This is a genomic window from Ruegeria sp. PrR005, from assembly GCF_010500245.1.
Lineage (GTDB): Bacteria > Pseudomonadota > Alphaproteobacteria > Rhodobacterales > Rhodobacteraceae > Ruegeria_B > Ruegeria_B marisflavi.
In genome coordinates this window covers 1-55,469 of record NZ_JAAGOX010000016.1, presented here as the reverse complement: position 1 = coordinate 55,469, position 55,469 = coordinate 1, and the positions used below count along the sequence as shown (strand labels likewise).

Annotated in this window: 57 protein-coding genes and 1 tRNA gene (1 of these 58 running past the window's edge); 34 read left to right on the top strand and 24 right to left on the bottom strand. The window is 59.5% G+C overall.

Going from position 1 to position 55,469, the window contains the following annotated elements; translation table 11 throughout:
* Positions 1-126 carry the 3' portion of a zinc ABC transporter substrate-binding protein gene (locus G0P99_RS11665; RefSeq protein WP_164129944.1) on the top strand. 816 nt of this gene lie to the left of the window's left edge, so 126 of the gene's 942 nt are visible here — the last part of the coding sequence; the start codon falls outside the window, past its left edge; the stop codon is at positions 124-126.
* A 19-nt stretch (positions 127-145) separates the two neighbouring features.
* On the opposite strand, the gene G0P99_RS11660 is transcribed toward G0P99_RS11665, so the two are convergent.
* From G0P99_RS11660 to G0P99_RS11650, 3 genes are all read right to left on the bottom strand, one after another.
* Positions 146-1,204, bottom strand: coding sequence for a YeeE/YedE family protein (locus tag G0P99_RS11660; RefSeq protein WP_164129942.1), 1,059 nt, complete (start codon positions 1,202-1,204; stop codon positions 146-148).
* A 51-nt stretch (positions 1,205-1,255) separates the two neighbouring features.
* Positions 1,256-1,591: a helix-turn-helix transcriptional regulator gene (locus tag G0P99_RS11655; protein ID WP_164129940.1), complete on the bottom strand. Its 336-nt coding sequence runs from the start codon at positions 1,589-1,591 to the stop codon at positions 1,256-1,258.
* A gap of 142 nt (positions 1,592-1,733) precedes the next feature.
* Complete coding sequence (locus G0P99_RS11650; protein WP_370462766.1) at positions 1,734-2,033, bottom strand: hypothetical protein; 300 nt, start codon at positions 2,031-2,033, stop codon at positions 1,734-1,736.
* A gap of 174 nt (positions 2,034-2,207) precedes the next feature.
* Between G0P99_RS11650 and G0P99_RS11645 the strand changes: the two genes are divergently transcribed.
* The 11 genes from G0P99_RS11645 (at position 2,208) to G0P99_RS11595 (ending at position 12,200) form a co-directional block, all read left to right on the top strand.
* On the top strand, positions 2,208-2,945 hold the full coding sequence (locus G0P99_RS11645) for a cytochrome c biogenesis CcdA family protein (RefSeq protein ID WP_164129937.1): 738 nt from the start codon (positions 2,208-2,210) through the stop codon (positions 2,943-2,945).
* A 26-nt stretch (positions 2,946-2,971) separates the two neighbouring features.
* On the top strand, positions 2,972-3,550 hold the full coding sequence (locus G0P99_RS11640; RefSeq protein WP_164129935.1) for a thioredoxin family protein: 579 nt from the start codon (positions 2,972-2,974) through the stop codon (positions 3,548-3,550).
* A 179-nt stretch (positions 3,551-3,729) separates the two neighbouring features.
* Complete coding sequence (gene soxX / locus G0P99_RS11635) at positions 3,730-4,203, top strand: sulfur oxidation c-type cytochrome SoxX (protein WP_164129933.1); 474 nt, start codon at positions 3,730-3,732, stop codon at positions 4,201-4,203.
* 45 nt (positions 4,204-4,248) lie between these two features.
* On the top strand, positions 4,249-4,665 hold the full coding sequence (gene soxY / locus G0P99_RS11630; RefSeq protein WP_164129931.1) for a thiosulfate oxidation carrier protein SoxY: 417 nt from the start codon (positions 4,249-4,251) through the stop codon (positions 4,663-4,665).
* A 34-nt stretch (positions 4,666-4,699) separates the two neighbouring features.
* Complete coding sequence (soxZ, locus tag G0P99_RS11625; protein WP_164129929.1) at positions 4,700-5,029, top strand: thiosulfate oxidation carrier complex protein SoxZ; 330 nt, start codon at positions 4,700-4,702, stop codon at positions 5,027-5,029.
* A gap of 79 nt (positions 5,030-5,108) precedes the next feature.
* Positions 5,109-5,960, top strand: a complete 852-nt coding sequence (gene soxA, locus G0P99_RS11620) for a sulfur oxidation c-type cytochrome SoxA (RefSeq protein ID WP_164129927.1) — start codon at positions 5,109-5,111, stop codon at positions 5,958-5,960.
* Between the two features lie 106 nt (positions 5,961-6,066).
* On the top strand, positions 6,067-7,770 hold the full coding sequence (gene soxB / locus G0P99_RS11615) for a thiosulfohydrolase SoxB (RefSeq protein ID WP_164129925.1): 1,704 nt from the start codon (positions 6,067-6,069) through the stop codon (positions 7,768-7,770).
* A gap of 72 nt (positions 7,771-7,842) precedes the next feature.
* Positions 7,843-9,126, top strand: coding sequence for a sulfite dehydrogenase (gene soxC, locus G0P99_RS11610; RefSeq protein ID WP_164129923.1), 1,284 nt, complete (start codon positions 7,843-7,845; stop codon positions 9,124-9,126).
* Positions 9,110-10,189, top strand: a complete 1,080-nt coding sequence (locus G0P99_RS11605) for a c-type cytochrome (protein ID WP_164129921.1) — start codon at positions 9,110-9,112, stop codon at positions 10,187-10,189. Before soxC ends, G0P99_RS11605 begins: the two co-directional genes overlap by 17 nt.
* 25 nt (positions 10,190-10,214) lie before the next feature.
* The gene (locus G0P99_RS11600) at positions 10,215-10,904 is read left to right on the top strand and encodes a c-type cytochrome (protein WP_239059780.1); all 690 of its coding nucleotides are present in this window, start codon (positions 10,215-10,217) and stop codon (positions 10,902-10,904) included.
* A 33-nt stretch (positions 10,905-10,937) separates the two neighbouring features.
* A complete protein-coding gene (locus G0P99_RS11595; protein ID WP_164129918.1) occupies positions 10,938-12,200 on the top strand; it encodes an NAD(P)/FAD-dependent oxidoreductase in 1,263 nt (420 codons plus the stop codon).
* 24 nt (positions 12,201-12,224) lie between these two features.
* Here the strand turns inward: G0P99_RS11595 and G0P99_RS11590 are convergent, their stop codons facing one another.
* Positions 12,225-13,229 carry a GlxA family transcriptional regulator gene (locus tag G0P99_RS11590; protein ID WP_164129916.1) on the bottom strand — a complete coding sequence of 335 codons (1,005 nt, stop codon included), beginning with the start codon at positions 13,227-13,229 and terminating at the stop codon, positions 12,225-12,227.
* Between the two features lie 249 nt (positions 13,230-13,478).
* On the opposite strand from G0P99_RS11590, the gene G0P99_RS11585 reads away from it, so the two are divergent.
* The 6 genes from G0P99_RS11585 to G0P99_RS11560 all read left to right on the top strand — a co-directional run bounded on the left by G0P99_RS11585 (position 13,479) and on the right by G0P99_RS11560 (position 17,345).
* A complete protein-coding gene (locus tag G0P99_RS11585) occupies positions 13,479-14,108 on the top strand; it encodes an ATP-dependent Clp protease proteolytic subunit (protein WP_164129914.1) in 630 nt (209 codons plus the stop codon).
* A 138-nt stretch (positions 14,109-14,246) separates the two neighbouring features.
* On the top strand, positions 14,247-15,515 hold the full coding sequence (gene clpX / locus G0P99_RS11580) for an ATP-dependent Clp protease ATP-binding subunit ClpX (RefSeq protein ID WP_164129912.1): 1,269 nt from the start codon (positions 14,247-14,249) through the stop codon (positions 15,513-15,515).
* A gap of 169 nt (positions 15,516-15,684) precedes the next feature.
* The gene (locus G0P99_RS11575; protein ID WP_164129910.1) at positions 15,685-16,047 is read left to right on the top strand and encodes a RidA family protein; all 363 of its coding nucleotides are present in this window, start codon (positions 15,685-15,687) and stop codon (positions 16,045-16,047) included.
* Between the two features lie 88 nt (positions 16,048-16,135).
* Positions 16,136-16,519, top strand: coding sequence for an NADH:ubiquinone oxidoreductase subunit NDUFA12 (locus G0P99_RS11570; RefSeq protein WP_164129908.1), 384 nt, complete (start codon positions 16,136-16,138; stop codon positions 16,517-16,519).
* Positions 16,520-16,530: 11 nt separating this feature from the next.
* Positions 16,531-16,989: an outer membrane lipid asymmetry maintenance protein MlaD gene (gene mlaD / locus G0P99_RS11565; RefSeq protein ID WP_164129906.1), complete on the top strand. Its 459-nt coding sequence runs from the start codon at positions 16,531-16,533 to the stop codon at positions 16,987-16,989.
* Entirely contained in the window at positions 16,986-17,345 is a 360-nt protein-coding gene (locus G0P99_RS11560) for a DUF2155 domain-containing protein (RefSeq protein WP_164129905.1), read from the top strand. Before mlaD ends, G0P99_RS11560 begins: the two co-directional genes overlap by 4 nt.
* On the opposite strand, the gene aat is transcribed toward G0P99_RS11560, so the two are convergent.
* From aat to G0P99_RS11540, 4 genes are all read right to left on the bottom strand, one after another.
* Positions 17,309-17,941, bottom strand: a complete 633-nt coding sequence (gene aat / locus G0P99_RS11555) for a leucyl/phenylalanyl-tRNA--protein transferase (protein WP_164129903.1) — start codon at positions 17,939-17,941, stop codon at positions 17,309-17,311. The two genes, G0P99_RS11560 and aat, sit on opposite strands and share 37 nt — an antisense overlap.
* A 51-nt stretch (positions 17,942-17,992) precedes the next feature.
* Entirely contained in the window at positions 17,993-19,342 is a 1,350-nt protein-coding gene (gene accC / locus G0P99_RS11550; protein WP_164129901.1) for an acetyl-CoA carboxylase biotin carboxylase subunit, read from the bottom strand.
* 10 nt (positions 19,343-19,352) lie between these two features.
* The gene (accB, locus tag G0P99_RS11545) at positions 19,353-19,847 is read right to left on the bottom strand and encodes an acetyl-CoA carboxylase biotin carboxyl carrier protein (protein ID WP_164129899.1); all 495 of its coding nucleotides are present in this window, start codon (positions 19,845-19,847) and stop codon (positions 19,353-19,355) included.
* A 149-nt stretch (positions 19,848-19,996) separates the two neighbouring features.
* Entirely contained in the window at positions 19,997-20,533 is a 537-nt protein-coding gene (locus tag G0P99_RS11540) for a LuxR C-terminal-related transcriptional regulator (RefSeq protein WP_164129897.1), read from the bottom strand.
* An 87-nt stretch (positions 20,534-20,620) separates the two neighbouring features.
* Between G0P99_RS11540 and G0P99_RS11535 the strand changes: the two genes are divergently transcribed.
* Genes G0P99_RS11535 through G0P99_RS11525 form a run of 3 tightly spaced genes read left to right on the top strand, consistent with a single transcriptional unit; the run spans position 20,621 to position 24,086 of the window.
* Positions 20,621-21,781, top strand: coding sequence for an acetyl-CoA acetyltransferase (locus tag G0P99_RS11535; protein ID WP_164129895.1), 1,161 nt, complete (start codon positions 20,621-20,623; stop codon positions 21,779-21,781).
* Positions 21,778-23,286 carry a class I adenylate-forming enzyme family protein gene (locus G0P99_RS11530; protein WP_164129893.1) on the top strand — a complete coding sequence of 503 codons (1,509 nt, stop codon included), beginning with the start codon at positions 21,778-21,780 and terminating at the stop codon, positions 23,284-23,286. Before G0P99_RS11535 ends, G0P99_RS11530 begins: the two co-directional genes overlap by 4 nt.
* Positions 23,283-24,086, top strand: a complete 804-nt coding sequence (locus tag G0P99_RS11525; protein WP_164129891.1) for a 3-hydroxybutyrate dehydrogenase — start codon at positions 23,283-23,285, stop codon at positions 24,084-24,086. The genes G0P99_RS11530 and G0P99_RS11525 overlap by 4 nt, the downstream gene beginning before the upstream one ends.
* Here the strand turns inward: G0P99_RS11525 and G0P99_RS11520 are convergent, their stop codons facing one another.
* The 6 genes from G0P99_RS11520 to G0P99_RS11495 all read right to left on the bottom strand — a co-directional run bounded on the left by G0P99_RS11520 (position 24,087) and on the right by G0P99_RS11495 (position 30,362).
* Entirely contained in the window at positions 24,087-24,953 is an 867-nt protein-coding gene (locus G0P99_RS11520; protein WP_164129889.1) for a glycosyltransferase family 2 protein, read from the bottom strand.
* Positions 24,954-25,075: 122 nt separating this feature from the next.
* The gene (locus tag G0P99_RS11515; protein WP_164129887.1) at positions 25,076-25,831 is read right to left on the bottom strand and encodes an ABC transporter ATP-binding protein; all 756 of its coding nucleotides are present in this window, start codon (positions 25,829-25,831) and stop codon (positions 25,076-25,078) included.
* Positions 25,832-25,899: 68 nt separating this feature from the next.
* Positions 25,900-26,655 (bottom strand): ABC transporter ATP-binding protein, encoded by a 756-nt coding sequence (locus G0P99_RS11510; protein WP_164129885.1) that lies wholly within the window; start codon positions 26,653-26,655, stop codon positions 25,900-25,902.
* Between the two features lie 12 nt (positions 26,656-26,667).
* On the bottom strand, positions 26,668-27,870 hold the full coding sequence (locus tag G0P99_RS11505) for a branched-chain amino acid ABC transporter permease (RefSeq protein WP_164129883.1): 1,203 nt from the start codon (positions 27,868-27,870) through the stop codon (positions 26,668-26,670).
* A 3-nt stretch (positions 27,871-27,873) separates the two neighbouring features.
* A complete protein-coding gene (locus G0P99_RS11500) occupies positions 27,874-28,905 on the bottom strand; it encodes a branched-chain amino acid ABC transporter permease (protein ID WP_164129881.1) in 1,032 nt (343 codons plus the stop codon).
* 104 nt (positions 28,906-29,009) lie between these two features.
* Positions 29,010-30,362, bottom strand: a complete 1,353-nt coding sequence (locus tag G0P99_RS11495) for a substrate-binding protein (RefSeq protein ID WP_164129879.1) — start codon at positions 30,360-30,362, stop codon at positions 29,010-29,012.
* Between the two features lie 226 nt (positions 30,363-30,588).
* Here G0P99_RS11495 and G0P99_RS11490 point away from each other — a divergent pair, with 226 nt between their 5' ends.
* The 5 genes from G0P99_RS11490 to G0P99_RS11470 all read left to right on the top strand — a co-directional run bounded on the left by G0P99_RS11490 (position 30,589) and on the right by G0P99_RS11470 (position 36,563).
* The gene (locus G0P99_RS11490; protein WP_164129877.1) at positions 30,589-31,887 is read left to right on the top strand and encodes a helix-turn-helix transcriptional regulator; all 1,299 of its coding nucleotides are present in this window, start codon (positions 30,589-30,591) and stop codon (positions 31,885-31,887) included.
* Positions 31,888-31,974: 87 nt separating this feature from the next.
* Positions 31,975-32,355, top strand: a complete 381-nt coding sequence (locus G0P99_RS11485; RefSeq protein ID WP_164129874.1) for a response regulator transcription factor — start codon at positions 31,975-31,977, stop codon at positions 32,353-32,355.
* Entirely contained in the window at positions 32,352-32,654 is a 303-nt protein-coding gene (locus G0P99_RS11480; protein WP_164129872.1) for a hypothetical protein, read from the top strand. Before G0P99_RS11485 ends, G0P99_RS11480 begins: the two co-directional genes overlap by 4 nt.
* Positions 32,651-35,329, top strand: coding sequence for an ATP-binding protein (locus G0P99_RS11475; protein ID WP_164129869.1), 2,679 nt, complete (start codon positions 32,651-32,653; stop codon positions 35,327-35,329). The genes G0P99_RS11480 and G0P99_RS11475 overlap by 4 nt, the downstream gene beginning before the upstream one ends.
* Positions 35,330-35,438: 109 nt before the next feature.
* Positions 35,439-36,563 carry a FliM/FliN family flagellar motor C-terminal domain-containing protein gene (locus tag G0P99_RS11470; protein ID WP_164129868.1) on the top strand — a complete coding sequence of 375 codons (1,125 nt, stop codon included), beginning with the start codon at positions 35,439-35,441 and terminating at the stop codon, positions 36,561-36,563.
* A 15-nt stretch (positions 36,564-36,578) separates the two neighbouring features.
* Here the strand turns inward: G0P99_RS11470 and G0P99_RS11465 are convergent, their stop codons facing one another.
* From G0P99_RS11465 to G0P99_RS11450, 4 genes are read right to left on the bottom strand one after another with little or no spacing between them, the layout of a single operon-like run.
* Positions 36,579-37,010, bottom strand: a complete 432-nt coding sequence (locus G0P99_RS11465) for a TIGR01244 family sulfur transferase (protein ID WP_164129866.1) — start codon at positions 37,008-37,010, stop codon at positions 36,579-36,581.
* Between the two features lie 9 nt (positions 37,011-37,019).
* Complete coding sequence (locus G0P99_RS11460) at positions 37,020-37,451, bottom strand: DUF6691 family protein (protein WP_164129864.1); 432 nt, start codon at positions 37,449-37,451, stop codon at positions 37,020-37,022.
* Positions 37,451-37,879, bottom strand: coding sequence for a YeeE/YedE family protein (locus G0P99_RS11455; RefSeq protein WP_164129862.1), 429 nt, complete (start codon positions 37,877-37,879; stop codon positions 37,451-37,453). Before G0P99_RS11455 ends, G0P99_RS11460 begins: the two co-directional genes overlap by 1 nt.
* A gap of 43 nt (positions 37,880-37,922) precedes the next feature.
* Entirely contained in the window at positions 37,923-38,786 is an 864-nt protein-coding gene (locus tag G0P99_RS11450) for an MBL fold metallo-hydrolase (RefSeq protein ID WP_164129860.1), read from the bottom strand.
* Between the two features lie 264 nt (positions 38,787-39,050).
* Between G0P99_RS11450 and G0P99_RS11445 the strand changes: the two genes are divergently transcribed.
* A complete protein-coding gene (locus G0P99_RS11445) occupies positions 39,051-39,266 on the top strand; it encodes a hypothetical protein (RefSeq protein ID WP_164129858.1) in 216 nt (71 codons plus the stop codon).
* Positions 39,267-39,277: 11 nt separating this feature from the next.
* Here G0P99_RS11445 and G0P99_RS11440 read toward each other — a convergent pair whose 3' ends face one another.
* Entirely contained in the window at positions 39,278-39,499 is a 222-nt protein-coding gene (locus tag G0P99_RS11440) for a hypothetical protein (protein WP_370462763.1), read from the bottom strand.
* Positions 39,500-39,637: 138 nt separating this feature from the next.
* Between G0P99_RS11440 and G0P99_RS11435 the strand changes: the two genes are divergently transcribed.
* On the top strand, positions 39,638-39,895 hold the full coding sequence (locus G0P99_RS11435; RefSeq protein ID WP_164129857.1) for a DUF2312 domain-containing protein: 258 nt from the start codon (positions 39,638-39,640) through the stop codon (positions 39,893-39,895).
* A gap of 29 nt (positions 39,896-39,924) precedes the next feature.
* Here the strand turns inward: G0P99_RS11435 and G0P99_RS11430 are convergent, their stop codons facing one another.
* Entirely contained in the window at positions 39,925-40,806 is an 882-nt protein-coding gene (locus G0P99_RS11430) for a hypothetical protein (RefSeq protein ID WP_164129855.1), read from the bottom strand.
* 437 nt (positions 40,807-41,243) lie between these two features.
* Between G0P99_RS11430 and G0P99_RS11425 the strand changes: the two genes are divergently transcribed.
* Positions 41,244-41,319, top strand: a tRNA-Thr gene (locus G0P99_RS11425).
* Positions 41,320-41,415: 96 nt separating this feature from the next.
* On the opposite strand, the gene G0P99_RS11420 is transcribed toward G0P99_RS11425, so the two are convergent.
* Both G0P99_RS11420 and G0P99_RS11415 read right to left on the bottom strand, forming a co-directional pair.
* Entirely contained in the window at positions 41,416-41,643 is a 228-nt protein-coding gene (locus tag G0P99_RS11420; protein WP_164129853.1) for a hypothetical protein, read from the bottom strand.
* A gap of 37 nt (positions 41,644-41,680) precedes the next feature.
* Positions 41,681-41,908 (bottom strand): hypothetical protein, encoded by a 228-nt coding sequence (locus G0P99_RS11415; RefSeq protein WP_164129852.1) that lies wholly within the window; start codon positions 41,906-41,908, stop codon positions 41,681-41,683.
* Between the two features lie 251 nt (positions 41,909-42,159).
* On the opposite strand from G0P99_RS11415, the gene G0P99_RS24760 reads away from it, so the two are divergent.
* Positions 42,160-42,336 carry a hypothetical protein gene (locus tag G0P99_RS24760; RefSeq protein ID WP_370462762.1) on the top strand — a complete coding sequence of 59 codons (177 nt, stop codon included), beginning with the start codon at positions 42,160-42,162 and terminating at the stop codon, positions 42,334-42,336.
* Between the two features lie 956 nt (positions 42,337-43,292).
* On the opposite strand, the gene G0P99_RS11405 is transcribed toward G0P99_RS24760, so the two are convergent.
* Positions 43,293-44,756: a radical SAM/SPASM domain-containing protein gene (locus G0P99_RS11405; RefSeq protein WP_164129851.1), complete on the bottom strand. Its 1,464-nt coding sequence runs from the start codon at positions 44,754-44,756 to the stop codon at positions 43,293-43,295.
* A gap of 45 nt (positions 44,757-44,801) precedes the next feature.
* On the opposite strand from G0P99_RS11405, the gene G0P99_RS11400 reads away from it, so the two are divergent.
* Complete coding sequence (locus G0P99_RS11400) at positions 44,802-45,011, top strand: hypothetical protein (protein WP_164129850.1); 210 nt, start codon at positions 44,802-44,804, stop codon at positions 45,009-45,011.
* A gap of 98 nt (positions 45,012-45,109) precedes the next feature.
* Here G0P99_RS11400 and G0P99_RS11395 read toward each other — a convergent pair whose 3' ends face one another.
* Positions 45,110-48,550: a calcium-binding protein gene (locus G0P99_RS11395; RefSeq protein ID WP_164129849.1), complete on the bottom strand. Its 3,441-nt coding sequence runs from the start codon at positions 48,548-48,550 to the stop codon at positions 45,110-45,112.
* Positions 48,551-49,213: 663 nt separating this feature from the next.
* Between G0P99_RS11395 and G0P99_RS11390 the strand changes: the two genes are divergently transcribed.
* The 3 genes from G0P99_RS11390 to G0P99_RS11380 all read left to right on the top strand — a co-directional run bounded on the left by G0P99_RS11390 (position 49,214) and on the right by G0P99_RS11380 (position 55,112).
* Positions 49,214-51,526, top strand: a complete 2,313-nt coding sequence (locus G0P99_RS11390) for a hypothetical protein (protein ID WP_239059779.1) — start codon at positions 49,214-49,216, stop codon at positions 51,524-51,526.
* Between the two features lie 633 nt (positions 51,527-52,159).
* Positions 52,160-53,194: a site-specific integrase gene (locus G0P99_RS11385; RefSeq protein ID WP_239059778.1), complete on the top strand. Its 1,035-nt coding sequence runs from the start codon at positions 52,160-52,162 to the stop codon at positions 53,192-53,194.
* Between the two features lie 79 nt (positions 53,195-53,273).
* Positions 53,274-55,112: a neutral/alkaline non-lysosomal ceramidase N-terminal domain-containing protein gene (locus tag G0P99_RS11380; protein ID WP_164129848.1), complete on the top strand. Its 1,839-nt coding sequence runs from the start codon at positions 53,274-53,276 to the stop codon at positions 55,110-55,112.
* The last annotated feature ends 357 nt before the right edge of the window (positions 55,113-55,469 follow it).

Sequence of the window (55,469 nt, the reverse complement as noted above, 5' to 3'; positions counted from 1 at the left end):
GAGGGCAGCGAGACGCGCATTCTGGTGCTGGACCCTTTGGGCGCGCATTTGGATCCAGGGCCTGAACTCTACAATGATGTTCTCAAGGCGATGGCCGCCGGGTTTGGTGTCTGCACCGGTAGCTGACCGCGTGTAGGGCCGTGGGCTAATCCGCCAGGCTGAGGCCTTCGATCAATTGGCGCAGGCCCAGCGCGGCACCGGCAAAGATGGCGAGGAATGTCACGGGGGCGCTGAAGGACAGCAGGCTGAACGCCGTCAGGCCCTGTCCGACGGTGCAGCCCATTGCGATCACCGCGCCGGTTCCCATGATGGCGGCGCCGATGATCTGACGGCGCAATTCACGCGGGTCCTCGCAGGCTTCCCAGCGGAAATGGCCGCGGATCATCGACCCGATGAACGCGCCCAGCCAGACCCCGGTCACCGACCCGACCGCAAAGGAAAGGGGCCGAACCGAGCCTGTCATGGCATAGAGGATGGTCTCGCCGACGGGTGCGGAAAAGCTGTGTGACACCACCGGTTCGGCGTCAAACCCATGGTTGGCGACCCATTGGGTGCCGACCCAGCCGGAGACGATGGCCAGGGCCACGACCAGGGACCAGAAAATCGACTTCGGCTCTTGCCGCAGGTTTGACGAGGCCAGCGCGCCGGCACAGATGACCAGCCCGACGATCGTCCCGATTGCCCAGAGAGGCAGGCCGGTCAGCGCGTGAGCATGATGAGCAAGTCCGGGAGGGGTGTTCCCCGCGACTTCGATCTGCGGAAACAATGCATTACGGATCGGTGCCAGGGGGCCGGAGAGGGTGACATAGGTGAATACCCCCATTACCAGAACAATCACGAAGGCCCGCAGATCTCCGCCACCCAGACGGGCGATCGCACCATAGCCGCAGTTGCCAGAGAGGGCCATTCCGTAGCCGAACATCAGACCGCCCACCACCGATGCGAGCGGCATCCACCTAATCGAAAGATAGTAGCTCTCGGCCGGGTTGATCAGGCCCGCACCTGTCAGAGCAAAGCTGCCGGTGATGGCGGCACCTATGGCCAGTATCCACATCCGCATACGAACGTCGGAGCCGCCGTAAAGAAGGTCTTCGATCGCGCCCAGTGTACAGAACCGGCCCAGACGGGCGGCAAGCCCAAGGGCGATTCCGCCGCAGAGCCCCACCAGCGCAACGATCTGACTGTCACTGATCCAAGCCAGCATGTCTTCCTCCCGCGGTCCCGATCATTCCGAACGCGGGCCGGTCATTCCGGGTCAGTCGGCGTTGCAGAACAGATCGTATACCACTTCCAATATGCGACGCGGACGGTCGTCTGCCAAACGATAATAGATCGCCTTGCCATCACGGCGCGGAACGACCAGGCCTTCGAGGCGAAGGCGGGACAGCTGCTGCGAGACGGCCGCCTGTCGGGCAGAGAGGAGGTCTTCGAGTTCTGTCACTGACTTTTCGCCGGAAACCAGATGACACAGGATCATCAGCCGACCTTCGTGGCTGATCGCTTTGAGAAAATTGGACGCCAGCGTGGCGTTGTCCACCATCTTGTCCAGTTCGTCCTCGGCCATGTCGGTCGAAAATTTCGGAAGTGCCATGTGTCTGTCCTCGTTCCCGGCAAGAGGGCCGGGGTCTTGATATCCCTGCACCGTTAGAAGCGCTTTTGGCGCCTATTAATTCGATTTACAGACCCATTCCACTAATTTCATGGAACAAGGTCGCATGTGGTGCCCGTTCGCCTCAGATGCTGCCTGGGCCCGGCGGCCGGTAGTCTGTCTTCTCGATCAACAGTTTTTCAAGAACGGGCCAGAAGAAGTGTTCGCCCGGGTATCCTTCGATGCGACCGACCTCGCGTCCGTCTTCGACGATCAGAAAGGTCGGCGTAAAGATCACTTTGCGGTTCAGGTCCAGATCCTCGGGGATGGCGCGCAGGTCCACGCGCTTGAGCGGGGCAAAGCGTCCTTCGGCGGAAAGCGGATAGATCTCTCCGATTTCCTTGTTCCAAACCGCGCACCATTCGCAGCCGGGCTGTTCTACCATAACCAAATCCGCCGCCCAGAGCGACGAACCGATAAGGGCCACGCCGACCGATGCGATAAGATTTCGAAGAAGATTCATGCGCGACCCGTTGACCTTTTTACTTTCCACAACGTAATTTGAATGTGTGAATAATTCAAGGGTTCCGACTCTTGGCTGCTCTCACGAGGAGGTGAGATGCTGGAAATTTCGTTCCTTGGTGCCTTGCTCGCCGGTTTGCTGAGCTTTTTCACGCCGTGCATCCTTCCGATGGTGCCGTTTTACCTGTCGTATCTCGGCGGGCTGAGTATCGCAGAACTCAGGGCCGATGGTCGAATCGAGCCGGGGGCACAACGTCGGCTGATCGTCTCGGCCTTGTGCTTTGCCGCCGGTGTGACGACGGTGTTCATGGCCTTGGGCATGGGGGCAACCGCCTTGGGGCGTTTGTTCGTGACCTATCTTGATACCCTGGCCTGGGGGGCGGCCGCCATCCTGGTGGTCTTTGGGTTGCATTTCCTGGGCGTCATCCGGGTTCCGTTGCTCTATCGCGAGGCGCGACTGGAAAGCAGTGCGTCGGCATCGACGGTCTTCGGGGCCTATCTGATGGGTTTGGCCTTTGGTTTCGGATGGACCCCGTGCGTCGGGCCGGCACTGGCCTCGATCCTGATGATTGCCAGCGGCATGGGCGATATCTGGCGTGGGGGTCTGCTGCTGTTGGTCTACGGGATCGGCATGACCGCGCCCTTTGTGTTTGCCGCCTTTTTCGCCAAGCCGTTTCTGGCCTGGGTCCAGAACCATCGGGCGGCCTTTGCCTGGGTCGAAAAAGGAATGGGGGCGATGTTGATCCTTTTTGCTATCCTGATCGCGACCGGTGGCGTGACCTGGATTGCCCAGGCGATGATTCGCTGGATGCCTGGGTTTTCGTCGGTCGGTTAGCGGCCGTTTCCATAAGGAGGAAGACGATGAGGCGACTTCTGGCTGTGATTCTGACGCTGGGCTTTGCCGCTGCGGCGCACGCGGTCGAAATGGGGGACGACGGGCTGCACAAGCCCGAGTGGTTGCGCGATACGTTCAAGGACCTGCAAGAGGATCATGCCGAGGCACGGTCCGAGGGCAAGCGCCTGCTATTGCTGGTTGAACAGCGCGGCTGCCTGTACTGCAAGGACATGCACGAGAACACCTTTCCCGATCCACGGGTTCTCGCCATGCTTGAGGAAACCTACTTTCCGGTGCAGATCAACCTGCACGGCGACATAGAAATCGTGGACACCGACGGCGAAACGCTGACCGAGAAAGAGGCCACCCGCAAGTGGCGGGTTTTGTTCACGCCGACCATGATCTTCTTGCCGCCAGACCTGGACGACAGCATGTCGGCTGTGGATCAGGCTGTCTCGGTGATGCCCGGGGCGTTCTCGCCTGGCACCACGCTGGACATGATGACCTGGGTCAAGGAAGAGCGTTACCTTGATCAATCCGAAGAGGATTTCCAGCGCTATCATGCGCGCATGATCAAGGAACGCAACGACGGCGACACGCGCTGATCGCGCGACCAATGGCGTATTGGTTTGGGGAACTTTCCTTAGTTTCCCGCGCTGTTCTATGCAACAAAATAACAATTCACATTCGTGAATTTGATGTTGCGTAAAGGTGTACTGTAGCCTACGGTATGCAAAGAGTGATTAGCCGCGTGGACAGAAACGTGGCAGCCAAGGGAGGATACATGAAACTGACAACGCTGACGCTGGCCGCCGCATTGATCGGTGGCGCCGCCTGGGCCGCTGAAACCGCGCCCAAAGACGTCGTCTTTGCCGAAGGGGGCGCTATCGAGGTTTCGTTGACGGGCGTGGCCGGTGACCCGGTCGAAGGCGCCAATGTCCTGAGTAAACGCAGCCTTGGCAATTGCGTGGCCTGCCACCAGGTTTCTGCGCTTGCTGATGTGCCGTTCCACGGCGAGATCGGCCCTTCGCTTGATGGGGCGGGCGACCGCTGGAGCGAAGCTGAGCTTCGCGGATTGGTTGCGAATGCCAAGATGACTTTCGAAGGCACGATGATGCCGGCGTTCTACAAGGTCGATGGCTATATCCGTCCGGGAGATGCGTTCACCGGAAAGGCGCCGGAAGCACCGCTGTCGCCGCTGCTGACGGCCCAGCAGATCGAAGATGTTGTCGCGTTTCTCGCGACCCTGAAAGAATAATTGGCCGTGTCCCTGGGGCAAGGCCTGTATCAAAGGAGAAATACGATGGACTTTACGCGTCGTGATACCCTCGGCTTGGCCTTGGGCGCAGCGGCCCTGACGGTTCTGCCGTTTCGGGCGAACGCAGCAGTAGACGACCGGATCGCCGAGTTTACCGGCGGTGCCGAAATGGGCGAGGGTGGTTTGACCCTGACCGCGCCCGAGATTGCCGAAAACGGCAACACCGTTCCGATCGAGGTCAGCGCACCGGGTGCGGTTGCGATTCTGGTTCTGGCCGCGGGCAACCCGACGCCCGGCGTGGCGCAGTTCAACTTCGGACCGCTGGCCGCGACCCAGTCGGCATCTACCCGTATTCGACTGGCTGGAACGCAAGACGTTATCGCCGTCGCGAAGATGGCCGACGGTTCCTTCGTCAAGGCCAGCTCGACCGTGAAAGTGACCATCGGGGGCTGCGGCGGCTAAGCCCGTCCTTCCGGATAATCAGGAGACAAGACAAATGGCATCTGGTGTAAAACCCCGCGTTAAGGTTCCGAAATCGGCCGCTGCCGGCGAGGCGGTGACGATCAAGACCCTCATCAGCCACAACATGGAAAGCGGTCAACGCAAGGACAAGCAAGGGAATGTGATCCCGCGCTCGATCATCAACCGCTTTACCTGCGAGTTCAATGGACAGTCGGTCGTCGATATCAAGATGGAACCGGCGATTTCCACGAACCCGTATTTCGAGTTCAACGCGACCGTGCCCGAGGCGGGTGAGTTCGTGTTCACTTGGTATGACGATGACGGCTCTGTCTACAACGACAACAAGCCGATCACGATCGCCTGATCCGCGGTCCAAGGCAAATGTTGCTTTCGTCCGGTTCGGATGGGCCGGGCGAGGCCAACCACCAAAGGGAGGAATTTGAATGAGATTCAAGGCAATGACCGCGATTGCCGCATTGGTGGCCGCGCCTTTGACGGTGATGGCAGGCCCCGATGACGACGAATTGGTCATCAATGGCGAGATCAATATCGTCACCAAAACCGCCGCGCCTGCCCACCTCGACGGTGCGCTGCCCGAGATCTATTCCGGCTGGCGGTTCCGTTCGGACGAAACCCAGGCGCTGGAGATGGACGATTTCGAAAACCCGGGCATGGTGGCTGTAGACGCCGCGCGCGAGGTCTGGGACACGGTCGACGGGTCGGAGGGCAAGGCTTGTGCGTCATGTCACAACGCAGTCGAGGACAGCATGGTTGGCGTAAAGGCGGTGTACCCGAAGTGGAACGAGGGTGCTGGGGAAGTCCGTACGCTGGAAATGCAGGTCAACGACTGTCGAACATCTCGCATGGGGGCTGAAGCCTGGAAATACGAGGGCGGCGAAATGACGGCAATGTCGGCACTGATCGCGATGCAGTCGCGCGGTTTGCCGGTAAACGTGACCATCGACGGTCCGGCTCAGGCGGCCTGGGAACAGGGCAAAGAAATGTACTACACGCGTTACGGTCAGTTGGAGCTTAGCTGCGCCAATTGTCACGAGGACAACTGGGGCAACATGATCCGCGCGGATCACCTGAGCCAAGGGCAGATCAACGGGTTTCCGACGTATCGCCTGAAGAACACCAAGCTGAATGCGGTGCATGATCGTTTCAAAGGGTGTATCCGCGACACGCGCGCGGAAACCTTCAAGCCGGGCAGCCCCGAATTTGTCGCTCTGGAACTCTATGTCGCCAGCCGCGGCAATGGTCTGTCGGTCGAAGGTCCGTCAGTCCGCAACTAAGTAGGGACCCCGTGTCGCACTTGCCGACGCGGGGTCTTTGTTCGTAATACAAATTCACACATGTGAATTTAATGTTAATGTGATCAAGAACGGAAAGCATCAGCTCATGATCTCACGTCGCGACTTCCTCCAGGTTTCGATGGCAGCCTCGGCCCTTGTCGGGGCTTCGGGTTTTGGTAACTGGTCCCGTCTGGCCGCTCAGCAGGCGCTGACCCAGGACCAGCTTCTGGAATTCGACACCTTCGGCAATCTGACGTTGATCCATATCACCGACATTCATGCCCAGTTGATGCCGATCTACTTCCGCGAGCCCGAGGTGAACCTTGGCATCGGCGCGGCAAAGGGGCAGATGCCGCATATCACCGGCGCCGATTTCCGCCGGTTCTACGGGATCGAGGATGGCAGCCCGTCGGCCTATGCGCTGACCTATAACGATTTCTCGTCGCTGGCCCGCACCTATGGCCGGGTGGGGGGTATGGACCGGGTCGCCACCGTGGTCAACGCCATCCGCGCTGACCGGCCCGATGCGCTGCTCTTGGACGGCGGCGATACCTGGCACGGCTCCTATACCTGCTTCCACACCGAGGGGCAGGATGTGGTCAACGTGATGAACGCGCTGAAACCCGATGCGATGACATTCCACTGGGAATTCACCCTGGGCACCGACCGGGTTAGTGAACTGGTCGAGAGCCTGCCTTTCGCCGCGCTGGGACAGAACATCTTTGACGCCGAATGGGATGAGCCGGCGGAACTCTTCAAGCCCTACAAGTTCTTCGAACGCGGCGGCGTCAAGGTTGCGGTTATCGGCCAGGCCTTCCCCTATATGCCGATCGCCAACCCCGGCTGGATGTTCCCCGAATTCTCGTTTGGTATTCGTGAAGAAAACATGCAGGCCATGGTCGACGAGGTCCGCGCGGACGGGGCCGAGGTCGTTGTGGTCCTGAGCCACAACGGGTTCGATGTGGACAAGAAAATGGCGAGCCGGGTCACCGGTATCGACGTCATTCTCAGCGGCCACACCCATGATGCCCTGCCAGAACCGGTGGTGGTCGAAAAAACCCATGTGATCGCGAGCGGATCGAACGGCAAGTTCGTCAGCCGTGTCGATCTGGATGTGCGCGACGGTCAGATGATGGGGCTCAAGCACAAACTGATCCCGATCTTCTCGGACGTGATCGCGCCCGATCCGCAGGTGACCGCCCTTATCAACGCGCAGCGCGAGCCGCATATCGACCAGTTGCGCGAGGTCATCGGCCGGACCGACGAGAGCTCGCTGCTTTACCGGCGAGGCAACTTCAACGGAAGCTGGGATGACCTGATCTGTGACGCGCTGCTAAGCGAGCGCGAGGCCGACATTGCCATGTCGCCCGGCGTGCGATGGGGGCCGTCGATCCTGCCAGGCCAGGAGATCACCCGCGAGGATATCTGGAACGTCACCTCGATGAGCTATGGCGCCGCCTATCGTACCGAGATGACGGGCGAGTTCCTGCATGTGGTGCTCGAGGATGTGGGCGACAACCTGTTCAACCCAGATCCCTACTATCAGCAAGGCGGCGACATGGTGCGCGTCGGCGGGCTGGGCTACCGGATCGACGTCAGCAAGCCGCAAGGTAGCCGGATCAGCGACATGACCTTGTTGAAAACCGGGGAAAAGATCGACCCGGCCAAGAACTATGTCGTGGCAGGATGGGCCAGTGTCAACGAAGGCACCGAAGGGCCGCAGATCTGGGATGTGGTCGAAAACCACATTCGCAAACTGGGCACCGTTTCGGTCACGCCCAACACATCGGTCGAGGTCGTGGGGGCGTAACGCGCCGCCGCACCGATGATTTCCAACGTTTTGCATCCCGCCAAGGGATGCATGCATTCAAAGGAGGCATTCATGAGTGAAAGCTCTGGCAAGAAAGGTGCGTCGCGCCGCCAGTTCCTGACCAGCGTTGCGGCGGTCGGAGCAGGGGCAGTGGCCGCCGGCGCGGCCCGCGCAGCGGCGCCGGATCCGCTGATCACCGAGGTACAGGACTGGGCGCGTGCCACTGGTGACGGTGTCGATGCAACGCCTTATGGCCTGCCCATCGAATACGAAGGCGACGTGATCCGTCGCAACGTGGAGTGGCTAACCGCCGACACGATCAGTTCGATCAACTTTACCCCGATCCATGCGCTGGATGGCACTATCACCCCGCAGGGTTGTGCGTTCGAGCGGCACCATTCGGGCGCGATCGCGCTGAAGAAGGAAGACTACCGCCTGATGATCAACGGTCTGGTCGATCAGCCGCTGATATTTACCTATGCCGATCTGGAGCGTTTTCCGCGCGAAAACCACGTGTATTTCTGTGAATGCGCGGCAAACTCGGGCATGGAATGGGCCGGTGCCCAGCTGAACGGTGCGCAGTTCACCCATGGCATGATCCATAACATGGAATATTCCGGCGTTTCCCTGCGCACCCTGCTGGAAGAGGCGGGCCTGAATACCGCGGGCGACCTGAGCGACAAATGGGTCTATGTCGAGGGGGCCGACGCCTCTTCGAACGGGCGTTCCATCCCGATGGAAAAGGCGCTGGACGACTGCCTGATCGCGTTCAAGGCTAATGGCGAGGCACTGCGCAAGGAGCATGGCTATCCCGTTCGCCTCGTCGTGCCGGGTTGGGAAGGCAACATGTGGGTCAAGTGGTTGCGCCGGATCGAGGTCATGGACGGCCCCGTGGAAAGCCGCGAGGAGACCTCGAAATATACCGATACGCTGGCCGATGGCACCAGCCGCAAATGGACCTGGGTAATGGACGCCAAATCGGTTGTCACCGCACCCAGCCCGCAATCTCCGATCACCCATGGGCCCGGTCCGCTGGTGATCACCGGTCTGGCCTGGTCAGGCCGGGGCGCGATCACCGGGGTCGATGTCTCGGTCGACGGTGGCCAGACCTGGCAGCCCGCCCGCCTGGCGGCGCCGGGACAGGACAAGGCGCTGACCCGTTTCTATCTGGATATCACCTGGGACGGTTCGGAAATGTTGTTGCAAAGCCGGGCGCGCGACGCGTCGGGTTATGTGCAGCCGACCAAGGCGCAGCTGCGCGAAGTGCGCGGACTGAACTCGATTTATCATAACAACGCGATCCAGACCTGGTGGGTCAAGGCAAGCGGAGAGGCCGAAAATGTCGAAGTTTCCTAAGCTGACGCTTACCGCATCAATCGCCGCGCTGGTTCTGGCCATGCCGGCCTGGGCTGGCAGTTACGGCCTGGGACGTCCGGCACTGCCCGAGGAAATCGCCGCCTGGGACGTTGATGTAAGCCCCGACGGAACCGGCCTGCCCGAAGGATCGGGATCGGTCGAGGATGGCGAGGCCATCTTTGCGGACTATTGTGCCATCTGCCACGGCGACTTCGCCGAAGGTGTGGACAACTGGCCCAAGCTGGCCGGTGGCGCGGATACTCTGGACCATGAGGACCCGCTCAAGACGGTGGGTTCCTATTGGCCGTATCTGACGACGACCTGGGACTATGTGCATCGGTCCATGCCGTTCGGCAACGCGCAGACGCTGACGCCGAACGAGGTTTATGCCATCGTGGCCTATATCCTCTATTCGAACGATCTGGTGGACGACGATTTCGTTCTGTCGAACGAGAACCTCCTCGACGTGGAAATGCCCAATGCCGAAGGGTTCATCCTTGATGACCGCGAGACCAGCGAGGCGCATTTCTGGACTGCCGAGCCGTGTATGACGGAGTGCAAGGACACCGTCGAGATCACCATGCGCGCCGCCGTGCTGGACGTGACGCCCGAGGAAACCCGCGCAAAGAAAGTGCAGGAGCTGATCCGGCGCACACGTCCGGAACCGTCGCGTGAAGATGTCAAGGCGCCAGCGGCCCCTGCCGATCAGCCTGCGGCCGAAGCAGTCGCAAACGCCGAGGTTGATCCTGCGCTGGCGGCAGCTGGTGAGACGGTCTTCAAGAAGTGCAAGGCCTGTCACCAGGTCGGGGAAGACGCCAAGAACAAGACAGGCCCGATCTTGAATGGTATCGTGGGCGCGCCAGCCGGTCATGCCGATGGCTTCAAGTATTCCAAGGCGATGCAAGAGGCAGCAGAAGGCGGGTTGGTATGGTCCGACGCTGAACTCGCCGCCTTTCTGGCAAAGCCCAAGAGCTACATGAAGGGGACCAAGATGTCCTTTGCCGGTCTCAAGAAGGACGAAGAAATCGAGGCGGTCATCGCCTATCTGAAGAGCTTCCAGTAGTGCCATGCGCTACGCGGGGGGGATAATGGTGATCTGGGCCGCGCTTGAAAGCGCGGCCCAGGCCGATGAAACGGCTCTGCAAATCGGTGACGCCGCGCGTGGAGCCGAGGTTTTTCAGGTTTGCGCGCAATGCCACCAGGTTGGAGAGGGCGCATCGCACGGGACCGGGCCGCATCTGAACGGGATTTTCGACCGAAAGGTCGCCCAGTTTGACGATTTCGACTATTCGCAAGGTATCCTGCGCGCCCGCCGCGACGGAATGGTCTGGGACCTCGAACATCTCGATGCCTATTTGACCAACCCCAAGACACTTGTTTCCGGCACCAACATGGAATTCGCGGGGCTGAGTGATCCAAAGGACCGGGGGGATGTGCTGGCCTATCTCCGCAGCTTCTCGGCCAATCCCCAGAACATTCCCGAAGCGGCGCCGACCGCCCTTAAACAGGAGGTTGAACTGCCTCCCGAAGTGTTGGCGATGGTGGGCGATCCGGAGTACGGCGAGTACCTGTCGACCGAATGCACCACCTGCCATCAACTCGACGGGGATTATGACGGAATTCCAGTCATCACGGGATGGCTGGCAGAGGATTTCGTGCTGGCCATGCACGCCTACAAGCAGAAGATCAGACCTCACCCGGTCATGCAGATGATGGCGGGCAGGCTCGCCGATGACGAGATTGCGGCGCTCGCCGCATATTTCGGAGCGCTGGAGTAGCCCTCTGGCGAAGTTTTTTTGGAGGAGGTAGTCATGAAGTTCAATAGACGCAGTTTCATAGGAACAGGGGTCGCTGCAGCGGCGGCGTTGCAAGCACCCGTTGTCCTGGGGGCCGGGAAACCCCGCGTGGTTGTCATCGGCGGTGGTGCCGGTGGGGCGACTGCGGCCCGCTACATTGCCAAAGGCGCGGCAGGGGCTATCGACGTCACCCTGGTGGAGCCAACCCGCAGCTACTACACCTGCTTTTTCTCGAACCTCTACATCGGCGGTTTCAGAGAGCTTTCCAGCATCGCACATTCCTATGGCAAACTGGCCAGTGAGTACGGGATCAACGTGGTTCACGACTGGGCCGTTGGCATAGACCGCGACGCCCGCACGGTCAGCTTGGCAGGCGGCGGCGTGCTGCCATATGATCGGCTGATCCTCAGCCCTGGCATCGACTTTGTGGACGGTTCCGTCGAGGGCTGGGATGTCTCGGCGCAGAACAAGATGCCCCATGCCTATAAGGCGGGGTCGCAATCCGAACTGCTCAAGGCCCAGATCGAAGCGATGCCCGAAGGCGGAGTCTTTGCCATGGTGGCACCGCCGAACCCCTATCGTTGCCCGCCCGGCCCCTATGAGCGGGTCTCGATGATCGCCCATGTTCTTAAAGAGAGGAACCCGACAGCCAAGATCATTGTCGCCGACCCCAAGGACAAGTTTTCCAAGATGGCGTTGTTCCAGGAAGGGTGGGGGCTGCATTACGACGGTATGGTCGACTGGATCGGACCGGAGTTCGGTGGCAACAATGTCTCGGTCGATCCCGAGGCGATGACAGTGACCATCGATGGCGAAGTGACCAAAGTGGATGCCTGCAACGTCATCCCCGCGCAGAAAGCCGGGCGCATTTGCGAGCTGGCGGGAATCAACGATGGCAACTGGGCGCCGGTCGACGGGCGCACGATGCAAAGCCGGGTGGACGAGAATATCCACGTCCTGGGCGACGCCTGCGCGCAAGGGGACATGCCGAAATCGGGCTTCTCTGCAAACAGCCAGGCAAAAGTGGCCGCAATGGCGGTGCGCGCTGCGCTGACCGACTCCAAGATGTTTCCAGCCAAGTTCTCGAACACCTGCTGGTCGCTCATTGGCACCAATGACGGCGTCAAGGTCGGCGCGACTTATGAGGCGACCGAGGAAAAGATCGCCAAGGTAGACGGGTTCATAAGCGCCACCGGAGAAAGCGCCGAGTTGCGCCAGGCGACCTTTGAGGAGAGCATCGGCTGGTATGCCGGCATCACCTCGGACATGTTCGGCTGAACCAAGTCACAGGGCGTGGTCCGTTCAGGACCACGCCTTGCGGAACGAATGGGGCGATGTGCCATAGCGTGCGCGAAACTGGCGTGACAGGTGACTGGTGTTGGAGAACCCGGTGGCAGCCGCAATTTCGGCGACCGTCATGTTGGTCTCGTTCAAATAGGTAAAGGCGCGGGATATCCGGAGTTCCAGATAGAACGCCATCGGCCCTTGTCCGAGATAACGTTTGAACAATCGTTCCAGTTGTCGACGGGAGATGTCAAGGCGGCTGCACATGTCGTCATTTGTGAGTGGCTCTTCCAGTTCCGCTTCCATCAACTCGATTGCCTTGATCAAGGCCTTGTTGCGGCTTCCGATTGCCACGGAATGGGCCGCGCGCTGGGGTGACTTGCTGCCCGATCGCATGTGAATGCACATGTCGGCAACCATGATGGCCAGGTTGGCGCCATGCTGTTTTTCGATCAGCGCCAGCATCATGTCGATGGCTGTGTTGCCGCCGCCGCATGTGGTGATACGTCCGTCCAGCTCATAGATGTTCGGGCTGGGGGTAAGCGACGGGAACGTTTCGATAAACCCCGGTTGGTTTTCCCAGTGGAGTGTAAATCTCCGCCCGTCCAACAAACCGGCGCGGGCCAGAGCAAACGCGCCGGTGCATATGCCTCCCAACGACCGGCCGTGGCGATGTTCGCGCCGAAGCCAGCCCAGAACCGCCGGTGAGCATGTCTTTTCCGGCTCGACACCGGCGCAGACAAAGCCGAACGCGTCGCTGGGAAGTGGGGCCAGGGCCTGGTCCGGGGTGATCCGCAACCCGTTTGAGCAGGTCACCGGCGCCCCGTTCTCCGTCATCGTGTGCCAAGTATAAAGCGTCTGCTTTGTCAGTTGGTTGGCGATCCGTAACGGCTCGATCGCTGCCGCAACAGCAAGCATGGTCGCCTTCGGCAACAGCAGGAATCGAAAATCCTGCGGCGGCCCGTCATAGGACAGGGCCAAAGTGGCGGATGCGCCTTTTTGTACGAATTGGTCTCGGGTCATGATGAGGAGTGGAAGGGACCGGGAATGTATCCGCGCCCAGTCGTGGGCGCCTACTTCTACAGTGCTGTGCCCGGGCCTATCGGTCAACATACGCCGCTCTGTAACCCGTTTGCGCCATTCCTCGCATGACCTCTGCGTCTAAGGAATTCGTCCAGCGGCCCTTGCGGCCCCCCCACGGCGACACTAAGACTCGGGTAATCCCGTCGGGTTATTGTCCCGATCCATTGCAAGAAAGCAGGCAGGTCCCGAATGTTCGATCCAGTTCATACCTTCACCAACACGCTTGTTCCCATGGTCGTGGAGCAGACCAGCCGGGGCGAACGGGCCTACGACATCTTCTCGCGCCTGCTCAAGGAGCGGATCATCTTCATCAACGGCCCGATCCATGACGGGATGAGCCATCTTGTCGTGGCCCAGCTCTTGCACCTGGAGGCCGAGAATCCGAACAAGGAAATCTCGATCTATATCAACAGCCCCGGTGGCGTGGTGACCAGTGGGCTGTCGATCTATGACACCATGCAGTATATCCGCCCGAAATGTTCGACCCTTGTGATCGGTCAAGCGGCCTCGATGGGGTCGGTCCTGCTGGCTGGCGGGGAAAAGGGCATGCGCTTCTCGCTGCCCAACAGCCGCATCATGGTGCACCAGCCGTCGGGCGGGTATCAGGGGCAGGCGAGCGACATCATGATCCACGCCGCCGAGACGCAAAAGCTCAAGGACCGGCTCTATGACATCTATGTCAAGCATACCGGGCAGAGCAAAAAGGCAATCGAACGGGCTCTGGACCGCGACAATTTCATGTCGCCGGAAGAGGCCAAGGAATGGGGCCATATCGACGAGATCGTCGAAAGCCGCGGAAAAATGGGCGACGAGGCGTAAGACGCCGCTTCCTGCCGCCCGGTCGGCGGTTGGGACTTTTTGACATTGTGGCGGCCACCGTGCTGGCCTAATCTCTACGAACAGGCGGCTTCCCGGTTTCCGGGCCGGGGCGCCGAGACGAAGCCGGAAAGGGTGACCATGGCAACGAACTCAGGCAGTGACAGCAAGAACACGCTCTACTGCAGCTTTTGCGGCAAGAGCCAGCACGAGGTTCGCAAGCTGATCGCGGGCCCGACCGTGTTCATCTGTGATGAATGTGTCGAACTCTGCATGGACATCATCCGTGAAGAGACCAAAAGCAGCGGGCTGAAATCCTCGGACGGCGTTCCCACGCCACGCGACATCTGCGATGTTCTCGACGATTATGTGATCGGACAGGCTACCGCAAAGAGAGTGCTCTCGGTCGCGGTCCACAACCATTACAAGCGTCTCAATCACTCGCAAAAGGCCGGGAACGACATCGAGCTTTCGAAGTCGAACATCCTGTTGATCGGACCGACCGGTTGCGGAAAGACGCTGTTGGCGCAGACATTGGCGCGTATTCTCGATGTGCCGTTCACCATGGCGGACGCGACCACGCTGACCGAAGCGGGTTATGTCGGTGAAGATGTCGAGAACATCATTCTCAAGCTGTTGCAGGCGAGCGAGTATAATGTCGAACGTGCGCAGCGCGGCATCGTCTATATCGACGAGGTCGACAAGATCACCCGCAAGTCCGAGAACCCCTCGATCACGCGCGACGTGTCGGGCGAGGGCGTGCAGCAGGCGCTGTTGAAGCTGATGGAAGGCACCGTTGCCAGCGTTCCGCCGCAGGGTGGACGCAAGCATCCGCAGCAGGAGTTCCTGCAAGTGGACACCACGAACATCCTGTTCATCTGTGGTGGTGCCTTCGCTGGTCTGGACAAGATCATTGCACAGCGCGGCAAGGGCAGCGCCATGGGCTTTGGTGCCGACGTGCGGTCGAATGACGACCGCGGCGTGGGCGAGCTGTTCAAGGAGCTGGAGCCTGAGGATCTGCTGAAATTTGGCCTGATTCCCGAGTTTGTGGGCCGCCTGCCGGTTCTGGCGACACTGGAAGATCTGGACGAGGACGCGCTGGTTACCATCCTCACCAAGCCGAAGAATGCGCTGGTCAAACAGTACCAGCGTCTGTTCGAGCTTGAGGATACCGAGCTGGACTTTACCGATGATGCGCTCAAGGCAATCGCAAAGCGCGCGATTGAGCGCAAGACCGGTGCACGTGGCCTACGCTCGATCATGGAAGACATCTTGCTCGACACCATGTTCGAACTGCCCAGCATGTCGAATGTGACCAAGGTTGTTGTGAACGAAGAGGCGGTAACGACCGAGGCGCAGCCGCTGTTGATTTACACCGAGAGCGAAAAGGGCTCGGCCACAGCGGGCTGAGGTTCGTGATCTGACTTGTGAAGCGGCGCGGCGATTTCTGCGCCGTTTTCTGTTGCAGGAAAGAGGTAAGGGGGCTCTGTCCCCGCAGCCCGTTCCGGGCGACTCCCCCGGGATATTTTGGGCATAAGGAAAGTCCAATGGCAGACCAGCGAAAAGGGAAGGGTCAGCGGTGAGTATCAAACGCATTTCTTCTGGCGGTGAGTTCGAAGCCAAGATCGGCTATTGCCGTGCCGTGGTTGCCGGTGGGTTCGTCCATGTGGCGGGAACGGTGGGGCAGGGCGAGGACGTGGTCGAACAGGCGCGCTCCGCGCTGACAACCATATCGACCGCTCTGGAAAAGACGGGTGCCTCATTGGCCGATGTGGTTCGGGTCACCTATTATCTGCCCGACCGGCATGAGTTCGAACCCTGCTGGCCGGTTCTGCGGGAGGCATTCGGCGCCAATCCGCCGGCCGCCACGATGATTGAATGCGGGCTGATCGATCCCAAGTACCGGATCGAGATCGAGGTTACGGCGCTTGCGCCACAGTAGGGATGCGCGCGCCTGTCACGGGCGAGGGCTCTGGACCTTCGCGCGCGCATGCGCCATATCTGCACAATAGAAATTGCCGGAGGCACCGATGGGAATCCTGAACACCCTGCTGCGCGCCGTGACCTGGTGGAACGGGTCGACGCTCAACACTCAGCTCTATACAGCCCGCAAGGGCAAGAAGGTGGGTGAGGATTCACAAGGCAATGTGTTCTACACCAATGCCGACGACAGCCAGCGTTGGGTCATGTTCAATGGCGAGGCCGAGGCCAGCCGGATCGACCCGGAATGGCACGGCTGGCTGCACCGGACCTGGGACGAGCCGCCAACCAAACGACCGCTCAAGCACAAGGCCTGGGAAAAGCCGCACCAGGAGAACCTGACGGGAACGCCGCTGGCCTATGCACCGGCAGGGTCGTTGCGACGTGACAAACCGGCTGATCGCCGGGATTACGAGGCCTGGAGCCCGGAGTAAGCGAGGCCTGTATGTCCAGCCACAACATGACAGAAGTCCTGGTCGGCGGCGCGGTTCTTGCCGCGGCGATCACCTTTGCGGTTTATGCTGGTCAGGCAACCGGCCTGTCGCGCGGTACCGGCGGATATGAGTTGAACGCCTCGTTTCGCTCGCTCGAAGGGGTGACGGTAGGGACCGATGTCCGGCTTGCCGGCGTCAAGATCGGGACGGTGACGGGCGTCGATCTCAACCCCGAAAGCTATCGCGCCGATACCCGGTTTACGGTGGCCGAGGGCATCCAGATACCCGATGACAGTGCGGCTGTAATCTCCTCCGAAGGGCTGCTGGGCGGCAACTTCCTGGAAATCATGCCCGGTGGCTCGGCTTTCTATTTCGAACCCGGCGACGCGGTCGAGGATACGCAGGGCGCCGTCAGCCTGATCTCTCTGCTCGTCAAGTTCGTGGCCGGTGATGGGAGCGACAGCCAGTGATCCGACGCGGCCTGCTGATCCTGGGCCTGTTCGCCGGATCGGTTTCGGCGGATGAGGCGGTCACCTCGGGGACGGGAGCGATCCTGCGCGGCCTCGACAAGGTAAGCGGGCAGACACAGGATTTTCGGGTAACGAACGGGTCTACAGCGGAAATCTATGGTTTGGATGTGGCACTTGGGGATTGCCGGTACCCGGTCGAGAACCCGACCGGCGACGCCTTTGCCTATTTGACCATATGGGAGAGGGATCAGCGGCAGGCGATTTTCGACGGTTGGATGATCGCATCCTCGCCCGCGCTCAGCGCGTTGGACCACTCACGCTATGACGTGTGGGTCATTCGCTGTATGACGCCCTGAGGGCGCTGATCAATACTCGCAGCAATGTCGGCAGACGTGTTCAGGGCTTTCTCCAAACGGCGCCGGTACTCTGCCCGGGTGATCTCCACCGCCCCCAGAGAGGCAAGATGTGCGGTCAGAAACTGCGTATCAAAAAGCTGGAACCCGGTTTGACGCAAGCGGTCGATCAGATAGGCCAACGCGACCTTCGAGGCATCGGTGCGGCGCGAAAACATGCTTTCGCCGAAAAAGGCGGCGCCGAGGACCACGCCGTAAACGCCGCCCGCCAGTGTGGAGCCTTGCCAGACTTCTACCGAATGGGCGTGTCCCAAGCGATGCAGCGCCTGGTAGCTGTCGCTGATCTCTGGGTTGATCCACGTTTCTGCCCTGTCTGCGCAGCCTTGCAGCACGCCCGCAAAATCATGGTCGAACGTCACATGGTATTCGCCCCGCCGGATTCGTCGGGCCAGGCTGCGAGACAAGTGGAATCCATCCAGCGGAAAAATCCCGCGGCGAAGCGGGTCCACCCAGAACACCTCCGGGTCGTTGCGATGTTCGGCCATCGGAAAGATACCGATGGAATACCCGTGGAGCAAAAGCTCGGGCGAGAGGGTCACATCGGTCCCTCTTGGCCGGAGAGAGCCGGGCGATGTGCCCGGCTCGTCTGATCAATCGGGCAGGTTCGCGGCAAGCCAGCGCTCCAGCCAGTGGATATTGTAATTGCCGTTGTGGATGTCCGGCTCTTTCAGAAGGGCGTGAAACAGGGGTATCGTCGTGTCGATACCATCCACGATCAATTCACCAAGGGCCCGATGCAGTCGAGCCAGCGCCTCGCTCCGGTCGCGCCCGTGCACGATCAACTTGGCAATGAGCGAGTCGTAGTAGGGCGGGATCGAATAGCCGTTGTAGAGAGCCGAATCCATCCGCACGCCCAGGCCACCGGGGGTGTGGTAGGCGGTGATCTTGCCGGGACAGGGGGAGAAGTTCGGCAGTTTTTCGGCGTTTATCCGCACCTCGATCGCGTGGCCGTTGATTTGCAGGTCGTCCTGGGTAAAGGACATCGGCAGCCCGGCGGCAACGCGGATCTGTTCGCGCACCAGATCGACGCCAAAGATGCCTTCGGTCACCGGATGCTCCACCTGAAGACGGGTGTTCATCTCGATGAAGTAGAATTCGCCATTCTCGTAGAGGAATTCCACGGTGCCGGCGCCGATATAGTTGATCTTGGCCACCGCATCAGCGCAGATCTTGCCGATCCGGGCGCGCTCTTCCGGTGAGATGCAGGGACCGGGGGCTTCTTCGAACACTTTCTGGTGGCGTCGTTGCAGCGAGCAGTCGCGCTCGCCCAGATGCACCGCATTGCCCTTGCCATCGCCAAAGACCTGGATCTCGATATGGCGCGGCGTGGTCAGGTATTTCTCGATATAGACCTCGTCATTGCCAAAGGCGGCCTTGGCCTCGGCCCGGGCGGTGGTAAAGGCGCGCTCCATCTCCTTTTCATCGCGCGCGACCTTCATGCCCCGGCCGCCGCCGCCAGCGGTGGCCTTGATGATCACCGGATAGCCGATGCTCTCGCCGACCCGCTTGGCTGCGGCCAGATCGGGAACTCCGCCCTCCGATCCCGGGACCACGGGAATGCCAAGCTCCTTGGCGGTTTCCTTGGCCGTGATCTTGTCCCCCATGATGCGAATGTGTTCCGCCGAGGGGCCGATGAAGGTGATGCCGTGATCTTCGACGATCTGCACGAAACCGGCGTTTTCGGACAGAAACCCGTATCCGGGATGGATCGCCTGTGCCCCGGTGATTTCGCAGGCCGAGATGATCGCGGGAACCGAAAGATAGCTCTGGGGGCTGGGCGCCGGGCCAATGCAGACCGACTCGTCTGCCATGCGCACATGCATGGCGTCGCTGTCGGCGGTTGAATGGACGGCAACCGTCGCGATCCCCATCTCGCGGGCGGCACGGATCACACGCAGGGCGATCTCGCCTCGGTTCGCAATCAGGATCTTGTCGAACATGGATTGTCCCTTATTCGATGATGACCAGCGGGGTGCCGAATTCCACGGCGTCGCCGTCACCCACCAGGATGCGTTTGACGGTCCCGGCGCGCGGGGCATGGATGTGGTTCATGGTCTTCATCGCTTCGACGATCAGCAGCGTATCGCCTTCGGAGACGCTGGCACCAACAGATACAAAGGGCGCCGCGCCCGGTTCAGCCTGGAGATAGATCGTCCCGACCATGGGCGAGGTCACTGCGCCGGGATGGGCGGCAGGATCCTCGATTGCTGCGGGTGCGGCGGTGGGCGCTGCCGGTGCCGCCGCTGCGGCGACGGGGGCGGCGGGAACAGCCATTTGGATCGGTGCGGCGGCCAGCGCCGGTGACACTCGGCTTACGCGCACGTTCAGGCTGTCGTCCTCGCCATACTCGCGTTTTACCTGCAACTCGGTCAGGTCGTTTTCCCGCAGCAGTTCGGCCAGTGCCTTGATGAATGCCACGTCCGCTTCGTGTCTGGTGTCTGTCATGAGTATCCTCGACGGTTCCCCTGGGCCCGTTGTTGATGACCGGGCTCCGTGTATTACGCGGCGTTATAGGCCAAGCGACTGCCCATGAAAAGCGCCGTATCGAATGCAAAGATGGGAGCGGTGCGGGTATTTTGCGAGGGGAAACGAGATCAAAGCGGCATACCGGACAGTTTCGCCACAAGTTCCGGCAGCTTGCGGGCGCCGAATTTCTCAAGTAGGCGCGCGCGATGCGCTTCGATCGTGCGATAGCTCAGCCCAAGCTCGGCCCCGACTTCTTTGGCTGAGAGGCCACGGCAGGTCAGAAGCGCCACATCACGTTCACGTGGTGTCAGCTCGATCACACGACGTTCTTCCGAGATGTCGGCAAAACTCCATATCCCATGGCGAAACGGGTCTTCCGGTGTCAATGACTTGCCACGTGCCCGGCACCAGAACAAATCGCCGCTGCGCCGCCGCATGATCCGTTCGTCCGTGTAATACCCAGTCTCCAGCATGGCTTGCAGGCCACGCTTGCCGATGCGTTCGAAATCCTCGTGGCTGGGATAGAGGTTCAGCAGCGGCATGTCGCGATAGTCGCCCTCGTTGCCGCCGAACATCGAGGCGAAATGCAGGTTGCACCGCCGGATGATGCGGTTTTCCAGTTCCACTAGCCCGATGGGGGCATATTCGAAGGCGGGGTCGCTCATAACTGCATCGTGGCGGGTATTTCTACGGAATTGAAGCGAAAGCTGTGTCTTGGCAGGATTTGACGCAGATCTTAGGGGGAGAGAGCCATGGTTTACATTGCTGGCTGGGGACATACCAAGTTTGGAAAGCTGACGGATATGTCGCTGGAGGACATGATCACCGCCGCGGGCCGCGAGGCTCTGACGGATGCGGGTATCGGGGCCGAGGCTGTCGACGGCGTCTGGATCGGGCATTTCAACGGCGGGCTGGTGCCGGATGGGTTCCCGGCGTCGCTGGCGATGAGCATCGACCCGGCGCTGCGATACAAGCCGGCAACGCGGCTTGAGAATGCCTGTGCCTCGGGGTCCGCGGCGGTCTTTGCGGCCCGCCAGGCGATCCTGTCGGGTGAGGCGCGTGTGGCGTTGGTGATCGGGGTAGAGAAGATGACCCACCTGCCCACCGCCGAGGTGGCCGCTGCCCTGGGCCATGCCGCCTATCAAAAGGAAGAAGCAGGCCTGTCTTTTCCGGGCGTATTTGCGATGTTCGCGCAAGCCTATTTCAACCGCTACGGCGACCAGAGCCAGGCGCTGGCCCGAATCGCCGCCAAGAACCACGGCAATTCGGTGAACAACCCGCTCGCTCAGTTGCAGAAACCGTTTGATGAGGATTTCTGCGCCGAGGTCTCGGACCGCAACCCGATGATAGCGACACCACTGAAGAAAACCGACTGTTCGCTGGTGTCCGACGGCGCTGCGGCGCTGGTGCTGGTGGCCGAGGATCTTTTGGGCGACGTGGCAAAGGCGGTGCGAATGCGGGCGGTGGCCCAGGTCAACGACATCTTGCCGATGTCCCGGCGCGATCTGCTGGCCTTTGAGGGGCCGCGCAAGGCCATTCACGCTGCCTATGCCCGGGCCGGTATCTCGGTCGGGGATCTCGATGTGGCCGAGGTGCATGACTGCTTCACCATTGCCGAGTTGCTGATCTACGAGGCGATGGGGCTGGCCGCGCATGGCCACGCGGCCGACGTTCTGGACGGTGGCGTTGTGCATCGCGGCGGCCGGTTGCCGGTGAACCTGTCGGGCGGCCTCAAGGCCAAAGGGCATCCGGTCGGCGCCACCGGCGTTTCGATGCACACGCTGGTGGCCCGGCAGGTCATCGGACAGGCGGATGCCATGCAGCACCCTGGCGCCGAATTGGGGCTGGTGTTCAACATGGGCGGATCGGGCGTAGCCAACTATGCCTCGATCCTCGAAGGGGTAAAGGCATGAACATCGGCCTTTGGCTGGCACGTCAGGCCCAGCTGAACGGCCCACGGCCGGCGCTGTTCCGGGGCCGCGAGGCGGTTGCCGATTACGCGGGCTTTCATGCCCGCGCGGCATCGGTGGCTGGTTGGTTGGTGGCGCAGGGGGTGCAATCCGGAGATCGGGTCGCGATCTTCATGAAGAACAGCCCGGATTACCTGATCGTGCAATACGGCATCTGGTATGCCGGTGCGGCCGCTGTTCCCATCAATGCCAAGCTGCACGGGCGCGAGGCGGCGTTCATTCTGGACGATTCCGACACCACGATCACCTTCGCCTCGCCGGAGCTCGGCCTCGCGCTGGCCGAGGCCGGAGCGCGGGGGCGGATCATCGATACCGAGTCCAGAGAGTTCGCGGCAATGTTCGAGACAGCCCCGATCGCCGCACCCAAAGAGCGCGATCCGAGTGATCTGGCCTGGCTTTTCTACACTTCGGGCACCACCGGCAAACCCAAGGGCGTGATGATCACCCACCGGATGCTCATGGCCGTCTCGCTCGCCTATCCGGTGGACGTTGACGTGGTGGAGGACGAGGACGCAATCCTTTACGCCGCGCCGATGAGCCACGGCGCCGGGATCTACAACATGATCCACGTGCTGAGGGGGGCTCGCCACGTCTGCCCGGTTTCGGGTGGTTTCGAGCCCCAAGAGATCTTTGACCTTGCCCGGCATTTCGAGCGGGTGCAGATGTTTGCCGCGCCCACCATGGTCAAACGTATGACCGAGGTCGCCCGTGCGACCGGCCAGGCCGGGGAAGGATTGCGCACCGTGGTTTATGCCGGTGGGCCGATGTATCTGGCCGATATCATTGAGGCGGTGGAGGTGTTCGGCCCGATCTTTGTGCAGATCTACGGACAGGGCGAATGCCCGATGGGGATTACGGCGCTGTCGCGCCATGATGTGACGGACCGTGCCCATCCGCGCTGGCGCGCGCGGCTGGCCAGCGTCGGGCGCGCGCAAGCTCCGGTGGAACTGCGCATCGGCGATGCCGATGGCCAGGCGCTGCCTCCGGGCAGCCGTGGTGAAATCATGGTGCGCGGCGACGTTGTGATGCCCGGCTATTGGCGCAATCCCGAAGCCACCGCCAAGACGATACGTGACGGCTGGCTGATGACCGGCGATATGGGTTTTATGGATGCGGACGGCTACGTGACCCTTCAGGACCGTTCCAAGGACATGATCATCTCGGGCGGCTCCAACATCTATCCTCGCGAGGTCGAGGAGGTCTTGTTGACCCATCCCGAGGTGCGCGAGGCATCGGTGGTGGGCCGGACGCATCCGGAATGGGGCGAGGAGGTGGTGGCCTTTGTCGTCGGTTCCGCGACGGCCGAGGCGCTCGACCGTCTGTGCGTCGAGAATATCGCCCGGTTCAAGCGGCCGAAACACTATCGCTGGCTCGATGAGTTGCCCAAGAACAACTATGGCAAGGTGCTCAAGACCGAGCTGCGCCGGATGCTGGAGGAAGAGAAATGACGGATCTGCGCGGGAAAACAGCACTGGTCACCGGATCGGTCCAGGGGATCGGTCTGGCAATTGCCGAGGCGCTGGCCGCGGCGGGCGCGCGGATCGCGGTGCACGGGTTAGCTGATGCGGCACAGGCTGAAACCGCCTGCGCTGGGTTGCTGGAAAAAGGCGCGCCCGAGGCGCGGTTCTTTGCCGGTGATCTGCGCGACCCTGACCAGATTGGTGCCATGATGCAGGAGGTCGCCCATTGGGGTGGCGCCGACATTCTGGTGAACAACGCGGGCATCCAGCATACCGCCTGGCTGTCGGACATGCCCGGCACGACATGGGAGGCGATTCTCGCCATCAACCTGAGCGCTGCCTTCTACACCATGCAGGCCGCCATGCCGGCGATGGCCGAGCGCGGCTATGGCCGGGTGATCAACATCGCATCGGTACATGGACTGGTAGCCTCAAAGCAGAAGGCGCCCTATGTGGCGGCCAAACACGGGTTGATCGGGCTGAGCAAGGTTGCGGCGCTTGAATATGCCTCGAGGGGAAATCGGGCAAAGGGCGCGGTGACGGTCAATTGCATCTGCCCGGGCTGGACCGATACCGCAATCCTCGAACCGCAGATCGAGGCGCGGATGGCGGCGCTGGGTACGGATCGAGACACCGCCATGGCGGACATGATGAAGGAAAAGCAGCCCTCTCTGCGCGCATCGGACCCGACCGAGATCGGTGCGCTGGCGGTATGGCTCTGCTCACCGGTGGCGCACAACCTGACGGGCACCGCGATTCCTGTCGATGGTGGTTGGACCGCGCAATAGTTACGCTCCAGAGAACCAGTCCGGCAGGCGGGTGCGGATGCGCGGCGTATCGCGCCGGGCCCGAACGACGCCGCGTTGCTCTTCGCGCACAGGCTCGACCGAAATATCGGCATAGGCACGCGGCTCGGCCTCTTCCCAAGGCAGTTCCGGCAGGGCCTCAAGCTGCTTGAAGAACCGGCGTGCGTCGGTGCCTGGATTGAGCCAGGCCGGGCCGGGGTTGCCGGTGCCGGGTTGGTCCGCCACCTCGCGCCGGTGTTGCGCCGATTTTGCCAGTTCGGTTGCGTTGGCGTATTTCAGGTGGACCAGATAGGCGCCGCGCGGCATCACGAACGGAAAGCGCGCGACCCGTGCGGGGCGCAGCTGAACCCCGTGCAGCTTCATCCCCACGCGGTTCCGAACGGCCCAGGCCTTGGAGTAGTTTCCGGTGAACAGCGCGCTGCGCCGTGCGCTCAGAACCGGCTGACCCTCGGCCAGAGTCGCGTCGCTGGCCGTTTCGCCCAAGTTCAGACCCAAGGCAAACAGTGCGTTTGTATCCTGCTGCGTGAAGAAATCCGCAAAATCGCGATATCGTGCCGGATCGAGGCAAATCAGCTCGTCCGCATCGGTTCGGATCACCCAGTCATAGATCTGGTTCAGCCCGTTCTGGAACGCGTTCAGCATGTCGCCCCGGCGGTTGTCGAAGTTGCTCAAATCCTCGCGCGGAATGGTGATGACGCTCGCTCCAGGGCAGACACGGGCGATTTCGGGATCCGCCCCATGGGCAACGACAAAAAGGTTCTCCGCTCCCAGATGGCGGGAGAAATGGGTATACCATTGGTCCAGTGCCCAATAGTCCCGGTAAACCATCGTGATGGCGCAGATCTTCATGCCAGCATCTAGTCAGGTACCAGCCTGACCGGCAAGCACCGGCGAAAAAAAACCGGCGCCCAATGGGTGCCGGTCCAAGTGTGTCGGCGCAGACCGAAGCCCGCGCGACGGGGAGTGTGGGTTCAGATCGCCAGGTACTCGGCCCGCAGTTCGGCGTTGCCAAGTACTTCGGCGGCCGATCCGTCGAACACGATGGTGCCGGTATCCAGGATCACGGCGCGGTCGGCCAGTTCCAGCGCACGCACGGCGTTCTGTTCGACAATGATCGTGGTCATTCCCTGTTCCTTGATATGGATGAGGGTCTTTTCGATCTCGTCCACGATCACCGGCGCCAGACCCTCATAGGGTTCGTCGAGCAACAGCACCTTGATGTCACGCGCCAGCGCACGGGCAATGGCCAGCATCTGCTGTTCGCCGCCCGATAGGGTCACGCCTTCCTGCTTGCGTCGCTCACCCAGCCGCGGAAAAAGCTCGTAGAGCCGGTCCAGCGACCAGCCAATGGGCGGGGCGATCTGGGCCAGTTGCAGGTTCTCCTCGACCGTCAGTCCGGGGATGATCCGGCGATCTTCGGGAACCAGACCCAGCCCCGCCTGCGCGGCCTCGTAGCTGGTCATCTTGTGCAGCGGCTGGTGGTCCAGCCAGATCTCGCCATGGGTCACCAGCGGAGAGCCGGTGCGCGCGATAGAGCGCAGGGTCGAGGTCTTGCCCGCCCCGTTGCGGCCCAGCAGGGCGAGGATCTCGCCCTCGTGCACATTGAAGTTCACACCCTGCACGATATAGCTCTCGCCGTAATAGGCGTGCATGTCCCAGACCGACAGAAAGGCCGGTGCGGTGGTGGCCTGGTTGGCGTTCTTGGAGAAATCGGGTTTTACGTTCATCGCTTATCCTTTCTCACTCATCTTGTCCGGAAACCGGTTCCCGGTTTGGGGATGAGTGACGCGCTCCCTTACGCACTTTCGCCCAGATAGGCTTCGCGCACCTTCGGATGACCCTTGATGTTTTCCGGCGTGTCCTCGACCAGCGGCGTGCCCTGGGCCAGAACGGTGATCCGCTCGGCCAGGCTGAACACCACATGCATGTCATGTTCGATGATGGCGATGGTAATATCGCGCTCGGCCTTGATCTGCTTGAGCAGGTCGATGGTGTTGTTGGTATCGGCCCGAGCCATGCCCGCAGTGGGTTCATCCAGCAGCAGCAGGCGCGGCTGCTGGCTGAGGCACATGCCGATTTCCAGCCGCCGCTTGTCACCACGCGACATGGCGGCGGCATGCATGTGGCGCTTGTCGGCCATCCGCATCTCTTCCAGCATGTGCATGGCCTGGTCCATGACATCCTTCTGACTGCCGACCGAGGGCAGGGCGTTCAGTTCGAACGCCCCGTCGCGGCGGGCGAAACAGGGGATCATCATGTTTTCCAGCACCGTCAGATCGCCAAAGATCTCGGGCGTCTGGAACACGCGGCTGATGCCCATCTGGTTGATCTCGTAAGGCGCGCGGCCCAGCACCGACTGACCGTCGAACATGACGCTGCCGCTGTCGGGGATCAGCTTGCCGACCAGACAGTTGAGCAAGGTGGACTTGCCCGCGCCATTTGGTCCGATGATGGCGTGAACGGTGTTTTCGGCCACGCTCAGGTTGACATCGGACAGCGCCTGAAGACCACCGAACCGCTTGCCCACATTCTTGACTTCGAGAATTCCCATGATCCCGGCTCCTTATTCCGCAGGCTCGTGCTTGGTCTTGGCTTCCGCCGCGCCCTTGCCGCGATTGCGGATCCATTTACCCAGCCTCTGGCCGCCTTCGACCAGGCCACCCGGCAGGAAGATCACCACCAGCATGAACAGGATACCCAGCGTCAGGTGCCAGCCCTTGCCGATGAACGGATGCACGATGAAGACCATGAAATCCTCAAGCCCGTCCGGCAGGAAGCTGAACCACTGGTGCAGGATGGTGTCGTTGATCTTCGAGAAGATGTTCTCGAAATACTTGATGAAGCCCGCGCCCAGAACCGGTCCGATCAGGGTGCCCGCGCCGCCCAGGATGGTCATCAGCACGACCTCGCCCGAGGCGGTCCATTGCATCCGCTCGGCGCCTGCCAGCGGGTCCATCGCCGCCATCAGGCCACCGGCCAGACCGGCATACATGCCCGAGATGACAAAGGCCGCCAGCGTGTAGGGACGCGGATTGAGACCGGTATAGTTCATCCGTTGCTGGTTCGACTTCACCGCCCGCAGCATCATGCCAAAGGGCGAGCGGAAGATACGGATGGCGAGATAGAACATGACCATCATGATCACCGCGCACAGATAGTAACCCGCGTTGAAATCGAAGCTCCAGGCGCCGATGTCGAGCTTGTAGGTCGAGCGCATCGACAGGCCGAACAGATGCGGCATGTCGGGCAGGCTGTCACGGTGGAAAATCTGCGGATCGTCGGCATAGACCTGAAGCCCGGTTTCGCCGTTGGTCAGGTTGAACTTGGGGTTCGACAGCACCGAATAGGCCAGCGCAAAGCTCATCTGCGCAAAGGCCAGTGTCAGGATGGAGAAGTAGATGCCCGAGCGGCGCAGGCTGACATAACCGATCAGCAGCGAGAACAGCGCGGCTACGACGACACTCAGCGCGATGGCTGGGATCACGTTGTAGCTGAGCAGCTTGAACATCCACACGGCTGAATAGGAACCGACGCCCAGAAAGGCCGCGTGACCGAAGCTGAGATAGCCGGTCAGGCCGAAGAGGATGTTGAAGCCGATGGCGAAGATGCCAAAAATCACGAACCGCTGCATCAGGTCGGGATAGCCCGCGTTGAACTGCGCCATTGCACTGCCTGCGGGGAAGGGGTTCAGGATGAACGGCGCCAGCAGGGTGAGGATCGCCACGATAATCAGAAGCGAGGTGTCTTTCTTGTCCAGTCCCAGCATGGGTTAGTCCTCCATCACGCCCTTGCGGCCCAACAGGCCCCGCGGACGGGTCAGCAGAATGATGATTGCGACCAGATAGATGATGATCTGGTTGATGCCCGGGATGGTGGTCGTTGCCCAGGTGGTCGAGGCAAAGCTCTCCAGAATACCCAGCAGGAACCCGGCCGCGACAGCGCCGGGCAGGCTGCCCATGCCGCCGACCACGACCACGACAAAGCTGAGCACCAGGAAATCCATCCCCATGTGATAATTGGGCGGGTTGAGCGGCCCGTACATGACACCCGCCAGACCGGCCACGCCGGCGGCGATGCCGAACATGATGGTAAATCGCTTGTCGATATTGATGCCCAAGAGGCCCACGGTCTCGCGATCCGCCATGCCCGCGCGCACGACCATGCCGAAGGTGGTGAATTGCAGAAAGGCAAAGACGCCGCCGATGATCACCACAGAGAAGGCGAAATAGACCAGGCGCCAGATCGGATAGATGATCGCGTTCGGGTCAAAGCCCAGCATCAGCCCGATATCGAGCGAGCCCTTGAGTGCCGAGGGTTCCGGCGTCTGGATCGGGTTGGCGCCGAAGAAATACTTGATGATTTCCTGGAGCACGATGGCAAGGCCGAAGGTCACCAGGATCTGGTCGGCATGGGGGCGCTTGTAGAAATGCTTGATCAGCCCACGCTCCATCGCATAGCCCACGGCCAGCATGATCGGGATGGCGAAAACGACCGCCAGCGGTACCGACCAGTCGATGATCGTGGCCCCGACCTCGGGTCCGAACCAGGCTTCGACATAGGGGGTGTCAACCTTCAACGGATTGCCCAGAAAGTCCTTCTGGGTTTCGTCCACGGTCTGAAAGCTCAGGTTGAGCAGGCGCTGAACGGTGACGGCGCAGAAGGCGCCGATCATGAACAGGGCGCCATGGGCAAAGTTGACGACGCCCAGCGTGCCGAAAATCAGTGTGAGGCCCAGCGCAATCAGCGCGTAGGCAGAGCCCTTGTCGAGCCCGTTCAGAATTTGCAGGATGATTGCGTCCATCGTCCCCACCTTGTGGCTGGTACCGCACGCCCTTCCCGGCAAGGGCCGGGAAGGGCGGCTTTGCGGAAGTCAGAGAATTTTCGGCGAAAATTCTCTGGTCCGGATCATGCGCCCGAGTTGCACTCGCCCAGCGAGGCTTCGGCACCGCCGAACATCGGGTGATCGGGGGCGTACATGACCTGCTCGACCGGCGTGACCTCGACGATTTCCAGCGTGTCATAGGCGTTCGACGGGTTTTGCGCCCCGCGCACAACCAGAACGTCCTTGAAGCACTGGTGGTCGTCGGCACGATAGAGTGTCTTGCCGTTGCCCAGACCGTCGAATTCGAAGCCTTCCAACGCCTCGGCCACGCCGCAGGGGTTGAAGGTTCCGGCCCGCTCGCAGGCATCGGCATAGAGCAGAACCTGCGCATAGCAGGTCTGGGCCGAGTTCGACGGCGGCTTGCCATACTTCTCGCCAAAGGATTTCACGAACGCCTTGGAGCCTTCGTTATCCAGCTGCCAGTTGTAGTTCATCGAGCCCAGCACGCCCTTGATGTTCTCGCCGGCACCCGCGGCCATCAGTTCCGAGTAGAGCGGCACGACTATCTTGAAGTCCTTGCCGTTGGCCACCTTGTCGAGCAGGCCGAACTGGATGGCGTTGGTCAGCGAGTTGACCATGTTGCCGCCGTAGTGGTTCAGAACCAGCACGTCGGCGCCCGAGTTCAGGACCGGCGCGATATAGGACGAGAAGTCGGTCGACGCCAGCGGTGTCAGCACGTTGTTGACGGTTTCCCAGCCCATGGCCTCGGTCGCGGCAGCGATCGATTCCTGCTGCGTCCAGCCCCAGGTATAGTCCGCAGTCAGGTGATAGGCGCGGCGATCGGCCCCCATCTCCTTGGACAGCACCGGCGCCAGGGCGGCGGCGGACATATAGGCGTTGAAGAAATGGCGGAAGCCGTTCTTCTTGCGGTCCTTGCCGGTGGTGTCGTTCGAGTGGGTCAGACCCGCCATGAAGATCACGCCGGCGTCCTGGCACAGGCCCTGCACGGCCACGGCCACGCCTGAGGACGAGCCGCCGTTGATCATGATGGCACCGTCCTTTTCGATCATCGACTTGGCCGATGCGCGGGCCGCGTCCGACTTGGTCTGGGTGTCGCCGGTCACAAAGGTGACCTTCTTGCCCAGGATACCGTTGCCCTTGAGCGCCTTCGAGGTGAAGGTGTTCAGGCAGCCGCCATCGCCCATCCCGTTCAGGTGCTCGACCGCCAGCTGCTGCGCCAGCAACTCGTCATTGCCTTCATCCGCATAGGGGCCGGTCTGCGGTACGTTGAAGCCAAGCGTAACGGTGGCTCCGGTCGGTTCGTTGGTATAGGCCGCAGCGGACGAGGCGGTAAAGATTGTCGGCAGAGCGACACCTGCGCCGGCAACGGCGCCTGTGCGCAGCAAGCCGCGGCGCGTAAGTTCGTTATTGGACATTTTTTCCTCCCAAAATGGCGTGCACGGTCGGCTCCTCTTCCGACCGGCGTGGCACATCTGTGCAAATAAATAATGCGTGAGAAATCGAAAATTACGCAATAAGTCCTTTATTTGGAAAGAAAATTCTGTAAATATATACACACATGGTGCGATCTTCTGGTAAACTACCTTATGTTGCGACGCAGAAACCCATTGATTTACATTCATATTCCGAAGGGGCAATGCGATGGCGCGTGACACGCTGACAGGCAGTCGGATACGCGAGCGCAGGCAGGTTGTCGGGTTTCGACAGGCAGATCTGGCGCGCAAGGTGGGAATATCGGCTTCTTATCTGAATCTGATCGAGCACAACCGCCGCAGAATCGGCGGTAAGCTTCTGGTGAATATCGCCTCGGCCCTGTCTGTCGAACCCTCTGCGCTGACCGAAGGGGCCGAGGCCGCGCTAATCTCAGCTCTTCGAGAGGCGGCGGCGACCGACGGTGCGGCCATTGCCGAAACGGATCGCGCTGACGAGCTTGCCGGTCGTTTCCCGGGCTGGGCGGAGTTGTTGGCGCAGCTTTTTCGGCGCGTGAACTCACTGGAACGGACGGTGGAGACGCTGTCAGACAGGTTGACGCATGACCCGAACCTCGCGGCCTCGCTGCACGAGGTGCTGTCGACTGCGGCGGCGATCCGTTCGACCGCTGCCATTCTGGCTGAACCCGGTGAACTGGCGGCAGAGTGGCGGGACCGGTTCCACAGAAACCTGCATCAGGATGCAGAGCGTCTGGCCGAAAGCTCAAAGTCGCTGGTCGCGTATCTCGACGATACGGACGCGGGAGAGGACCGCACAGGTGTGCCGGTTGAGCAGGTCGAGACTTTTGTCGCTGCGCGAGGACATCATTTTGCGGAGTTGGAGCGCGGCGAAGCGGTTGCCAATGTGCCTTTGAGCGAACTGCGGTCGGGTGCCGCCCGCGATATCGCGCGCAAATGGCTGGATATCTATGCCAGCGATGCCCAAGCGATGCCGTTGGACCGATTTGTCGACGCGCTGGATCGCACGGGGCTGGAACCCATGGCGCTTTGCCACGAGTTCGGAGTGGATCTGGTCGCCGTCTTTCGGCGTTTGGCAAGCTTGCCCGAAGGGACCTTGCCGCACGAGGTCGGTCTGGTCGTCTGTGACGCTTCGGGCAGTATTCTGTTTCGAAAGGCAATTGCCGGCTTTGCACTGCCAAGGCATGGAGAAAGCTGCCCTTTGTGGCCTTTATTCACCGCGCTGGGCCGCCCCCTTGTTCCCATTCGCAGGCGGGTCTGGCAATTGGGACGAAACACGGCTGAATTCGATTGCCTTGCCGTAGCTTGGCCTCAGGAAATGCCGGATTTCAATGCCGACCCGGTTTACCGATCCATCATGTTGATCCTTCCGGTACCGACGGCAGAGCGAGGCGAGACCGTTCCGCTGCCGGTTGGATCATCATGCCGGGTTTGTCCCAGCAAGGAGTGTGCAGCCCGCCGCGAACCATCGGTTTTGTCCGAAGGGTTTTGACAGCGTCGCAAATGCAGGGCTAATCTTGGAACGGCAATACGAGCGGGTGTAAACCCGCCTGCCTTTTAGGGGGAGGACAGGGCGAGGATGGGCCGACGGGTTCTGCTGATCGAGGACGAGCCGAACATTGCCGAGGCGATCCGGTTCCTGCTCACTCGCGATGGCTGGCATGTGGAAACACACGCCGATGGTGCCGACGCTGTGGAAAAGATTGCCGGTGCTTCGGCGGATCTCATCATTCTGGATGTGATGCTGCCCGGAAAAAGCGGCATGGATATCCTCAGGGAGTTGCGTGATCGTGACGATACCCGGGATCTTCCGGTGCTGATGTTGACCGCGCGCGGCCAATCGCGCGACCGCGACATGGCCGAAAAGGCCGGTGTCAGCCGTTTCATGACCAAACCGTTCTCGAATGCCGAGGTCCTGACAGCCGTGCGCGACCTGCACGCCCAGGCCTCGCAAACGTGAGCGACACGCGCGAACCGGGCAAGGACCAGGTTCAGCCGCCACCGGTGTTCCTGGAGAGGCAGAGCTATCGCCGCCGTCGCCTCATGGATGCGGCGCGGTTGCTTCCGGTTCTGGGGGCTGCGCTTTTCGCCGTACCCCTTCTCTGGCCGACCGAAGGGGAAAACGCGGTCCGGATGTCGGCTGCGATCACCTATGTGTTTAGCGTCTGGGCGGTGCTGATCCTGGTCAGCGTCGGGTTCGGCGTGGCGGCCCGGCAAGGGCAACCGTCTGACCCACAGGAACCGGAGCGCGACACATGACCTCGCTCAATGTCCTTGTCGCGGTTTGCCTGAGTTACGTGGTCTTGCTGTTCGGGGTTGCCTTTGCGGCCGATCGCCTGGCCTCGGCCGGGCGATCGACCTGGTTGCGGTCGCCGCTGGTTTATACCCTGTCCCTGTCGATTTATTGTACGGCGTGGACCTTCTATGGCGCAGTCGGCTATGCGGCGCGCTCGGGGTTGGAGTTTGTAACGATCTACCTTGGGCCCACGCTGGTCATGATCGGATGGTGGTGGGGGCTGAGAAAGCTTGTCCGCGTCGGCAGATCTCAGCGGGTCACCTCGATCGCCGACCTGATTTCCTCGCGTTACGGAAAATCCAACACGCTTGCCGTCTGCGTGACTATTCTCGCCGTCATCGGGGTGACGCCCTATATTGCGCTGCAATTGCAGTCGATCACCCTGAGTTTCAGCATTTTCGCCGAAGCCGATCCTGCTGGAAGTCATGTCGAAGGATCCAGTGCGTTTTGGGTTGCGGCCGGGCTGGCGGTTTTTGCCATTCTGTTCGGCACGCGTAACCTTGATGCCAACGAACGGCACCACGGCGTTGTGACCGCCGTGGCCATCGAAGCCGTGGTCAAGCTGATCGCTCTTCTGGCGGTGGGCGTTTTTGTTGTCTGGGGCATCGCCGGTGGCGTTGTCGATACGCTACAGCGTATTGACGCCTCCGAGATCGGTGTCTGGCAAGTGGATCACGGGCGCTGGGCGACGATCACCTTTCTCGCCGCCGCGGCCTTCGTCTGTCTGCCGCGCATGTTCCAGGTCATGGTGGTGGAAAACGATGACGAGCGCCATTTGCGCACCGCCGCCTGGGCGTTTCCGCTCTATCTGATGCTGATGAGCCTGTTTGTTGTCCCGATTGCCGTGGTCGGGCTCGAAATACTGCCCGAGGGTTCCAACCCAGATCTTTTCGTTCTGACGGTTCCCTTGGCGCAGGGGCAGGAAATGCTGGCCATGCTGTCCTTTCTCGGCGGCTTTTCCTCGGCCACATCCATGGTGATCGTTGCGGCTATGGCGCTGTCGACCATGGTGTCGAACCATATCGTGATGCCGATCTGGCTGAACGCCAAAGGGGGCGGAGCTTCGGTATCCGGCGATGTGCGGTCCGTCGTGCTCTACGCGCGCCGGGTATCCATCGCGGCAGTTCTGGCGCTCGGGTATTTCTATTACCGCCTTTCTGGCGGCGGCGCGGCGCTGGCCTCTATCGGCCTGATCGCCTTTGCCGGGATCGCGCAGATCCTGCCGGCGCTGGTGGGCGGGCTGTTCTGGCGCGGGGCAACCCGGACAGGCGCGCTGGTCGGGTTGACCGTCGGCTTTGTCCTGTGGCTTTTTACATTGCTTTTGCCGGGAATGGGCGCAGGTGTTCTGGCCCCGTCGGTAATCGAGCAGGGGCTGTGGGGTTTATCCTGGCTTAGGCCGCAGGCCCTGTTCGGCATCGAGGGGCTTGATCCGATGGTGCATTCGGTCATGTGGTCCCTGTCGCTGAATTCGGCGGCATTCTGCATCGCGTCTCTTCTGAGTTTCCCCAGCCCGTTGGAACGGTTGCAGGGGGCACAATTCGTGAACGTCTTCGACCATTCGGCGGGGCCACGCGGGTGGAGCGGATCCGTAGCCCAGAGTGAAGACCTGATGATCATGTCGCAGCGGATCATGGGCGCACGCGAGGCACAGGAATTCTTTCAGGCCGAAGCAAAGGCACAAGGCAGCCGCGCCTATTTCCCGGAACCGACCCCAGCTTTCCTGGAACGGCTCGAACGTGAGTTGTCGGGCTCGGTCGGTGCGGCCACGGCGCATGCGATGATCGGCCAGATCGTCGGCGGCTCCTCGGTTTCGGTCGAGGATCTGCTTGCTGTTGCCGACGAATCCGCTCAGCTTCTGGAATACTCCAGTCGATTGGAGGCCAAGTCGGCCGAACTGAGCCGTACTGCGCACAAGTTGCGGGATGCCAATGAAAAACTGACCCAGATTTCCTTGCAGAAGGACGCCTTCCTCAGCCAGATCAGCCACGAGTTGAGGACGCCGATGACCTCTATCCGGGCGTTTTCCGAGATTCTTCGGGACACCGATGGTCTGGAAGTGGCAGAGAAAACCCGTTACGCGGCGATCATTCATGACGAGGCGATGCGGCTTACGCGCCTCTTGAACGATCTGCTGGATCTCAGTGTCCTGGAAAACGGCCAGGTGTCTCTCAACGTGACCGAGGGTATGTTGGTGGATGTGATCGACCGCGCGATTTCCACGGCGCTGACCGGCTCTGCCAACCCATTGAAGTTGCGGCGGAACCGCGCTGCCGAACGTATTTCTATTCGAACCGATCTCGACCGTCTGACCCAGGTGTTCATCAACCTGATCGCAAACGCACAGAAATACTGTGAGTCCCACGAGCCCACCTTGACGATTTCCGTGCATGACGTAGGTGGCCGGGTTGTCGTCGACCTGGTGGACAACGGCAGCGGTATCCCGCCGCATTCCCAGAAGATGGTTTTTGAAAAGTTTGCTCGTGTCAGCGCCGAAAAGGCAGGTGGCGCCGGACTTGGCCTGGCGATTTGCCGTGAGATCATGCAGCGGCTTGGCGGCAATGTCATCTATCTACCAGGGCAGGAAGGGGGCGCTTTCCGTGTCAGCCTGCCGCTCGGATTGGAAATCGCCGCACAGTGATCCCGAATAAAGGTCTTGGTAACCGTTGGCGCGCTACACGTGGAAGGGAGCAGGAATGGCGGAATGAACGCATCGGGCGATGGCTACGCAACCGGAAATACGGTCGACCTTGGAGCGAAAGCTGGCGCTGGCCCGTGACGAGAGGCAAGGCGACACCCGGTCCGTGCTGCGGGCCTTGAGACTGGCCTTGGCGCGCGCGGCAGATGATGCGGTCGGGTTGGCGGTGGCCGTCATCGGGGCCACGCAAGCCCGTTATGAACTGGATGAGCTGTCACGCGCCGTCCCCGAAGGTCGCCTCTATCTGCTGCTTTCGGGTCCGGGTGAGGGGTTGGGGGCCATATGCTTCGACCGCGCCTGTGTCTCGGCCCTGCTGCAACAACAAACCATGGGGCAGGTCCTGAATGGTGAAAGCCAGGGCCGCGCTTATACCGAAACTGATGCAGCCATGGCATCACCGGTTGTGGATGCGTTTCTGCCCAGGGCGAGCGAGCTGGCCGAGAAGCCTGCGGATCGCAATTGTCTGGCCGGATACAGCTACGCCGCCCGGGCCGACGGCCGTCGTGCCCTGCTCCTGCTGTTGGAGGCGGAACGCTACCGTGTCTTTGACCTGACGGCCGAGATCGCCGGCGGCAAGTTACAGGGCCAGATCACCTTGATCCTGCCCGATCAGCCGGAAGCCCGAGAGGACGATCGAGACAGCGGCGAAGCTGCAAATCCGGGGTTGGAACGGTCCTTTGGCGTCGTTCGTGCTGAATTGAACGCCGTGATCTGCCGGATAAAACTGCCGCTTTCAGCCTTGGCGGATATGCAGCCGGGATCCCTGCTGCCGTTAGACCAGCCAATGCTGGACAGAATCGACATGCTCACGATCGAGGGGCGTCCGGTCGCGGTTGCGCGGTTGGGGCAGTGCCGTGGGATGCGGGCAGTCAGGTTGAACGAAAAACCGCCCTCGCTCGAAAAGGAAGACGCGGGAGCAGGCGGCTTCTCCGGGCATTCAACGGCGCGGGACAAGGCCCTGCCGCAGCCACCAAAACCAGACACGCAAGAGAGCGTCAAACTCTCAAAGGAAGGGCACAGCAGAACCGACGACTACGAGGACCTCGACACCGAGACCGAAGAGCGTTTGTCGGCTTATGACATTTCGCTGCCGGCCCTGAACCCGGAGCAGGCCGCAGCAGAGATCTGTGAACTCGCAGGTCTTGGCGAACTAGAAGAAAACGGGGGGCGACCTTAGCCGCTCCGCCCCGGTTCAGTTCCCAGCCGCACAGATTTCCTCGAGACGGGGACGCAACCCGTCCAGTTGATAACCGGCGGATGCGGTCTTTTGCAGGATCTCGTCCGGGCTCATCTCGCCGCATTGGCCCAGGGCCCAGACGACCGAGCATCTTGTGCCCGAGGCGCAATAGGCCAAAACCGGCCCTTGCCCCGCAGCGGCAAGCGCTTTCTGACGGGCGACGTTTTCGGGTGTCATGGTTTGATGCGTCAGTTCCAGAACCTCGAATTCCAGGCCAGCCGCTTGCGCCGCAGCACCGATCGACGCCGCCTGATGGCTGGGCGGCACCTCGGCGTCGGGCCGGTTGCAGATGATCCGGGTGAAACCCGCAGCTGCGATTGCTGGAATGTCCTCGACCGAAATTTGCGGCGAGACGGCATAACGGGGGGTGATCGGTCGAATATCCATTGGCGTTCCTTATGCTGTCGCCGCGAGTCTGTCCAGTTGGCTGCCAACTCTGGGAGCTATGGCCATTCCGGTGATCATGGCGGCGAGGAAAACCAACCCCCCGATGCCCCCATAGGTGATCGAGGCCAGCGCTGGCCCCGGGCAGAGACCGGCCAATCCCCAGCCCATGCCAAACAGCACCGAGCCGGTGATCAGGCGATGGTCTAGCTCCGGTCTGGGCAACGATGGAAAGGAGTCCGCGGCAAGGGGTTTGCGGCCCTTGGTGAACCGCCAGGCAAGGAACATCGGAACGATCGCGCCTCCCATCACAAACGCCAGCGTCGGATCCCAATCACCAAACACATCCAGCCAACCCTGAACCTTGCGGGTATCGGTCATGCCCGAAACGAACAGGCCGCCGCCGAACAGTGCACCGGCAACAAGCGAAATCAGAATCCGCATCAGATTACTCCCAGGAGGTGACGAAAGATGGCGAGCGTCAACCCGCCCGCGAGGATGTAAAAGACGGTCGCTACAATGCCGCGCAGCGAAAAGCGCGAGATCCCGCACACGCCATGTCCGGATGTGCAGCCGTTTGCGATGCGTGTCCCGACGCCGACCAACAGTCCGGCGATGACTACAACCCAGAAATCCTGGGTCAGATGGGTGTCGATCTCGACCGAGTAGAGCGGCCACAGAACCAGGGGGGCGATGACCACACCCAGGATAAAGACAAGCCGCTCGACCCAACTGGGCCAGCCTGACCCGTCGACCAACCCGCCCAGAATACCGCTGGCCCCCATGATCCGACCATTTCCCAGCAAATACACCGCGCCGCCGGTGCCAATCAGCAGGCCACCGACGAGGCCCCAAATCCAATCCGTTTCCATGTGCCCTGTATCTTTTGTTCGCGCTTGCTTGTTTCAGTACCGGTCAGAGCTTGTTGACCGGAAGTTTCAGATAAACGTTGCCCTGTTCGTCCGCCGGCGGCATGTGCCCGGCGCGCATGTTCACCTGCAACGAGGGCAGGATCAGTCGAGGCATCGCCAGGGTCGCATCGCGGGTGTCGCGCATCTGCACAAACTCCTCGATGCTGCGGCCTTGGCCAATATGGATGTTCAGCGCCTTCTGCTCGCCCACGGTGGTTTCCCAGGCATATTCGTCACGCCCGGGGGCCTTGTAGTCGTGGCCCACAAAGATGCGGGTTTCGTCCGGCAGGGCCAGGATCTTCTGGATCGACTGGTACAAGGTGGCAGAAGAGCCGCCGGGGAAATCGCAGCGCGCCGTCCCGAAATCGGGCATGAACAGCGTATCGCCGACAAACGCAGCATCCCCGATGACATAGGTCAGGCAGGCTGGAGTATGGCCGGGTGTATGCAGTACATCGCCGCGCATCTGGCCGACATGGAAACTGTCGCCGTCCTGGAACAGGGAATCGAACTGGCTGCCGTCGCGCTGGAATTCGGTGCCCTCGTTGAACACTTTTCCGAACGTGTCCTGAACGATGGTGATGTTCTTGCCGATGCCGATTTTCCCACCCAAAGCTTCTTGCAGATAGGGGGCGGCAGACAAATGGTCGGCGTGAACGTGGCTTTCCAGAATCCATTCCACCCGCAGGTCTTCGGCTTTGACATATTCGATTATCGCATCCGCCGAGTTGGTGTTCGTCCGCCCCGAGGCATGATCGAAATCCAGCACGCTGTCGATGATGGCGCAGCTTTTCCCCTGCGGCTCGCGCACCAGGTAGGACACGGTAAAGGTCGCCTCATCAAAGAAGGCTTTTACAAAGGGGGTCATCGTCTTCTCCAGTATCTTCCTGCATGACATATAGTCAAAGCTGAATGTGATGCAACAGTTTCAGTCTCTTTCGCAAATCGGTACGCGTTTGACGTGGGTCAAGTCGGCAGGCAGCCGTTTGCGCGATACTTTGGCAAGTCGCTCCAGTGTGCTTCGGCAATGAGCACATTTGTTGGAACTGTCCTCAGACAGACCGAAAACATCGGAGAGTTCTTGGCCCTGTTACACACAGGCGGCAAGATACAGGGAAAAGGGAGGAAAATCATGACCGATCAAGAGCTGTTTCGCGTGGCCGAGATGTTGGAGCGTCGGGTTGCGGGGGCGGGCCTTGCAACAAGGCTTGAAGTTCAGCCGCAATTCAGCCGCATCATGGATCAGATGCGCGAGCGCGGCGTAAAGCTCCCATCGCGGCTGCGTCAGCTTGATGCCGCGCTGTGCGAGGATGCGGTCGAAGCGCGCTTCGACAACATGCCGGTCTGATCAGGCTGTTTTCAGCCGAGCGATATTCCCAGGATTACCATCATCAGTCCAAGGACCGACAGGAACAGCGCACCTAGGTTCCAGGGTAGAACAGCCTGTACTGCGGCGCGCAGGTCATCGTCGCTCAGCCCGGCCTTTCGGGCCTTGTTCACGCGCAGAATGCACCAGACCAGCCCAGCCAGCCCGGCCAGCGACAGGCTTGCGCCAGCCCAGATGATGATGTCGAACAGCATTCTTGCTCCAACTTGCAGCATTCAGGCCCCGCGTTAGCCGATCGGTCCATTGGGTGCAAGGTTGCGGAAATGCGCCTTGCAGGCGAACCGGGCTCAGGCTATGCCGCAGGCGCGTGTCGGACCAACGGAGAATGCACCATGGATCAGCCTCAGGCAGATGCCACCTATAACATTGCCGCAGGCGAGTTGCGCCAGTTCATCGAGCGGATCGAGCGGCTGGAAGCCGAGAAAAAAGACATCGCCGAGCAGCAAAAGGAAGTGATGGCCGAAGCCAAGGCACGCGGCTATGACACCAAGGTGATGCGCAAGATCGTCGCTCTGCGCAAGCGCGACAAGGACGATATCGCCGAAGAAGAGGCGGTGCTGGAGATGTACAAAGCCGCGCTTGGAATGTAAGCGCGGGCGCGGCGGCCCCGCGGCCAAACTCAGGGCGCGATGAACTGTACACCCGGGATACGTTGCAGCGCAAAGACATCCTCGTCGTACAGCTCTGTCAGCCTGTCCACCAGTTCGTGCGTCCACCCGGGCAGATCAAGCTCTTCCTCGACCGCGTCTTCCAGCGCGTATTTGTCGAGGAAGGCTGCAATTACCCGACGTTTCTGCATCTCGGTCAATTCGGGGTGCTCGGCCAGGTAAGCGCGGAAGCGCAGCATGCCTTCCTTGGACATGATCTCGGACAAGAGCGAGAAGCCTCCCACGATCTTGGTGCCGTGCTCCAATCCGGCCAGGTCACGAATGATCTGAGACCAGATCAGGGGCGTGTCCTCGTTGCACCAGATTGTCAGCTGGATCTGCGGAGCTGCATCGCGAATGGCCTCCACCATATGGGTCCAGTGGAGCTGTTCCAGGTTGAGCCCCTCCATCGCCTCTGCAATGCCTTTCTCGGGTAGGGCCGTCAGCACATTGGGAATGAAGCTCGCCGGATTGCGGATGGCCATGAACACTTCGACCTGATCATAGCCAAAGATGCTTTGCAGATAGGCAAGCCTTTGCGGCGCTCGCGGATAGAACATCCCCTTGCCGATGGCCGACCAGCGGGTGCCGTACAGGTTGCTGTCGGACATGACCACCCTGTCGGCGACCTCACCGTCGAGTATCGTGTCGAGCAGAACCTCGCGCGCATCCGGGTCCGGATCGGTTTCAGCTTCGTCCAGCGCCGAAAGAACCTTCTTGAGCAGGCCGCGATACTGCGCCGGGCCGGGAACCGCGATCCCTTTGTTCGAGAACGGTTCTTTGTTCACGAGCAGGCATTTGATCAGCCGTTCGTCGTCCGTGCCATGGGCGCCGGTGTGGAAAACCACTTGCATGGGTGCCGGGCTTCCTTTTGAAAACAATCAGATACGTCCTGAGTATCCGCTTGCTTGACGCCAGTCAAACCGAAGAATCACTTCCGTTCCTAAGTGTGGCGATGCGTGCGACGCGGTCATGGCGCCGCTGTGCCTGATTCCGGGACGGTTTTTGTCCTGGCCTTTTATCCGGCAAGTATCCCAGCACATTGCCCTGGCGCGATTATGCGGCATAGGGGCAGGTGGCTCAGGCCCTCGTCATTACCCCAAGGTTTTCATGCAACGGCTGTTTATTGAAGGTCAGAGCGTTCTTCGAAAAACCGGGTTTTGGAGGATTGCGCTTTGTAAAGCGATCGTTTAAACGGCGGCTCACGTGAAGCGGGATTGTTGCGTCGACTATCGTCCAGACAAGACCGCTTTCGCATAAACCTGGAAAGCAGCAATGCTTCCAACGGTTTGCCCCTATAGCTCAGCTGGTAGAGCAACTGATTTGTAATCAGTAGGTCCGCGGTTCGAGTCCGTGTGGGGGCACCACTATTTTCAAGAGCTTACAGGACGCAGACAACGGAAACTCTGTCTGCCCATTGGTTTTGGGGGACGTATGGGGGACAAGGTCTTATTTTTCGCCTTCTACCAGTTGGGCCGACTGGCGTAGAACTCGTTCCAGTAATCGGGGTCTTTCGCCGCCCGTTGCGCGTAGAAGGGAACGCAGGAGTATGCTTCTTTTAAGCGTTGCGCGCCCAAGGCTCGCCTCTCCAGCTCTGCGAGCGGGTATAGCCTAGCTTTCAAAAAGCTCATCAGGAATGGGCTGGCCTTAACCAGTTCGGAAGGTTCGAGATGCGAGGTCGTATCTGACATTGGTATCTCCTCCACTCAACGTTGCAACCTGGATGCGCTATGAGCGGGTCGGCGGAAGGGCCGCTTTGTTGATCCGACGCTTGGCGTTCATCAGCCCGTCGATCAGTCGGATACTGCGGCGCGCCTTGTCCTTCTGCTCCGGCGTCGTCTCCGGGTCTTCCAACATCTTGCGGAACGTCTTGTGCAGCCTCGCCGCCTCGTGCGCCCTGCCCGTCTGCGGGTTGGTCAGCCAGTCGCGGTTGGGTAGTTTCTGCGGGTCGCTCATAGTCGTCTGCTTTCATGTTGAATATCAGTGTAACTAAGCCCTTTCCTCGTAGGCGACTAAATTCCGGGCGTGGGCTTACCCAGCTGTTCAAGCAGGGACGCCAGTCGCCTATCGATGAAGCGGTTGCCAGTGGGTGTGATTAATAGGGCTCCCCCTCCCGAGGCGGCGGTAGTATCGACCAACACGTGGTGTCGAGTCGGGCTGGTCTATAGCTTCCCTCCGCGCTGAGCAGCGTATATCCCTTAGCCTATGTGAAGGCGAACCTCGCGGAAACGCCGCAGGCGCAGCTGGTCGAGTCCTCCAAGCCGAAGAAGGTCAAGGGCATCACGCCCGAGGCGGTGGCGCGCATGGAGCAGGAAATCGCCCGTCTGCAGGTGGGGGGATCGCCTCGATCCAAGACACCTACGGGCAGGATCATCTGCACCTGACCGTTATCAAAGGCTATGTCGGCAAGTTGCTCGGAAACGCCTGGGTCGTGCGCTGTCTGGCGCAGAACCATCCACAATCCGGGAGCAGCGCCAGATTGCGGAGGGCAGCCGTTCGCGCAGCCCCTTTTTTCGTAAGCGACTCTAAACTCACCCCAAAAGCAGACTTCTTGACCGATGTTCTGCCACTTTACGAAGAGCAACAACCGTGTCGTTCTCGTAGGCGAGTCTAAATTCGAGCGAATGAATAGTCTTGAGGCTCGGCGGATCAGGTCAGACAGAAACTCGGAAACCCTCCGGACTCGGAACACTATCCAACTGAAATCTTGTTGAACTCGACTTAGATGACTGGCTTCGCGGTGGCAGGGTCACCCTCCAAACGGTCGGTTCTGAACCGGATGATTGATGTTCTTAAGTCGAGAAATTGCATTCGACCATGCTGTTCTCCTTCGCGAACTCGGTTGGGTCCGAGCCTAATGCCAACCTATCAAGTTCCCGCCTTAACAATTGAACAAGAAATCGAATTTGCTCGGCTCTCTCATCGATGGTCGGGCATTAACGAAGCGAGCCGTGGAACAGGCTTCTGTTGCCTGCTCAATCATCTTCTTTGTCGGGTAAGCCTCTCTCCCATGCTTGGCTGGCCCTACAACTATCACCTCGTCGCCCCTAAAGAACACTTCGCCAGGAGTGTTTTGGTTAACAGGTGTGCAAGCTGCGATTAGGCACACACCCAATACGACAAGCGTAATAGACCTCATGCTCATTGCCCCTTTGATCAATGCTCGAAACCTCATCATCTTAGAGCCTTTGCAGAGAACCAGTCAAAATAGCAAAATGCAGATGTGTTAACCCAGCCCGATCGGGCGCGCGCTGGATGACATGATGGAGCGGCGCGACATTGCCCATTACCGCCGAAAGCTGATCACGAGCGGGCCGCTGGGGGTCTCCGAGTTCGTTTTTCAGTCAGCCTGAGAGGTCATGCTCGCAATGCTTTCGACCGCAGACATCTCAAGCGCTTCGGTCAGCACCCGGTTGTTTCTTGGTTTGGGGAAATGAACACATTGCCAGCAGTGGGACTGTTCTTCGGCGACGTCCGTGTGCAGCAATTGCTTCCTGTTTATCCGCATTTTTGCCCAGATAGCCGGAACTGACTCCTCCAGAAGGTTCCCAACCCGGAACTTTTCTCCGGTAACCGTAGTGCAGGGATAAACGTCACCGTTGAAGTTGATGGTCATCACTTCAAAAGGCATTCTGCACACGTTGCAGACACTGGGAAGCCTCTTGTCCAGAACCAGGCTGCCCAGACCCGGATTGGCCCTTGGGAGCCATAGCTGATCGGCATTGGGTGGTGAGGCCACTATGTCGGGCTTGCGCTTTAGCAGGGTTGTTTGAAAATCTTCGGGGCAGGACAACTCCTTGAACCATATGTCCACGCCCATTTCCGCCGCCATTCGTTTGGCGGCCTCGATCTCGGTCTCGTTGTGCCGATTCAGGTAGTAGGCCCAGGTCAGTTTGGGGGTTTTGCTGTTGAGGCGCGATCTGGTCTTTCTGATGTTTTCCAGGTTTCGCAGTGCAAGGGACACGCTGCCGTTCTTTCGATAGGCCTCATACGCCTGCTGAGTGACCCCATCGATTGAGGCCAGCAACGAGTGCAATCCGGACAGTACGATCCGCTCAAGTTCCGGCTGCGAGAAGAGACGCACCGACAAATTGCTACTGATTTGTGTCCTGATGCCGGCAAGCGAGAATTTTTCGACGATGCCCAAGATGCCCTTGTGCATGAAGGGTTCACCCCAGTTGAAGAGGTCGACGATGCGCGCATAGGGCTTGATCTTGTCAAAAATGATCTCGAAGTCTTGGTCTGTTATGTACCCGCGCTCGTCCATTGGAACCTGGCCACACCCTGTGGCGCAGTAGGGACACTTCAGATTGCAGTGTGACGATACATCGAGCGTGAAGTAACTCGGTATCGGAGCCTCAAGCACATTGTCGGCCCTCTCAGGACAGCCATGCACGGTCATAGCACTAGTTACGGAATTCGCTGAAAACTCGTCCGATCTTCGGTCGGGCCATACTCCATCGACAATAAATTCTGCAGCTTTGCGCGATAGGGGCGAGTTCTTGGTCGGGCAACCCGTTCTCCCTTCGGCCTGTCCGGCGACGATGAAGTGCCAATATGGGTTCACGCCGGAAGCCTGAACATCGGGGTTTTGCGCAAGATAGTAGGTCGTCGAGAAGAAGGGCGATGGATCACGGCCCTCTCGCCAACCTTCGGTGACGTAGTGGTCAAGAGGATCGGTTCCGATCTCCGCGACATCGCGATAAAGGTGAACGTAGAAATCCCTGTCGAAATACGGCGCGACGATATCCCGGACCGTCTGGACCGGCTCCTGTAAATCGAGCCTCGCTGTATCAGGCTTCATGTCCCAGCAAACACCGGCCTGCGCAATCGCACCACGCAGAACGAAATGTACAAGAGGATTTATGCCGCAGTCCCGAAGATACGCGTGGCTCCGAAGATATTCCACCGTACTGAAACTAGGGTTCGGGTCTCGACCTTCTCTCCAACCGTTTCTGCAATAGTGGGCCAGTGGTTCGACACCGGCATCCCGGACATCGGGATAGGATCTCAGATAGAACTCGGGATCAAAGGCATGGCGAACTATTTCCTCTTCTGAGGGGAGGATTTCGGTTTGCCACAAATGGGAATTATTCATCGCAGTTCGTTTTTCCTGTTAAGCTGTCGATAACGGTGCAATCGATAAACGCCCCTCTGCTATCCGAGCAAATCGAATACCTCGTCACCGATCTTCAGGTTGATGCTGTCCTGCCCCTCACCATCCACCAATGCCCACATGATTTGGCCAGTGGGTCGATAAATCACGAAGGCTTCCTGAACCGCGTCATCGCCGGAGCGTTCACCCTCAGAATTTGCGGTGTGAGCAAAGTTTACCTGGAACTGGTTCCTTGTGGCCATTTCATTGCCGAATAGAAGAACGTCGCCCTCGGCGGAGCTATAATCCTGCACCCAATCAGACCCGTGACCCTCGACACCGACATGGAAGAATCTGTCCGCCCCTGTTCCACCGTTGATACGGTCCGAGCCGTACCCACCGTTGACGAAGTCGTTGCCCGCGTTGCCATAGATGACGTCCGAATAGGCCGATCCAGTGATGACATCGTCGCCATCCTGACCACGCAGGTCGTCTGCCCCGGCACCCCCGGCGATGGTGTCGTTACCCTCCATGCCAAAGATCAGGTCGTTGCCATAACCACCGTTCACGCTGTCGTTGCCTTCACCGGCATAAATCACATCCCGAAGATCTGTGTCACTTAGACCACCAATTATCGTATCATCACCATCGCCGCCGATAAGGTGGTCCGCGCCTTCGCCTCCATTCACGAAATCGTTGCCAGCATCACCCCAGATTGCATCGCTGCCTTCGCCACCGACCAGGTTGTCGCCACCCTCACCACCTTCAATCCGATCATCGTCGGCACCACCATCTACAAGATCGTTGCCCGCGCCACCGTTCAAACGGTCACCGCCTGCACCTCCAAGCAGAGAATCGTTACCGTCATCGCCATAGAGGCTGTCTTCCCCCGGACCTCCTGCAAGGCTGTCGTCCCCCTCGCCGCCGGAGAGGTAGTCGTTGCCGTCGCCACCTTCTATGATGTCGTCACCCTCTCCGCCTTCAATCCGATCATTGTCGAAACCGCCATTCAGGCTGTCGTTACCGTCATCACCATAGAGGCTGTCTTCCCCCGGACCTCCTGCAAGGCTGTCGTCCCCCTCGCCGCCGGAGAGGTAGTCGTCGCCGTCGCCACCTTCTATGTTGTCGTCACCCTCTCCGCCTTCAATCCGATCATTGTCGAAACCGCCATTCAGGCTGTCGTTGCCGTCATCACCATAGAGGCTGTCTTCCCCTGGACCTCCTGCAAGTCTGTCGTCCCCCTCGCCGCCGGAGAGGTAGTCATTGCTGGCTCCTCCATCAATCGCATCCGCCCCCCCCACACCATGAAGCCAGTCGTTTCCGGCAAAACCCCGAATGACATTGTCCAGCAAGTTACCGGTGATGGTGTCGTCGCCTATTGTTCCTTCAAGAACCCTAGCCCCGACCCAAACATCGGCCCCACTCTGAAAAACATCGATCTCGACACCGCTCAAATCTCCTGTGAAGTAGATGGAGAACTCACGGTTGCCATCGCCGGAAAAGTCCGAGCTTAATTTCGTGCGCGTTCCGTCGAAGGTCCACAAAGGGTCACCATACAGTGTCGCATTTTCGACGATCACTGCGTCCGACGGTGTGAAATCCAGCAACAAGTCGTCGAGTAGATCGTCCCCGCTTCCGGCTATCAGGTCCGCGCCCAATCCGGTCGATAGGCTATCCTGACCGATACCCGGACGCAGAATGTCGTCACCTCCCTCGCCAAACAGCTGGTCCAGCCCTTCACCACCGAACAGCGTGTCATTGCCTCCGTAAGCATAAATATTGTCGTCGCCCTCGCCCCCGTCCAGGCTACCAGACCCCACAATTGTATCGTTCCCGGCTCCACCTTGGGCAAAACTCACGAAGTATGGCCAGGGGGCATCGGAGTAGGATTCGATTCGCAGTTGGTCGTTACCATCCCCGCCCAAAAGCTGGCCGGTACCTCGGAGAACATCGTCTCCCACTCCACCGTCCAGAGTATCGTTACCACCCATTCCAATTAAGGTGTCTGAACCAACTAGACCGAACAATTGATCGTTAGTCGTGCCACCTGTGATACGGTCGTCTCCGCTGGTGCCCTCTTGAAAAATGCCGACGCTACCGGTCATTTCACTTCTAAACAATTCTTCTGTTCCAGCTCCATCTATATATGATAATTGAACGAAAAGCCGTTTCCCGACATCCTCACTCTTCAACAAATACTCTGAGGAGGTTGCTTCTGGGATTGCCTCCGAGGAATTAGGGCCGTTCACCCGAAACCATTGATAGGAAAGCGGCCCGATGCCATCTGCATCGCTCAAATCGACGAGTTCTGCGGTGAGCATAAAACTCGTCAAAGCAGTCCCAGATATGTTCAATTCTCCTTCTGGAAATTGATTCAAGACAAATCTCTGAAAGTTAACTTGAGTTCCCCCCGCTGCGGCAGCCCAAGCGACGACAAATGTTCCATCACCAAGCATCTCTGAGTCGGACTTGATACGGGATTGTGTACTAAACCTTGTGTCTTGGACTGCGATTTCTCTGGCGTAGTCCGAAACGCGCACCTCTCGAAGACCGTAGTAGGGCTCTGAAATGATAGGTGTGCTAGGATTGTAATAGTGATGATACTCGTCAAGAATTAACTCCAATTCCCCATCCGAGGTTAACAGGCCTGAGGCTGAAACGCCGTTCCACGTACCCAGAGCCTCACCTAAGATTTCGCCCGACCGCTCTACCCGTCCGAACTTCGTTTGACCTTGAGATACAGAACCGTTGTTAAAGTTAGCGGAGCCAATCGAGAAATAGCTGTTCGAATCAATCTTCACGGTGTCGGTCGAACCCACATTCGCAACTCCCACTACAACGGCTTGTGGATTGGGAGAACCAGCGAGGGTTTCGAAAGATCGAGTAAGCAATTGACCGTTGGAGCCCCAGGAGGCAGCAAATGAGATGGCATCCAAGGCAGCTAAACTAACACCGAATTGAGAGTATTCGCTGTCGTCGTTCAGTTGAAACTCGGTCGATAGCGCCTCTCCGGCAGATGAAAACGAGCGCCCGTGAATATCTTCGTCAGCTGTCCAGGCAACAAAGATCGACCCGTCTTCGAAGGAAACGATGTCTGCTTCGCTTTGGCGAACCGAGTCAAGCGAAATCTGTTGTTCGCCCCCAACTCTCTCGCCGTCGGCATCGAACTTTTGTCCGTAGATGCCATCGTAGGAGGTCCAGACTACGAAAAACCCACCATCAGCTGTAGGGGTTACTGCGGGTTGATTTTGGGAAAAGAGAGTAACTGTGTTTACCTGAAACTCCGCGCCAAGGCGATTGCCCGATGCATCAAACCTTTGCCCGAAAACGCCATCGCCGAATCCGTCCTGTTCTTCGGACACCCAGACAATCACGAAAGATCCATCAGTCAGGCCCGCGACGGAAGGGTCCCTAAGACTTGGGGAAGGGTCGCTTGTCCCTGTCCCATAGGTATGAGCGGTCATGATTTCGGAAATCGCACGGACACTGGGGGAAATGATCATTTCAGCCTCTAGTTTAAGCCGACATTCTCCAAGTGGCCTGCCGTCTGATGTCAAGATTGCCTGAGACTGCCCGCTGGACAAGCGTTTTTCGCCCCGAGCGGCGTCTGCGGTCGCGTAGGCTCTTGGAACTGGGTGGATCCGGCGGTGAGGCCGCCCCGTTCTCGCCTGGCGACGATGTTCTTCGGCGCGGTGGACAGACCTGTCCTGCCGCTTTCGTTCAGTTTTGGCCTGCATTGCGGTCACGCGCATGACGGAGGCGCCCGAAGTCGGTGGATGGCGGCGAGGATAGCGCGCACATCCTGGAAAGGAACGGCGAGAGTTTCCGTCTACGCGAAAGCCGCAAAGCCAAAACCTGACCTCCGCAAACTTCCGTATGACAACAACCGGCCTTCAGCCGGTGCGCCTTGACGCGCGTCAGCTATCTGGGGAGCACGTACGCCAAGGCGCTCGCCACATCCAAACAACTGGAGAGCATTGCTCCGGGAAACTGACCCTTTTTGAGCCGGGATTGACAGACTCATCATACGTCGCCGCCGATCTGGCCAAGTATCTTGATGGCAAGGGCATTTGAAGAATATGTATTTGAAAAGAATGTATTTTTGTTGCTTGACAGGTCAATTTTAATGTAGCCCTTTTAGGGCAAAGTTCGCCTGGAGACAATCTATGCCTGTAATTATTTCCGAGAATACGACGTGGAACGGCGACGAAGTTGTATTGACCGATGAGGTGCAGATCGCCGCTGGTGTTACTCTTACGATTGCCGCTGGGACAACCGTACAGGGGAACGGGTATGACATCGTAGCTTTTGGTACTTTGCGTGTGGGTGACGCTACAGAACCAGAGCGAGCTCACCTCCTGCAAACTGGAGTATTGTTTGGTACCTCATCCGGGCAACCTGGAAGAATAGAGTTTTCTGGAGTTGACATGGATGGGGGAAGCATTTTCCGACCCACAGGTTATGGCCGCTATGGCAGCTTCGACATCCAAGACTCGGCCTTCTCGTCGGTCTCTGGATTTTATATTTGGTACCCAACCAGCGCCAGTTCCTTTGTTGGAAACACTTTTGAAAATTGTCGTGGTCTAAGCATAGGAACCAGTGGGGTACCGGTTCTTATAGAAAACAATGCTTTTCAGGGTTCGTACAGTGCGATTAATGGTCAGGCCTCAATTGTGTCTTGGGCATCCTACGGTGCTGACGACCATATACAAGTAATAAACAATTCGTTTGCTTCAGGCATTAACTATGCTCTTGAAGTAGCTGACCACTACAGTTCGGCATCATTGTATGCCAACGGAAATTTCATTCAGGGTGCTGTCGGTGGAAACGGTGAGGACTTCGTTCTGGACTCAGAAGACAGCCTGACTCGAGCATTCAACATCGACCTTGGCTTAGAGCGATCAGAACCGCATCCAAACACTCCGATGCTGAACAGTCCGCCCTCTGGAGCCGTGACGATCTCTGGCATCGCGCGACGGGGCGAGACGCTGATCGCGGATGCCTCCGGGGTTTCGGATGTTGATGGGATTGATGAGTCGACCGTCACCTACCAATGGCTACGCTACGGTGAAATTCCAATCTCCGGCGCAACGGGCTCTACATATGTATTAACGCAAAACGATGTTTACGAGGAGGTAGCTGTTCGATTTTCCTACACTGATAACTTCGGCACCAGAGAGAGCGTGACGTCCGCAAAGACGAGCACAGTGGAGAATGGAAACTATGCACCCTCTGGAACCGTGGTGATCTCGGGAATAGCGCAGCAGGGTGAGACCTTGACTGCGGATGCCTCCAGCGTCACGGACGCCGATGGGATCGACGCGTCGACCGTTGCCTACCAGTGGCTGCGCGATGGCGTTGCAATCTCCGGGGCGACGGGCACGTCCTACACGCTCACGCAGGACGACGTAGGCGCTGCCATAACTTACGCCTACAGCTTCACCGATGATTTCGGGAACCCCGAGCAGGTGACCAGTGCAGCAACCGCGGCTGTGGCAAACGTAAATGATCCTGCGACAGGAGCACCTGTGATCTCCGGCCTGGCCCAGCAGGGTGAGACCCTGACCTTTGATGTCAGCCGCGTTGCGGACCTTGACGGGATCGATGGATCGACGACCAGCGGCCAGTGGCTGCGCGATGGCGCCGCGATCGCCGGTGCGACGGGCACTTCCTACACGCTCACGCAGGACGACGTGGGGGCTGCCATAACCTACGCCTACAGCTTCACTGATGACTTCGGGACCCCCGAGCAAGTGACCAGTGCAGCGACTGATCCTGTTGCCAGCAATGCCGTCAATCTGATTGGCACACCGGGCGCCGATACCCTGGTTGGAACCGACGGTGACGATACGATCCAAGCGTTGGATGGGGCTGACCGAATCAACGGCGCGGGAGGCAACGATCAGATCTTTGGCGGTGAGACTGATGCCGATCTTCGAGATGTGATCTTTGCAGGAGCTGGCGACGATTACATCGAAGCCGGTGCTGGCAACGACCTGGTCTACGGCATGGATGGCAACGATACGATTGCCGGTGGCGCAGGCGTGGACGAACTGCAGGGCCAGGACGGGGACGATGTGATTACTGGTTCCAACTTCTCGGACCTTGTGTTCGGTGGTGCCGGGAACGACTTCGTGAACGGCGGTTTCGGGTCCGATCGGGTCAACGGCGGCAGCGGTGCTGATAAGTTTTTCCATGTTGGTGTCGAAGGCCACGGCTCAGACTGGGTTCAGGATTACAATGCCGCCGAAGGGGATGTTCTACTGTTTGGAAATTCCTCTGCTACCCGAGATCGGTTCCAGGTCAACTTCGCCCACACCGAGAACGCCGCCGGCGAACGCTCGGGCGACGATGCGGTGCAGGAGGCCTTTGTGATCTACCGGCCCACTGGGCAGATCCTGTGGGCGCTGATCGACGGCGAGGGGCAGTCCTCGATCAACCTCCAGATCGGCAGCGACGTGTTCGACCTGTTGGCTTGAAAGATCCAAGAGGTACCTCGCCGACATGCCAGAGCGTCCAGTCGATCGAGTCAGGGGACCTAGGATTCCGGTTCATTTTCAGCGACGGTACGCTGCGGGTCGGCGGTCAGCACGGTCACGCGCGTGTACGCGAGTCGAAAGTCAAGTGTTGAAGCGGCTCAGTTTCATGATTCTCGTGATTTTGAACACTGAAAAAATTCCGCAACCCATTGTTTTTAATTGCCTACTTTCTTCAATGCCATGAATCTAAATTTTTGATAAACTTTCGGGGACGATTTCAGCCCAGAAATTCCAGTCGATCTCGGGCATCGTTAGCTCTGGCGTTTGATCGGCTCTTCGACACCCTGGAAACCGAGCCTTCGACCCGCGTGAACGACAAGGGCGAGGCGGATCCGACTGTGCGCCTGTATCAGCGCCAAGGCGACACCTTCGCGGCAGAGTTCATGTCGCAAATCTCGGGCAATGACGAGATATTCGCCTATCCTCGCGTCAAATCTAGAGCGTGTCGCCCCTGATCGGATTCAGGATTGAACGAACCCGCTGACGCGGGAGAGGCGTGTGTGTTGGCGGGAATGGCCCCCTGATGGGAAGGTTTGGTTGCTCAAGACCAACCTTTCATCAGGAGACCATCCCATGGCTGATGCCACATCAGCGGTAAGTCCGCTACGCCGCCGCATGATCGAGGACATGACGCTTCGCAACCTGTCGCCGGCCACGCAACGATCCTACCTTCACGCCGTTGCCAAGTTCAGCCGGTATTTCGACCGTTCACCGGACCAGTTGGGGTTGGAGGATGTGCGCGCCTTCCAAGTCTATCTGGTATCGCAGGGTATTTCCTGGCCGGCGCTCAATCAGACGGTCTGCGCCCTGCGCTTCTTCTACGGTGTGACGCTGAACCGGGCGGAGATCCCGGAGCGGATCGCCTATGCGCGCACGCCGCGCAAGCTGCCGACGATCCTGAGCGCCGACGAGGTTGTGCGTTTCCTCGAGGCGGTGCCGTCGCTGAAGGCGCGGGCGGCGCTGACCACGGCCTATGCCGCAGGCCTGCGCGCATCCGAGGCGGTCAGCCTGAAGATCACGGATATCGACAGTGACCGCATGGTGATCCAGATCCGCCACGGCAAGGGCGCGAAGGACCGGACCGTCATGCTCTCACCGCAGCTTCTGGGCATCCTGCGGACCTACTGGCGTCTGGCGCGTCCGGCGGACTGGCTGTTCCCCGGGCGCGGCGACAAGCCAATTGATGTACAAGTGCTGCATTCCGCCTGCCGGTCGGCAACCAAGGCGGCGGGATTGACCAAGAAGGTCAGCGTGCACACGCTGCGACACAGCTTCGCCAGGCCCCATGGTCAGGGCCATCCTGACTGCGATCCACCGCCTTCGAGCGCCGCCGTCATGTGCCTGACCGCGATCCTAACAGTATCTGAACCAAAGCGGCAGGACAGGTCTGTCCACCACGCTGAAGAACGGCGACGCAGGGCCAAAATGACGCGAGTTTGTGGACCGACCTGCCCGAATTCGAGCCTTTTGATCCATGCAAACGCCGCCCAGGGCCCAAAACGCTTGATCAGCAAGCGAAATCAGGCGACCCTGACCTCAAACGGCAGGCCACTTGGGGAATGTCGGCTAAGATGCCTATGGGCGTTCCAAATAGGGAATGTCGGTTGATCAAACAGTAGGGGTGTGAAACACGCCTAACAGGTCAGTGACATTGTCAAGTGATAAAATTTCATTTTGGAGAAATTTAATGACCAACTCGAATTACAAGATCGGAGTAGCGCGCGTCGCTTTTGATATGTCTAAATTCATGGGCCGAACGCTCATGGGGTATAACAGTAATGATCAGATTGCAGACGGACAAGATAGTACGCTTTTTGCCCGCGCATTCGTGGTTTCGGACGATAAAACAACAATTGCACTTGTCGTGGCGGATATTTGGGCGTGTACAGGCGCCATTCGCAGAAAAGTATTAGAGCTTGTGGATGCAGGGCAGATCGGTTCGCAAATTCCACATGACGCGATCATGATTTCGGCGACACACACACATGCCGGCCCGTCCGGGATCTCGGATCACAGGCTGTTTTCGCTGATGACGGGCGGCTATTCGCAATCGGTTGTCGATGAAATCGCGGGCAAGATACATCAGGCGCTTGTCGAGGCGTTGCATGCAAGGGTTCCGGGCGGGATTCGCCAAATCAGCGCCCGCGCGGATCCGGACAAGGCACTCTGGGGTGGTCAGCGATCGAATGCAGCATACCAGGCCAACACCGCCGAAAACAAAGACCAAATAAATTGGGAAAATCTTTTTAATATCAATATGTTGCATTTGTATCGGGAGGAATCGAGCCAGTACACGCTTGGTATCATCGCCTGGCTGCCCGTTCATAACACGGCATTCGGCAACACCAACACGAAACTGAGTGGCGATATTTTCGGCAAGGCGGCGGACATCATCGAACGGGAAAGCACCGCCCTGATTCCCGATGATTACAAATGGACTGTAAAGCCTGGAGAGATACCGGTGGTTGCAGGGCTGATCAACGCCGCATCCGGCGATATTTCGCCCAAGATGGTTCGGGATGGCGAGGGTTGGAAGAGACGCGACGTGCCTTCGGAAACTGCTCTGAAAGATACCTTGGGCACACAGATCGCAAAGGCTGTCATGTCCGCGTGGGCGCCGGATGCGGTGACTTGCGACACCCATCACGCGCCCATAGCCGTCCCGATCGTCGGCCCATTGAAGTTCGCGCTGGTCGACAAGGACATGACAAGCTGGAACGGCAAGACGAACCCTTGGGTCGCTGACCGTGACCCCAATAAGAACTATCCCCGAGTTAAGTATCCACAGGAAACACAGCAGGACGTGCAGACCTATACCGGCGCGCTAGGCCTGTCGACCTTTGCGGGGTCGTCGGCGGACGGCCCGGGGCCCATGGGCCTGCGCGAAGGGATTCGCGACGACGACATGCAGACCGACGAACGGGTGATTCAGGCCGCATTGTTGATGATGTCCCAGCGGGCAAACGCATCGGATATCCTAAGCTTTGTGGGTCTTACTGTCGGGCCCGCGCTTGCGCTGGTCGCCCTTGTCGCGGCGGTGCCGCCGCTCGGGCTCCTAGTGACGGTTCTGGGCGGTTTTGGCGTAACTGCGGCTGTCGCATCGGCTGTGGTCCTGATCGTCAAGGATGTGAAATCCATGCAGGCCGAGCCACTGGATGTGGGCGCGGACTATGTCGATGGACACAAACCCAAACCGATCACCCTGCGCACCGCGAAAATTGGACCGTCGGTTTTGCCGGTGCAGCTCATTCGCATCGCTGACGTGTCAATGGTCGGTTTCCCAGGTGAAATCACGACGTTGGCCGGACGTCATATCCAACTCGCCGTAGTGAATGGGGCAGCGAACGGTGGAGCTGCCGTGGGCTTTGTAAACATCAATTCCTGTACCAACGCGTATTCTCAATATGTCACGACGCCCGAGGAATATGATACTCAGCATTACGAAGGGGCCTCGACGGTGTTTGGGCCAAACACGATGGATGCCTATGCCGCGCATTTTTACGAGCTGAGCAAGTCCATGGGTTAGCCGTCCTTTGGTTTCAAACCCGCGAATTCAGGTTAAGCGATTAGCAGCGAGCCGATCAAAGATCGGCAAATCTGCAGACCTGATACGAACCCTTATCCGGATTTTGCTTTTTTTTGGAAACAGTGCTGGCACGATCCCAGCGGTTGTATCTAAGATTTGGAGTTCATGCCCCAGTTGTTGTCCAAAAGGCTCTTAGTGAAGCCTTCACATAAAAGGGGCTTCTATGCCTTGTTCGCGCTGGCATTGAACGCGGAATAACCGCGCTTTTGGTGAACAACAGTGTTGATTTCCACCCAGAAGTGAGCCGGGTTTTTCATCGAGAAGTGAGCCACCTCTGTTTATGGATTTCGGGTTATG

Bases quoted from the DNA above. Each gene is read 5' to 3' on its own strand.
- G0P99_RS11660 (WP_164129942.1), bottom strand. From the start codon at position 1,204: ATGCTGGCTTGGATCAGTGACAGTCAGATCGTTGCGCTGGTGGGGCTC.
- G0P99_RS11655 (WP_164129940.1), bottom strand. From the start codon at position 1,591: ATGGCACTTCCGAAATTTTCGACCGACATGGCCGAGGACGAACTGGAC.
- G0P99_RS11650 (WP_370462766.1), bottom strand. From the start codon at position 2,033: ATGGTAGAACAGCCCGGCTGCGAATGGTGCGCGGTTTGGAACAAGGAA.
- G0P99_RS11645 (WP_164129937.1), top strand. From the start codon at position 2,208: ATGCTGGAAATTTCGTTCCTTGGTGCCTTGCTCGCCGGTTTGCTGAGC.
- G0P99_RS11640 (WP_164129935.1), top strand. From the start codon at position 2,972: ATGAGGCGACTTCTGGCTGTGATTCTGACGCTGGGCTTTGCCGCTGCG.
- soxX (WP_164129933.1), top strand. From the start codon at position 3,730: ATGAAACTGACAACGCTGACGCTGGCCGCCGCATTGATCGGTGGCGCC.
- soxY (WP_164129931.1), top strand. From the start codon at position 4,249: ATGGACTTTACGCGTCGTGATACCCTCGGCTTGGCCTTGGGCGCAGCG.
- soxZ (WP_164129929.1), top strand. From the start codon at position 4,700: ATGGCATCTGGTGTAAAACCCCGCGTTAAGGTTCCGAAATCGGCCGCT.
- soxA (WP_164129927.1), top strand. From the start codon at position 5,109: ATGAGATTCAAGGCAATGACCGCGATTGCCGCATTGGTGGCCGCGCCT.
- soxB (WP_164129925.1), top strand. From the start codon at position 6,067: ATGATCTCACGTCGCGACTTCCTCCAGGTTTCGATGGCAGCCTCGGCC.
- soxC (WP_164129923.1), top strand. From the start codon at position 7,843: ATGAGTGAAAGCTCTGGCAAGAAAGGTGCGTCGCGCCGCCAGTTCCTG.
- G0P99_RS11605 (WP_164129921.1), top strand. From the start codon at position 9,110: ATGTCGAAGTTTCCTAAGCTGACGCTTACCGCATCAATCGCCGCGCTG.
- G0P99_RS11600 (WP_239059780.1), top strand. From the start codon at position 10,215: ATGGTGATCTGGGCCGCGCTTGAAAGCGCGGCCCAGGCCGATGAAACG.
- G0P99_RS11595 (WP_164129918.1), top strand. From the start codon at position 10,938: ATGAAGTTCAATAGACGCAGTTTCATAGGAACAGGGGTCGCTGCAGCG.
- G0P99_RS11590 (WP_164129916.1), bottom strand. From the start codon at position 13,229: ATGACCCGAGACCAATTCGTACAAAAAGGCGCATCCGCCACTTTGGCC.
- G0P99_RS11585 (WP_164129914.1), top strand. From the start codon at position 13,479: ATGTTCGATCCAGTTCATACCTTCACCAACACGCTTGTTCCCATGGTC.
- clpX (WP_164129912.1), top strand. From the start codon at position 14,247: ATGGCAACGAACTCAGGCAGTGACAGCAAGAACACGCTCTACTGCAGC.
- G0P99_RS11570 (WP_164129908.1), top strand. From the start codon at position 16,136: ATGGGAATCCTGAACACCCTGCTGCGCGCCGTGACCTGGTGGAACGGG.
- mlaD (WP_164129906.1), top strand. From the start codon at position 16,531: ATGTCCAGCCACAACATGACAGAAGTCCTGGTCGGCGGCGCGGTTCTT.
- accC (WP_164129901.1), bottom strand. From the start codon at position 19,342: ATGTTCGACAAGATCCTGATTGCGAACCGAGGCGAGATCGCCCTGCGT.
- accB (WP_164129899.1), bottom strand. From the start codon at position 19,847: ATGACAGACACCAGACACGAAGCGGACGTGGCATTCATCAAGGCACTG.
- G0P99_RS11540 (WP_164129897.1), bottom strand. From the start codon at position 20,533: ATGAGCGACCCCGCCTTCGAATATGCCCCCATCGGGCTAGTGGAACTG.
- G0P99_RS11535 (WP_164129895.1), top strand. From the start codon at position 20,621: ATGGTTTACATTGCTGGCTGGGGACATACCAAGTTTGGAAAGCTGACG.
- G0P99_RS11530 (WP_164129893.1), top strand. From the start codon at position 21,778: ATGAACATCGGCCTTTGGCTGGCACGTCAGGCCCAGCTGAACGGCCCA.
- G0P99_RS11525 (WP_164129891.1), top strand. From the start codon at position 23,283: ATGACGGATCTGCGCGGGAAAACAGCACTGGTCACCGGATCGGTCCAG.
- G0P99_RS11520 (WP_164129889.1), bottom strand. From the start codon at position 24,953: ATGAAGATCTGCGCCATCACGATGGTTTACCGGGACTATTGGGCACTG.
- G0P99_RS11515 (WP_164129887.1), bottom strand. From the start codon at position 25,831: ATGAACGTAAAACCCGATTTCTCCAAGAACGCCAACCAGGCCACCACC.
- G0P99_RS11510 (WP_164129885.1), bottom strand. From the start codon at position 26,655: ATGGGAATTCTCGAAGTCAAGAATGTGGGCAAGCGGTTCGGTGGTCTT.
- G0P99_RS11505 (WP_164129883.1), bottom strand. From the start codon at position 27,870: ATGCTGGGACTGGACAAGAAAGACACCTCGCTTCTGATTATCGTGGCG.
- G0P99_RS11500 (WP_164129881.1), bottom strand. From the start codon at position 28,905: ATGGACGCAATCATCCTGCAAATTCTGAACGGGCTCGACAAGGGCTCT.
- G0P99_RS11495 (WP_164129879.1), bottom strand. From the start codon at position 30,362: ATGTCCAATAACGAACTTACGCGCCGCGGCTTGCTGCGCACAGGCGCC.
- G0P99_RS11490 (WP_164129877.1), top strand. From the start codon at position 30,589: ATGGCGCGTGACACGCTGACAGGCAGTCGGATACGCGAGCGCAGGCAG.
- G0P99_RS11485 (WP_164129874.1), top strand. From the start codon at position 31,975: ATGGGCCGACGGGTTCTGCTGATCGAGGACGAGCCGAACATTGCCGAG.
- G0P99_RS11475 (WP_164129869.1), top strand. From the start codon at position 32,651: ATGACCTCGCTCAATGTCCTTGTCGCGGTTTGCCTGAGTTACGTGGTC.
- G0P99_RS11465 (WP_164129866.1), bottom strand. From the start codon at position 37,010: ATGGATATTCGACCGATCACCCCCCGTTATGCCGTCTCGCCGCAAATT.
- G0P99_RS11460 (WP_164129864.1), bottom strand. From the start codon at position 37,451: ATGCGGATTCTGATTTCGCTTGTTGCCGGTGCACTGTTCGGCGGCGGC.
- G0P99_RS11455 (WP_164129862.1), bottom strand. From the start codon at position 37,879: ATGGAAACGGATTGGATTTGGGGCCTCGTCGGTGGCCTGCTGATTGGC.
- G0P99_RS11450 (WP_164129860.1), bottom strand. From the start codon at position 38,786: ATGACCCCCTTTGTAAAAGCCTTCTTTGATGAGGCGACCTTTACCGTG.
- G0P99_RS11445 (WP_164129858.1), top strand. From the start codon at position 39,051: ATGACCGATCAAGAGCTGTTTCGCGTGGCCGAGATGTTGGAGCGTCGG.
- G0P99_RS11440 (WP_370462763.1), bottom strand. From the start codon at position 39,499: ATGCTGTTCGACATCATCATCTGGGCTGGCGCAAGCCTGTCGCTGGCC.
- G0P99_RS11435 (WP_164129857.1), top strand. From the start codon at position 39,638: ATGGATCAGCCTCAGGCAGATGCCACCTATAACATTGCCGCAGGCGAG.
- G0P99_RS11430 (WP_164129855.1), bottom strand. From the start codon at position 40,806: ATGCAAGTGGTTTTCCACACCGGCGCCCATGGCACGGACGACGAACGG.
- G0P99_RS11420 (WP_164129853.1), bottom strand. From the start codon at position 41,643: ATGTCAGATACGACCTCGCATCTCGAACCTTCCGAACTGGTTAAGGCC.
- G0P99_RS11415 (WP_164129852.1), bottom strand. From the start codon at position 41,908: ATGAGCGACCCGCAGAAACTACCCAACCGCGACTGGCTGACCAACCCG.
- G0P99_RS11405 (WP_164129851.1), bottom strand. From the start codon at position 44,756: ATGAAGCCTGATACAGCGAGGCTCGATTTACAGGAGCCGGTCCAGACG.
- G0P99_RS11400 (WP_164129850.1), top strand. From the start codon at position 44,802: ATGTACAAGAGGATTTATGCCGCAGTCCCGAAGATACGCGTGGCTCCG.
- G0P99_RS11395 (WP_164129849.1), bottom strand. From the start codon at position 48,550: ATGATCATTTCCCCCAGTGTCCGTGCGATTTCCGAAATCATGACCGCT.
- G0P99_RS11390 (WP_239059779.1), top strand. From the start codon at position 49,214: ATGCCTGTAATTATTTCCGAGAATACGACGTGGAACGGCGACGAAGTT.
- G0P99_RS11385 (WP_239059778.1), top strand. From the start codon at position 52,160: ATGGCTGATGCCACATCAGCGGTAAGTCCGCTACGCCGCCGCATGATC.
- G0P99_RS11380 (WP_164129848.1), top strand. From the start codon at position 53,274: ATGACCAACTCGAATTACAAGATCGGAGTAGCGCGCGTCGCTTTTGAT.